Consider the following 53,525-nt stretch of genomic DNA (forward strand, 5'->3'; position numbering starts at 1 on the left):
AGGATTCCATGAAAATGGAAAACATCACCACCGGGCTGAAAATCACGAAGATCACCAGCCACGTGCTGCAATGCGACATGCCCGAGGAACTTGGCTATTCGCAGCAATACTACGCCAAGCGCACCGCGCATCTGGTAGAAGTCGAGACCGATCAGGGGATTACTGGCTGGGGTGAGTGCTTTGGCCCTGGCAATGTCGCGCTGGCGAACAAGGCGATTGTCGAACGGGTCATCCAGCCGATGGTGCTGGACATGGATCCGATGGATCGCGACGTGATCTGGCATAAGGTCTACAACCTGCTGCGGGATCACGGGCAAAAGGGGATGCCGTTGCAGTCCTTGTCGGGTGTCGACATCGCGCTTTGGGACATCGCCGGCAAGGTGACCGGACAGCCGATCCACAAGCTGATTGGCGGGGCACATCGCACGCATGTCCGATCCTACGGTTACGGCATGATGCTGAAACGTGAGAGCGTCGAAGATCATGTCGCGCGTTTCGTGGATGAGGCCGCGGCGATCCGGGACATGGGATTCGCCGCGACCAAGATGAAGATCGGCCTTGGCGCGAAGGATGACGTCAAACTGGCCGAAGCGGTGCGTCGCGGCGTCGGTGACGGTTTCGATTTCATGGCCGATGCCAACCATGCCTACAACACGGTGGACGCCTTCTATGTTGGGCGCGCGCTGGAAGAGTTGGGCGCGTTCTGGTTCGAAGAACCGGTGGCGCCCGAGGATCTGGACGGCTACCGCGAATTACGGGCCGGTCTGAAGGTCAACATTTCCGGTGGCGAGGCGGAATTCAACCGCTGGGGCTGGCGCACCCTGCTGGAATCACGCGGGCTGGACATCGCCCAGCCCGAGGTCTGCGCCTTGGGCGGTATCACCGAGTACCTGCGCGTGCTGGCACTGTGCCACGCGCATTTCACACCGGTCTTCAACCACGTCTGGGGCTCGGCGATTGCGGTGGCCACCAACCTGCAACTGCTGGCGGCCATGCCCCCGATGCCCGGCGGGCTTTTCCCGCGCGAACCCTGGCTGGAGTTCGACACGACGGAAAACCGTTTCCGCGACCATCTGCTGGCGGAACCGCTGGACATCCAGGGGCAGGTTGCGCGCAACGATGGTCTGATCGCAATTCCCACCGGGCCGGGACTGGGCGTCGAACCGGACCGGGACTTCATAAAGGCCTATGAGATTGACTGACCGCACAGGGCAACCGGCCTTCGTCGGCGTGGACTGGGGTACCTCCAGTTTTCGCCTGTGGGTCCTGTCAGCCGGGGGCCGGGTTCTGGCAGAACGCAAGGGCGGGGAGGGCATGTCCACCCTGACGCCCGACCAGTTCGGTCCCGTGCTGCAATCCCACCTGGAAGGGTTGAGGGTCCCGCATGACGTACCGGTCTTGGTCTGCGGGATGGCCGGGGCGCGAACGGGCTGGCGAGAGGCTGGGTACATGGATCTGCCGCTCCGGCTGTCCGATCTTGCGACTGCGACCACCTGCGTGCCCGGCTTTACATGGGATGTTCGCATCCTGCCGGGCGCCGCACAGCGGCAAGCGATGTCGCCCGACGTCATGCGCGGTGAAGAGACCATGTTGCTGGGGGCCTTGCGGCTTGGGGGGCAAGGCTGGTTCTGCATGCCGGGGACGCATTCCAAGTGGGCGCAGGTTCAGGACGGGGTGCTGACCCGCTTCGATACCTTCATGACGGGCGAAACCTTTGCGCTTTTCTCTGGGCGGTCCACGCTGTCGGGGTTTGTCTATCCGAACCGGTTCGATGCCGCCGTCTTTGATTGCGCGGTCGAGGCGGCCTTTCAGCGGCCCCAGGATAGCTTGCGAAGTCTTTTCCAGTTGAGGGCCGGCCCGCTGTTGCAGCTGGTCGACCCCGGCGAGGTTGCGTCCCGCCTTTCCGGGCTTTTGATCGGAATGGAAATCGCTGGATGCCAAGAGGCGGTTTCGGGTGAGGTCTGCCTGATTGCTTCGGGCCTTCTGGCCGAACGGTATTCCCGCGCGCTGGCCGTTGCGGGCATGGGGATCCGTCATCTCGATGCAGACAGGGCGGTGCGTGCAGGATTGTCTGCCGCCGCCGAGGATCTTTGGCCGCAGACACAACACAAGGAGACAGCAAGGTGACAGCTGCCGAACTATGGTCGTCTTTGGACGTCAAACTAATCGCCATCCTGCGCGGTATTTCCCCGCGCGAAACCGTTCCGACCGTGATGGCCCTGTTTGACGCCGGGTTTCGCGCGGTGGAAATCCCGCTAAATTCGCCTGATCCCTTTTCCTCGATCGCGCGCGCGGCGGATGTGGCTCAGGACTATGGCGCATGCCTGGTCGGGGCAGGCACCGTGTTGCAGGCAGAGCAGGTTGAGCAGGTCGGAGAGGCGGGAGGAAACCTGATTGTTTCGCCGGATGTGAACCCGGAGGTCGTCGAGCGATCTGTTCAGGCGGGCATGGCCAGTTTCCCCGGTGTTTTCACCGCCACCGAGGCGCATCGGGCGATCCGGCTTGGCGCAACGGGGTTGAAGTTCTTCCCGGCCTCCTTGGTGCGCGCCGCGGGAATCAACGCCATCCGCGCGACCCTGCCGCAGGGAACTCAGATCTGTGCGGTCGGCGGAGTCGGCCCGGCGGACTTCGAAGAGTACAAGGCGGCGGGCGTGGTCGGTTTCGGTCTTGGGACCAATCTGTACCGGCCTGGGGACACGACCACACAGGTCGCTGCCCGCGCAAGAGAGGCTGTCGCGGGGTATCGCGCAGCATATGGCGCTGCAGTCGCCGCCGAATGAAACAAAGCCGCCGCAACTTGCGGCGGCTTTGCCGTTTTGGTGCTGCGGCCTGTCGTCAGTGCCAGCCGACGCGCGGGGCGACCGGGATCATGTCATCGGGACGCGCGCGGATCATGTCGTGGTGTTCCTTTCGGATGGCCTGGTAGTCCGGGTCATCGAAACGGTTGATCATCTCGACCGGATCGTCCTGCAGGTCATACAGCTCGCCGGTGTCGGTCTTCAGGTCCATCGACATGCGATAGCGTTGGCTGCGGACCGTCATCAGGTCCATGTCCACGGCGGACCGCAGGCTGTCCACCTCGTATTCCGACAGGGCAAAGTCGCGGGTTTGCTCACCCGTCCAAAGCCCGCGCCAGGATTGCCCGTGGCCGTCGGGCGTGGGCAGGTCGGCCAGGTCCGCCGCCGTTGCCAGCACGTCGACGGTTCCGACGGGATCGTCGATCACCCGGCCCTGCGGTACGCCGGGCCCCTGGATCAGGCAGGGCACGCGCAGCAGCCCGTCGTACAGCATCGGCCCCTTCAGCAGCAGCCCGTGATCGCCCAGCCACTCGCCGTGATCGCTGATGAAGATCACATAGGTGTTGTCCAGTTCGCCCTTGGCGCGCAGAGCGTCGAGGATGCGGCCCACTTCGTGATCGACCGAAGAGATCATGCCGAAATAGATCCGCGTGATGTCGCGCAGCGCGGCCTCGGTCAACTCGCCCTTCTGACCCCAGTCGATGCCGCCGGCGTTGTGTTCCGACCCCTGCTTGATCGGCTTGGCGCGGTCCTCGACGAAGGCGCGGTGCCACCAGGGCCGTGCATCAAGATCCAACTCCGGATGCGGGGCGATCGTGACCTCGTCGCGGTCATACATGTCACACCAAGGCTGCGGCGACAGGAACGGCGGGTGCGGGTCGGGAAAGGACACCCAGGCCATCAGCGGCTTGTCGCCCTTGTTCTGGATCATCTCGACCGCGCGATCACCGATCCAGGGCGAGGAATGCCAAGGCGCGTCCAGCGCCGAACGCCAGGCCTGAAAATGTTCGGTGTCCGGTTGAAGGCGGTCCTTGGCCCGGTCCCAGCGTTCCTGTCCGCGCCCGTCCTGATCCAGCCAGTATTCATAGTGCAGTGCCTCGGGCGGATCGTACCATTGGGTATGGTGGTGTGGGCGCAGCATCATCTGCACGTCGTCAAAGCCCATGTAGGACCCGCGCCAGTCCGGGGCAAAGTCCTTGGCGCTCTTGTAGCATTCGGCCCGCCCGGTGGGTTCAAAGGTCTGCTGGCTGGACAGATGCGCCTTGCCGACGAAATGCGTGGCATATCCCGCTTTGCTGAACATCCCTCCCAGCCCGGCCTCTGCCAGAGCCTCGTCAAGGTCGCGGCCATTGTCCCGAACGCCATGGCTGTAGGGCAGTTTGCCGGTCAGGATCGAAGAACGCGCCGCCTGGCACATGGGGTGCGGCGTGATGCATTTGCTAAAGCGCACGCCCGCGGCGCCGATGCTGTCGATATGTGGCGTGCGCACGCCACGGCCCTCTGGTCCGATGCAATCGCCCCGCTGCTGGTCTGTCGAGATGAGTATGACGTTCGGCTTTCGGCGCATGGCGTGCCCCTTCTGTCTGATTGGAATCTGTGGGTGGACCCTGTCCAAATAAAGCACCCTCATGGAAGGATGTACAATAGATAAAAAATAATGTACGATTTAAAAAGGAAGAGAGGAGCATCCTGAAAATGATTCGTAGCTTGTCTGCCGCAACCGCACTTGGCTTGCTGATGGCCTCGTTCGCCGGGGCGCAAACCGTTCTTGATGTCGTGGCGTGGAAGGGAAACGAAGCAGAGCCTGCCGGCCTGCCTGAGCTGATCGAGAAATTCGAGGCGGCCAATCCCGATATCGATGTCGAGTTGACCTATGTCGCCCGCAAGGACGTGGACAAGGTGATCCCGCCGCGCCTGCAAGGCGGCAACCCGCCGGACGTGACCATGGTCGACAGTTCCCTGGTCGACTTGTGGGGCGGGGCGGGGTTCCTGACGGATCTGGGAACCGACAGCCCCTGGTATGATCGGATGATCCCGGCGGTGCGCAACGTGATGACCCGCGACGGTCAGATCCTTGTCTACCCGCTGGAAGTCATCGGCATGGGCAATTTCGTCAACATGGACCTTCTGGCCAAGGTCGGGATCGACAAGGCGCCTGTCACGCTGGATGAGCTCAAGGCGGCCTGCAAGGCCCTGTCGGCTGAAGGCATCGCGCCGATGATCTTCGCGGGCGGTTTTCCGGCCATGCTGTTTGTCGGGGCCAACGGGATCGACCCCAACGGGATCTCTCCGGCGGAATACGGCAGCGGTGACCGCAGCTTTGTCGACGACGAGAACTTCAATGCTTCGCTCGACAGCGTGCGCGATCTTGTGGCGGCAGAGTGTTTCGACCCCAAGCTTCAGGCCGGTCTTGACCCCTGGGCGACAGCGCCGCAGGAATTCCGTGCCGGCAACGTGGCGATCCTGCCGCAAGGTGCCTGGAACATCGGCAACTTCTCGGCAGTCGAGGGGCTCAACTATCAGTTCGCGCCGATGCCCTCGGCCTATACCGAACACGGTCTGGCACTGGACCTCGTCGGGCCGGGCTGGGCGATCCCGCGGGATGCCGAGCACAAGGAAGCCGCCCGCAAATGGGTCGATTTCTTTGCCGAAGAGGAAAATCTGAACGTCTTCCTCGCCGCCGAAGGCGCTTACAGCCCCTACACGGGCGGCGTGTCGACCATGCCGGATCTGGCCGCGCCCTATACCGCAGCGCGTGACGCGGGCAGCCTGATCCTCTGGCCCTTTTCGACGCTGGAATTCCCGAAGATCCTGCAATCGGAATGGGAAGACAGCATCACCGGCTTCCTGCTGAACATCGACGAAGACAACGAAGAAACGCTGGAGCGGTGGGACTACGCCATCGAAGACAGCCTGTAAGTCCGCAGGCCCGGGGCCTCGCGCTCCGGGCCTACACACCACCCAAGGCCAGGGGGAGGAAACCATGCGCGCCAGACAGTCCTTATACTTGTTCACGATACCGGCCCTGCTGGTGATCGGCCTGTTCTTTATCCATCCGATCATCCTGACCTTCGACATGAGCCTGACAAACTACAAGGGCATCGGCGAGGCAAAGGACATCGGCTGGCGCAACTACGAGCGCATCTTCAGCCGTGATCGCTATCTGCAGGAAATCTGGCTGACGCTCTGGTACACGGTGATCGTGGTCTCGGCGCTGACGGTCACGGGGCTGTTTTTTGCGGCCATGCTGCACCGGCTGCCGCTGATCCGCAATTTCAGCCGTGCGGCCCTGTATACACCCGCGATGATGTCTTTTGTGGTGGTCGGCTATGTCTGGCAGTTCCTCTACTCGCCGCTGAACGGCGGGATCAACGTGGCGCTGCGCGATCTGGGTCTTGGCGCGTGGGAGCAGAACTGGCTGGGCGATCCCAACATCGCGCTCTATTCCGTGGCCTTCACGCAGATCTGGATGTTCACTGGTTTCACCTGCGCGATCTTCCTGGCGGGCTTTGCCGGCATACCGGAAGAGATCAACGAGGCCGGGCGGCTGGAAGGCGCCTCAAGCTGGCAGCGGTTCCGATACCTTGAACTGCCGCTCCTCGGCCCGTCGATCACCGTTTCGGTCATGCTGACCACCATCGGCACGCTCAAGACCTTTGAACTGCCCTTCATCCTGACCAAGGGCGGGCCGGACGGCGCGACGCGCCTTCTGTCCATCGACATCATCGACAACCTTTTCGGCCAGTACAAATTCGGTTTCGCCAGCGCGCTGTCGATCGTCATGCTGGTGATCGTGCTGGCCGTGGCCTTTATCCAGAACAAGGTCCTGCGGGACCGGGAGCACACGTCATGAGCCTGACCGACGCACAAACCGCAGCGCCGGACCGCGCCGGCCCCGACTGGGACCTGATCAAGCGGCGCGCCAAGTCGATCCTGGTGCATGGCATCGTGCTGGCGCTGGTGGGTATCATGCTTCTGCCGCTGATCTACATGGTTATGATGTCGTTCAAGACCTCGACAGAGATCGCGCAGGATCCGCTGGGCCTGCCCGACAGCCTGTACTGGGGCAACTACATGGCGGCTTTGTCGTCCATGGGGTACGTCCGTTCTGTCATCAACTCGCTGGGCATCACCCTGTCGGTGATCGTGGTGGTGGTCTTTGCCGGCGCCATGGCGGCCTATCCGCTGGCCCGTCTGCAGAACCGCCTCAGCCGCGTGATCGTCATGGTGATGGCGCTGGGTCTGGCGACGCCGAACTTTGTCACCATTACGCCGATCTACGTGATCTTCCGCGACCTTGGCCTGCTGGACAGTTACCTTGGCATCGTGCTGGCCTTTGCGGCGCTGAAACTGCCTCTGGCGGTGTTCTTCTACACCAGCTTCATCGCGGCCATCCCGATGGAGTTGGAAGAGGCCGCGCGTTTGGACAACTGCAACAACTGGCAGATCTTCTGGCACGTGATCCGGCCCTTGCTGGCGCCGGTGACGGCCACGCTGTCACTGTTCGTGATGATCATGGTCTGGAATGATTTCATCTATCCGCTGCTATTGCTGACTGACAAGGACAAGCTGACGGTGATGATCGCGGTCTACAAGTTCGTGGGCAACACCGGCATCGACCCGACCAAGCTGTTTCCAGCGGCGGTTCTGGGCTCGCTTCCGCTGCTGCTGATGTTCGCGGTGTTCCAGCGCAAGATCATGTCCGGCGCCACGGCAGGGGCGGTGAAATGAACCTGGACGGCAAGCACATCATCATCACCGGCGCCGCGGCGGGCATCGGGCTGGGCATCGCGCGGGCCTGCGCCAAGGCGGGCGCGCAGGTGACCGGGTTCGACAAAAACGACGGCACGGCGCAGATGACTGAGATCGGCGCGGAGTTCGCGCAGGTCGATGTCACCGATCTCGACGCTTTCGAAGGCGCGCTTGCGGCGGCGCATGACCGCGCCGGGCGTCTGGATGGTATGGTGAACAACGCGGGCGTCACCATCAAGGTGCCGTTCCTCGACATGACCCGCGACCAGATGGAAACGCTATGGACGGTGAACCAGCGGTCCGTGCTGGTGGGATGCCAGGCGGCCGGGCGGATCATGGCCAAGGCGGGTAAGGGCGCAATCGTCAATATCGCCTCGGTCCATGCCCGCGCCACGAACCCCGGCCACGAAGGCTATGCCGCGACCAAGGCCGCTATCGTGGCGATGACCCGCGCCATGGCCTGGTCCCTGGGCACCAAGGGCGTGCGTGTGAATGCCATCAGCCCGGCGATGACCCGGACCGAGATCGTGGACGCGGCGATGAAGACACCGGAACTGGCGGATCGCTTCCGGTCATGGACGCCCGAAGGCGAGGTGACCACCGTGGATGAGATCGGCGCGCTGGCAGTGTTCCTGCTGTCCGATGCGGGCGCGGCGCTCAACGGTTCGGACGTGCTGGCGGATCGCGGCATGTCCGCGCTCTTGGATATTTTTGACTTGGAGGGGAAGCGCAATGGCTGAACTGGCGCTGAAACAGGCGGTGAAACGCTACGGGGCAACGCAGGTGATCCACGGTGTGGACCTGAAAATCGACGACGGCGATTTCTGCGTCTTCGTTGGCCCCTCGGGCTGTGGCAAGTCCACGCTCTTGCGCATGATCGCGGGTCTCGAGGAAACCTCGTACGGGCGCATGACCATCGGCGGGCGCGACGTGACCCACATGGACCCGGCCAAGCGCGGCGTGTCCATGGTGTTCCAGACCTATGCCCTGTATCCGCACATGACCGTGCGTGAGAACATGAGCTTTGGCCTCAAGATTGGCGGCACGCCCAAGGCCGAGATCGCGAAGAAGGTCGACGAGGCCGCGCGCATCCTCAAGCTGACCGACTACATGGACCGCAAGCCCAAGGCCCTGTCCGGTGGTCAGCGCCAACGGGTAGCCATCGGCCGTGCCATCGTACGCCAGCCGGATGTGTTCCTGTTCGACGAACCGCTGTCCAACCTCGACGCCGAACTGCGGGTCGAGATGCGGGTGGAAATTGCCAAGCTGCACAAGCAGCTGGGCGCGACGATGATCTATGTCACCCATGATCAGGTCGAGGCCATGACCATGGCCGACAAGATCGTCGTGCTGCGCGATGGCCGGATCGAACAGGCGGGTTCGCCCGCGAAACTTTATGAAGACCCGGACAACCTGTTCGTCGCCGGCTTCATCGGCTCTCCCCGGATGAACCTTTTCGACGGCACTGTTGTGGCCTCGGATTCCGGGCAGGTGACGGTGTCCGTGCCGCGCCTTGGGGCGGCGGCCCTGCCGGTGCGGGTCTCGCAGCAGCTTGTTGCCGGTCAGAAGGTCAAGATCGGCCTGCGGCCCGAGCATTTCGCCTCTGACGGCCCCATGCGCGCCGAACTGGAGATCGACGTGATCGAGAACCTTGGTGGCGTGTCCTATGCCTATTCCTCGACCGAGGGTGAAGCGCATCCGGTAATCGTGGAACTGCGCGGAACCGCGCGCCCGACGACCGGTGGCCCGCTGTCCATTGCTTTCGATCCTGCCGCGGCGCTGGTCTTTGACAGCGAGAGCGGCGCACGGATCCGCTGAGGGTACGCCCCGCCGCAACCTCCCTGCGGCGGGGCAGGTGGCCTACGCCTCCGGCCAGTTTGCGCGGTAGGGTGGCAAGCCCGCCACCTCCATTTCTACCGTGAACAGGCCGCCAGCCTCCGGGTTGGCGGCTTTTTCGTCTTCGGTCATGCTGAAGGTGCCGGTGGTCACGAACAGGGTCTTCAGGCCCGCGCCGCCAAAGGCGCAGTTGGTCACGATCTCACACGGCAGGTCGATCCGCTTGGTGATCTCGCCATCCGGCGTCATACCGATGACCTGTCCCCGGTCGCAGATCGCGATCCAGAGCGTGCCTTCGGAATCCACCGTCATCCCGTCCGGCTTGCCGGTGGTCTCGTCGAATGTCCGCAGCACGCGCCAAGCCCCGTCCTCGAAAAGGTGCATCACGCCCGGCACGCTGTCGATGAAGTACATGCGCGCGCCCTCCGGGCTGAACGCCAGGCCGTTAGAGATCGTGCAGCCGGTCATCATCGGCTGTGGTCGTCCATCGAAATAGCGATACAGCGTGCCGGTCGGGCCCTTGGCGCCCTCGGACATGGTTCCGACCCAAAGCGCACCATCCGGTCCGGCGATCATGTCGTTCAACCGGTTGCCGGGAATGTCGGGTTCCGGGTCATGCAGCGTCGTGATCATGCCACTGACCGGATCCACCCGTCCCAGCCCGTGTTTGGTGGCAATCAGCAGGTTGCCGTCCTGATCCAGCGCCAGCGCGCTGATGAGGTAGGGCAGGGCGACCCGCTTGGCCTGTCCGGTGGCAGGATCATAGGAATGCAACGCCTCGCCCGAGATATCGACCCACCACAGCAGGGCGCGATCCGGATCCCAGAGCAGGCCCTCACCACATCCGGCCCGTGCCGGATCGACGCATATCGGCGATTCCATGTTCACTCCAAATAAAAATAATGTATGATACTATATATATGACGCATGATTTGGCGAAAACCCTTGACGCCAAACTATCCCGGGTGAACGGTGCAGTATGAGCGATTTCGGCCCCATTTCCCTCTCCGCAAACAAGGACGCCGCAGAAACGACGTCTTCGTCGATCTACGACGCCATTCGCCATGACATCCTGTCCGGCGCGCTGGAGGCAAACGCACGCCTGAAGATCTCGGAACTGGCCAAGCGGCACAACACATCGACGAACCCAGTGCGCGAGGCGTTGCAGCAGTTGCGGGGTGAGGGCTTGGTCCTGTTCACACCGAACCAGGGCGCACGCGTGCGGCCCATAGACATGGAATTCGTCCGCGACGTGGCCGAGGTGGGCTATCAACTGGAGCCCTACTTACTGAAGTTGTTTGTCGAAACCGCCAGCAACGAGGACATCGCAGAGCTTGAGCGGATACAGGATGAGATCGAGGCGTTGAACTTCAAGGACAAGGCGCGTCATACCGATCTCAACCACGCCTTTCACGAATACATGTACGAACGCCACTACAACCGGGTTGCTTTCAACGTCTGGAAGCAGCACCGTGAGATCCTTGGATCAATCAGCACACGCGTGCCGATTGCCATTGGTCGACAAGAGGCGATCATCCGAGAGCACCGTGCCTTGATCGACGCGATCAAGGCACAGGATGTGGATCGGGCCTTGGCAGTCCTGAACCAGCATATTGGCGATGCCGGGCGACACGTCGTGGACCAGTTGCGAATCGAGCAGACGCGCTCATCCCGACAGCGCAGCGCCTGAGCGCAGGCAGTCACTTGCCGCGTAGGTGCAGGCGGGACCTGGCACCGGGCAATCTCCATCATGTTGAAGTTCTCGGCCCGTGGGTCCTGTGCCGTCTTGGGCAGGACGCCTGTAAACTTTCTGACATAACGAACGTTTCTCACGGAATGATCGAAAGATCCTGCGGAGTTTCTTGGCCTGCCGAAGTGCAGCGACCCCTGTCTTCTTCACGTTGACCGAGTGCATGAAACATAAAAAATAATGTACGATCTGTAAAATTGATGTATCGTCGTTCCAGTAAGATTCGCTGGAGGCCGAGACGTGACTGGAAAACCCATTGAAGCCCTGGCAACGCCGACCGCGCTTTCACCGGGAGCCTGTGTGACCTCTTCGGTGGCCATAGCCGCGATCGAGGCGATCCCGGCGCGCGTGGGTGGGCGCAATCAACTGTTGGTCAGGGTTGAAACCGGCGACGGGCTGGTGGGCTGGGGCGAGTCCGGATTGTCTTCGCGCGAAGCTGCGGTTGCCGCGGTGGTCGAGGATTTCGCCCGGTTCCTTGTCGGGCGTGACTCACGCCAGATCGGTCGGATTTGGCAGCAGACCTATCGCAGCCAGTATTTCGAAGGTGGGCGCGTTCTGACCGCTGCCATGTCGGCCATCGATATTGCGCTGCATGACCTGTTGGGCAAGCGGTTGGGCGTGCCCGTCTATCAACTTCTGGGTGGCAAGCACCGGGACGTGGTGCCGACCTTCGCCAGCTTCCTGTCCACCTCGATCGAGCAATCGCTGGCGGACACCAGAACGCTGGTCGACGCTGGCTGGGATTGCGTGCGCATTTATCCCGACGGGTTCAATGGGGACACGATCTTTGATCCGCGCGCGTCGCTGGGCGGAACGGTCGAAACGCTGGTCGCCCTGCGTGAGGCGTTTGGCCGCGACCTTTGTCTGGGGATCGACCTGCATCACCGCTATTCCCCAGCCGAAATCGCCAGCTTCTGTCAGATGCTGCCTCCCGGAACGCTTGATTTCCTTGAGGAACCCATTCGCTCGGAAAGCCCCGAGGCCTATGCCGCGCTTCGGAAGATGACCGGGATCCCCTTTGCCGTCGGCGAAGAGTTCGCATCGAAATGGCAGGCGGCGCCGTTCTTGGAGCAGGGGCTGACGCAATACATGCGTCTCGACATCTGCAATATCGGCGGGTTTACCGAGGCGATGAAGATCGCCGGGTGGAGCGAACGCCACTACGTCGACCTGATGCCGCACAATCCGCTTGGCCCTGTTTGCACCGCGGCCAGCGTCCACATGGCAGCGGCGGTGCCGAACTTTTCATGGCTGGAGACGCGGCAATCGCCGGTCGAATCCCTTGGTTTCCACGACAAGGCGATGTTCCCGGTTCAGGTCGAACTGGATGGTCCCGTCTACCCCGTGCCCGAGGCACCCGGGTTGGGCGTGGAGGTGGATGAAACCGTTTTGCGCAACAGCAAACCAGAGCATGTGGAATGTCCACATCTCACCAAGCCTGACGGCTCTGTCACCAACTGGTGACGCTTGACTACCCGGAGGAGGAGAACATGGGTCAACTGAGATTTTCACGACAGCGGCTGCTGGGAGGTGCGGCGGCGCTGGGATTGCTTGCCCTGTCCGTCATGCCGGGTGCGGCGGCCGAATACAATCAGGCGCCAATGTTCGACGCCTTGGTAGAGGCAGGGGACCTGCCCGACGTGGCAAGCCGGTTGCCGGAAACCCCGCTGGTGTTCGAAGTGGTCGACAGCATCGGGGAATACGGCGGGACCATGCGTCGTGCCATCCTTGGCGGCGGCGATCAGCACAACATCGTGCGCACCATCGGGCATGAAAACCTTGTGCGGTGGAGTGTCGACTGGACCGAGATCAAGCCGAACATCGCCGAAAGCTGGACGGTGTCGGATGATGCGACCACCTTCACCTTCAAGCTGCGCAAAGGCATGCGCTGGTCGGATGGCGCGCCGTTTACGGCGGAGGATATCCTGTTCTGGTACGAGGTCTTTTCCGACCCGCGCCTGACGCCGTCGAAACATCCGATCTATGTCGGCCCCGAAGGTCCGGTGGAGGTGACAGCGATCGACGATCACACGGTCGAGTTCAAGTTCGCAACTCCCAACGGCTTGTTCATTCCGAACATGGCCTATGGGTTCGGCTACTACCCGGTCAATTATCCCAAGCATTACCTCACCCAGTTCCACGCGGACTATAACCCTGACGGCATTCAGGCCCTGATCGACGCCGAACCTGCGGCGAACGACTGGATTTCGCTGTTCACGCTAAAGGCCGGGCACATGCATACGCCCGCATTCTGGCAGAACCCGGACCGGCCGACGCTGCATCCTTGGAAGCTGCAAAACGCCTATGGCTCGGCAGACCGCCTGGTGGCAGAGCGCAATCCTTACTTCTGGAAGGTGGATGCCGAGGGCAATCAATTGCCGTATCTCGACCGCATCACCTGGGACCAGGTCGAAGACCCCGAAACGATCCTGCTGAAGGCCTTCAACGGCGAGATCGACTACATGAACCGGCACCTCGGCCGTCCGGCCAACCGCGCGATCCTGACCGACAACATGGAGCGTGGAAAATACCGGTTCTTCGATACCAACGATCTGCCGTCCAACGGCGCGATCCTGATGCTGAATCTGAACAACCCCGACCCGGTCAAGAACGAGGTGGTGAACAACAAGGATTTCCGCGTCGGGCTGAGCCATGCGGTGAACCGCCAGGAAATCATTGACCTGATCTATTTCGGCTCTGGCCGGGCCGCGCAGACCGCGCCACAGCCGGTGTCGCCCCTGTACAACGAACGCATGGCCAAGCAGTTCACCGAATACGATCCCGATCTGGCCAATGAATACCTCGACAAGGTTCTACCGGAGAAGGATTCCGAAGGGTTCCGCCTTGGTCCGGATGGAGAGCGCTTTTCGCTGGTCTTCATGGTCGCCGACGTTTTTGGCGCCCAGTTCCCCGATGTCATGGAACTTGTCGCGATCCATGCGGCGGACGTGGGCCTCGATTTCCAGATCCGTATGAGCGACCGCGCGCGTCTGCAAGAACTGGCCTCGGCTGCGCAGCATGACGCGTATATCTGGAACTGCGCGGGCGGGCAGTCGGATGCCTATACCTCGCCCGAATGCTACCTGCCATTCGGCACGGCGGTGTTCTGGGCGCCGGAATGGGCGCGCTGGGGCGTTGACCCCGACACGGGAATCGAACCGCCAGAGGCCGTCAAGGCCCTGTTCACTCAGTACGATCTGGTCAAGGCCGCGCCCAATGCCGAGGTGCGCAAATCGGAAATGGAAGCGTTGCTGGAACTGTCCGCCGACCAATTCCTGACCGTCGGATTGGTACAGAGCGATCCGGCCTTCGGGGTTGCGCGGAACAACGTGCGTAATGTCCCTGATCCGCTGCCGATCTCCGGGCAGCTTTGGTATCCGTCTCCCTACGTCAGCCAGATGTACTACGAAGGCGGCCAATCTCTCCCGTAGGCGCGCCTTTGGATCGGCCCGGCTTTCCTCCCTGTCCGGGCCGATCTCTCTTGCTGACACATCACCGCCGGACCCGGCGACCCTTTTCCCAAAAATCAAAGGACGAGAGATGACCGGTTTCATCTGTCGCCGACTGCTGTACATGGTCCCCACGGTCCTGATGGTGTCGGTTGTCACCTTTCTCATCATCCAGCTTCCGCCAGGTGACTACCTGGATACGCTGGCTGCCGAACTCAGCGATTCAGGCGGGTTGGACGCCGGAACGATGGAGGCTTTGAGGGCTCAATACGGGCTGGGCCAGCCTTTCTATGTCCAATACTGGAAGTGGATCACGGGCATTCTGCTGGAGGGAGATTTCGGCCTGTCCTTCGAAAAGAACCTGCCCGTTGCGGACCTGATCTGGGATCGGCTGGGCTGGACCTTCGCGATCTCTCTGTTCACGCTGCTGTTCATCTGGGCGGTTGCGCTGCCGATCGGCATCTATTCCGCCGTGCGCAAGTATTCGTTCGGCGACTACGTGGCGACCTTCTTTGGCTTCATCGGGCTGGCCGTGCCGAATTTCCTGCTGGCACTGGTCATGATGTACGTGGCCTTCAAGTACTTCGGCCAGTCGGTCGGCGGGCTGGTCAGCCCCGAGTACCTTGATCAGCCGTGGTCCTGGGCCAAGGTGATGGACCTGCTGGCCCATATCTGGATGCCGATCGTCGTGGTCGGAACCTCTGGCGCGGCGGCCTTGATCCGCATCATGCGCGCCAATCTTCTCGACGAATTGTACCGCCCCTATGTCGTCACCGCCCGGGCCAAGGGCATGTCCGAGTTCCAGCTCTTGATACGGTACCCGGTGCGGGTCGCGCTGAACCCCTTCATTTCGACAATCGGATGGATCCTGCCGTCGCTGGTATCGGGTGAGATCATCGTGGCCGTGGTCATGAATCTGCCCACCACCGGGCCGATGCTGCTGCGGGCGCTTCTGGTGCAGGACATGTATCTTGCCGGATCACTGATCCTGATCGTCAGCCTGCTGACGGTGTTGGGCACGCTGATTTCCGACCTCCTGCTGGCATGGATCGACCCAAGGATCAGATACCAATGACAGATAGCACAATCTTGATACCAACCGAGCCGCGGACGGACGAGCAATCTGCAGAGGCGGGCGTGTTCATGCCCGAACTGCTGGGCCCCTGGGCGCTGATGTGGCGCAAGTTCCGGCGGCATCGGGCGGCCTATTTCAGCCTGTGGGTGGTCGGTTTCATCTATGCCATGGCGCTGTTCGGAGAGTTCCTGGCAACCACGGACATTCAGGAAACTAATCGCCGCGCACCCTTTGCGCCGCCCATGTCCGTTCACCTGATGGTCGACAGGGAAGATGGATCGCGCGGCTTTCTGCTGCATGCCAAGGGTTTGAAGCTGACCGTCGACCCGGTCGAACGGCGCCGCACCTTTGTCGAGGATCCGGACAAGGTGATCCCGCTGGGATTTTTCGTCAAAGGGTTCGAGTACAAACTGCTTGGCCTCATCCCGATGGATCGCCACTTCTTTGGCCCGGTGAACCCGCGCGACAGGGTCTATTTCTGGGGGGCGGACCGACTGGGCCGCGATATTTTCAGCCGGATCGTCATGGGCACGCGGATTTCCATGTCCATCGGTCTTGTGGGCGTGGCGGTGTCCCTGATCGTGGGCGTCAGCCTGGGCGGGATTTCCGGCTATTACGGCGGCTGGGTGGACAACGCGATTCAGCGCCTGATCGAATTCCTGCGCTCAATTCCCACAATTCCGCTGTGGATGGGGCTGGCCGCCGCGATCCCCTTGGACTGGCCACCGCTGCGGACCTATTTCGTGGTGACAATCATCGTCTCGATGATCGGCTGGACCAGCCTTGCCCGCGAGGTCCGCGGCAAGTTCCTGTCCCTCCGAGGAGAGGATTTCATAACCGCCGCGCGGCTCGACGGGTTGAACGACTGGGAGGTGATCCGGCGGCACATGGTGCCCAGCTTTGCCAGCCATATCATCGCCTCGCTGACACTGGCCGTGCCACTGATGATCCTGGCCGAAACCTCGCTGTCCTTCCTCGGGATCGGGTTGCAACCGCCGATCGTGTCCTGGGGCACGCTGCTGAAAGAGGCGCAGAACATCCGCACCATCATACAGGCGCCCTGGCTCTTGATTGCACCCGGTTCGGTCATCGTGGCCGCGGTGCTGGCACTCAACTTTCTCGGGGATGGACTTCGCGATGCCGCAGACCCACATGCACACTGAACCGCTGATCGAGATCCGCGGGCTCAAGACCCACTTCTTTACCGACGACGGGGTGGTGAAAGCCGTCGAAGGCGTCGACCTGGACATCTTTGCCAATCGCACGCTCTGTATCCTTGGGGAATCCGGGTGTGGCAAGTCGATCATGGCGCGCTCGATCTTGCGTATCGTTGATGCGCCGGGGCGCATCGTTGACGGCGCAATCACCTATCGCGGGGCTCACGGGCAGACCGTGGACCTTGCCAAGGTCCGACACGGTTCGCGACAACTGCGCGACATTCGCGGTCAGGATATCGCGATGATCTTCCAGGAGCCGATGTCGTCGCTCGGGCCGATCCAGAAGATTGGCAAGCAGATCTCCGAGACGATCCTGCTGCACCGCAAGGTCAGCAAGGCCGAGGCAAAGGAGATCGCGATAGACCTCTTGCATCGCGTGGGCATCCCGCGCCCTGCGGAACGGTACGAAAGCTATCCGTTCGAGCTGTCGGGCGGAATGCGCCAGCGGGCGATGATCGCCATGGCGTTGTCCTGCCAGCCGCGTCTGTTGATCGCGGATGAGCCGACCACCGCGCTCGACGTGACGACCCAGGCGCAGATCCTCGACCTGATCGCGGAACTGAAGGAAGAGTTCCGCATGGGCGTCATGCTGATCACCCATGACCTGGGCGTGGTGGCCGAAGTGGCCGAAGATGTCGCCGTCATGTACATGGGCAAGGTGGTGGAAAAGGGCGACGTTTACTCCATCTTCGAAAGCCCCCAACACCCGTATACGCAGGCGCTTTTGGCCTCGGTTCCGCGCATGGGCATGGGGCGTCGCGACCGCCTGCCGGCCATCCGGGGTATGGTGCCGCATCCGCTTGCGCGCCCGTCCGGCTGCACGTTCCGCACCCGTTGTGACCGTTTCATGCCGGGCATCTGCGATAAATCAGAGCCGCCACTGGTTGTGATCGGTTCAAGCTGCGCGGCCTGTTTTCTGCATATGAAGGAGGCGGGGCATGTCTGAGTCAATCATGGAAGTTCGCAACCTCGACATGCATTTCCCCTCTGGCGGTGGGCTGCGCAAATCCGGGACCGCAATTCGTGCGGTTGACAACGTATCCTTTGACGTAAAGCGCGGCGAAACCTTCGGCATCGTGGGGGAAAGCGGCTCTGGCAAGACCACCCTGGGGCGCTGCCTGATGAGGATCCTTGATCCCACCGGTGGATCGGTGCGGTTTTCCGGTCAGGGCAAGGCGGCCGTCGAGTTGACCGAAGCTGACCGCAAGGCGTTGCGCGACATCTGGCGCGATATCCGAATGGTGTTTCAGGATCCGCAGTCTTCCCTGAACCCGCGCCTGCGCGTGATCGACCTGATCGGTCAGAGCCTGCGCAAGTTCGAGGGTCAAAGCAGGCAGGCGTTGGCAGAGCGGGTGTCCGAACTGCTGGAACAGGTGGGCCTGCGAAAAGAATTCCTGCAACGCTATCCCAACGCCTTCTCTGGAGGGCAACGTCAACGTCTTGGCATCGCGCGGGCCCTTGCGACGCGGCCTGAACTGATCATCGCGGATGAGGCCGTTTCCGCGTTGGATGTCTCCATCCAGGCGCAGACCTTGAACCTGTTGATGGACTTGCAGGAAGAGTTTTCGCTGACCTATATCTTCATCGCCCATGATCTGGCGGTGGTAGAGCATTTCTGTGATCGAATTGCCGTGATGTACCGGGGCAAGATCGTGGAACTGGCCAGCACCGAAGACCTGTTCCGCGCGCCGAAACATCCCTACACGCGCGCACTGTTGGCGTCCGTGCCAGTTCCCGACCCTCGGGCGCGGCAGCCCCGGCGAAAAGAGAGCCCCGAGGGCGAGGCTGGCTCGACCTTCACAGGCTGCCAATTTGCCCCGCGTTGCCCCCATGCAACCGCGCTATGCCAGAACTCAGTCCCGACCGTGAAGCGGATTGATGGGTCGGATGTGCTGTGCCACTTCGCGGGAGAGATATGAATTTCAGATGCGGACGTTGGCGCAGGTATCTGATTGCCATGCCGCGGCGCCATCATAGCAATTATTTCTCGAAAGAGACCGGAGCCTAACCGGGGCCAGACCGTCCTCAACATGAAGTTGATACGCATCCTCAACCAGACCGAGCCTGACATTTATAACTCTGACATGACCTCTGTTCTATGAGGATCGATGTAGACCCCCTTTGGCGCGCCGACGTTGTCGGGGGTAGTCACATCATCAGAGCCCGGTTAACGCTCCGGATTGCTCACGTGGTCTGCCCAAGCATTGGCATAGGCTTGCATGGAGGACAAACGCGGGTCGTCGGTTGGAGATATGCTGACACCATCGGCCACGATCGGGGTGTCCTGGCAGGTGACAAGCGCCGCGCCCTGGCTGGTGCCCGTGGCCCCCTTTGAGGCGATCACCGTGGAGTTTGTGGCCACCGCGAGCATGCGAAGTATCAACGGATTGGCCGCGAACGGCCCTTCTACGATGACCACCCCATGATGGCCGGTGTTTTGCAGGCACCGCGCGATGACAAGCGCGAGGTATAGTGCAACCGCCGTGCCGCGCAGGGCGGTGCCGACATCAGGTTCCGGGCCGACCCAGTGGGCGATGTGTCCGCGAAAAGGGCCGGTCTCCGGGACCAGCGCGGGCAGCAACATGCGTTGGTCCCGGAGAATAGCATCCAGCGCCGCCTCATCCGGATCGGGATAACGGCCCTGTGTCGCCAGATCGTGTTCGCGCCCGCCCATGAAACGGGCCGAAGGCACAGGATCGCCAAGCGCGTTGACGTTGATCAGCACGTCCTGTTCCGGGTCGAGCGTGACGCTTTTGCCGCCGACCGTCATCGCGACAACCCATGTTCCGGTGGACACCACGCTGCATGGCAGCTTGTTGCCAAGAATATGTGGCAGCAGCGATGCGTTGGAATCGTGGATGCCGCAATAGACCGGTGTATCCGTGGGCAACCCTGTTTGTGCGGCGACTTCAGGCAGGATGGCGCCCAGAATGTCGCTCGACTTTCGGGCGGGCGCAATCTTGTCCCTTATGCACAGGGTGTCGACAAGCGAGGAAAAGCAGCGGCGGTGCGGGTTCCAGAGATCCGTGTGGCACCCCAGTGAGGTCACGTCGGTCGCTGCGACCCCGGTCAGGCGATGCCCCCAGTATTGCGGATAGGTCACGATCTGATGTGTGCGAGTGGTCAGTTCAGGACAGGTTTTGAACTGCCAGAAAAGCTGCGCCCCGATATTGAGCCCCATGCGCAACCTTGGTGAGCCCGTCTCGGAAAAAGGCGGGCGGATCGCGTCATAGTCGGCGGCCAGAGCGTCCGGGCCGAAGTGTTCATAATCCAGGATTGGCGCCGCCAGCGTGCCGTCCCGTGCCAGCAACGCAGCGCAGGCGCCATGCGTGGTGATCGAAATCGCATGAACGCCGTGCTGCGCGTGGAAGTCCCGCAAACCGTCCAGCAGAAAGGCCCAATGTCCTTCGGTGTCGAAATGGGGCCACGGAGGGCCGGAAACCACCCGGTTCGGACGGGTGATGACCGCGATTTCCGAAAGGTCCGACACATCGACCAGCGCCAGCTTGGCATTGGTCTTACCGATGTCGATGACGGCGACATGACCTTTATTCATGGCATGTGAAAGACGCACGCGAGGTCCGTCACAACGGGTGAATTGTCCGGGTTGGTTTCCATGATATCGGCCATGTGGGCCCACCACTTCTGCATGATTTCTGTTCCCGGCAGCGCGACCATGCCGTGATCCTCAGACCGCCAGAGCACACCGAAGAGCAGCCCGGTCTCACGGTCGAGGTGGATCGAGTAATCCGAGACTCCGGCCTCTTTGAGGAGAGTCACCAGTTCGGGCCAGATCTCGTCATGGCGTTTGCGGTATTCGGCCTCACAGCCCGGGTTTAGCCGCATTTTGAAGGCGTATTTTTCCATCACCGTGCCTTCCACATCCACCAAAGACGCGGCAGGGCAATGACACCGATCAGCAGCGCGCCGATGACGATGGACATGACGATGCCCGGCACGTTCAGCAGGCCCAGCCCGAACGTCACCAGCCCCATGACAAAGGCGGCGATCACCACGCCGGGGATCGTACCCGAGCCACCCAGGATATTGACGCCGCCCAGCACCACCATCGTCACGATCTCCAACTCCCAGCCGAAGGCGATGGAGGGTCGCGTCGATCCAAGCCGCGAGGTCAGGCAGATAGCCGCAATGCCCGACATCAGACCGGTTAGAAGGAAGAGGATGAATTTGACCCGCCCGACACGGATGCCAGAGAACAGGGAGGCTGTTGGATTGTTGCCAATCGCATAGACGGCTCGCCCGAAGTTGGTCTTGTGCAGAAGCACGGCGTAGATCACCGCGAGCAGCGCGAACAGCACCAATTCGAATGTGATGACCCAGAACACATACCCCTGCCCGAAGTAAGCGAAATCGGAGGGGTATCCGTTGTAGACCTGATCGCCCAGTACGATGTAACTGATGCCGCGAAACAGGCTCATGGTTCCGATGGTGACCACGATCGACGGCAGCCCCAAACCGGTGACGAGAAACCCGTTGATCGCCCCGCAGATCAGGCCGGTTCCAAGCCCGATCAGGACCAGCACGTGCGTGCCGAACCCGAACTCGGCTGCCGCCCCCATGGCGGTCGAGGCAAGGGCGATGATGGCCGCGACGGACAGATCGATCTCGCCGGAGATGATCAGCAGCGCCATGGCGAAGGCGACCATCGCCTTTTCGGTGAAATTGAAGGACGCGTCGCTCAGGTTCCAGGCGTCGAGGAAATAGGGCGACGCAAAGCTGTTGGCGACGAAGATGGCGATAGCCACCAGCATCAGCAGGCTCTCCCAGCTTTTGAGGGCCCTCTCGAACGGGGATCGCAGCCTGTCGGGAATGTCACGGCCCGGGGTAATCTGGCCTGATGCGACTTGATCTGTGCTGGTCATACCGCGTGCTCCGCTGATTTGAGGATGATCCGCCCCTTGGTCCGCGAGGCACGGGAGTTCACGGCTACGGCGATGATGATGGCCGCCCCCGAAATGGCCAATTGCCAGAAGGGGGAAACATCTATTACGGGCAGAGCGTTCTTGATGACCCCCAGAAACAGCGCACCCAGAAGCGCCCCGCCAACAGTGCCGATGCCCCCCGCGATAGAGATGCCGCCGATCACGCAGGCCGCAACCACGTCCAGTTCGAACCCGCTTGCGATGTCCACATAAGAGACGGCATAGCGCGACACCCAAAGGTATCCGGTCAATCCTGCCAGTGCGCCGGACAGGGTGAAGGCCCAGAACTGGGTGCGGCCCACGCTGATCCCGGTATAGGTTGCGGCATGAGGGTTCCCGCCCACGGCATAGGCCGCGCGGCCCAGCGACGTACGCGTCATCATGATGGAAAACACGATCACGGCAAGGATCGCGATCCAGCTCAGGACAGGCAGGCCAAGGATTTCAGCGCGCGGAAAAGCCTTGAACGCGGGGCTCATCTCGTGGCTGTTGACCCATTTCCCGTCGGAAATCAGAAAGATGATCCCGCGAAAGATCGTCATGGTGCCCAGTGTCACGACAATGGGTGGAATACCCAGTTTCCAGACCAGCAGGCCGTTTGTCATGCCCATGAGGGCGCCAAGCGAAATGGCAACAACCAGGATCACGGCAACCGGAACGCCAGGGAAAGAGACGTTGATCATCGCGACGACCATGCCGGTCAGCGCGAGGTTGGCAGCCACCGAAAGATCGATGCACTTGGTGAGGATCACGATCATTTGCCCGACGGCCAACAAGATCAGCGGGGAGGTGTCGTTAAACACATCCGCCAGGTTTGATGGGGCGACAAACCCCGGAAAACGCGACGCGATCGCGGCCAACAGCACCGTGATTGCCACAAGAAGAAGGGTTTCGCGTGAGGAGAGAAGTCGTTGGAACATGACAGGTCCTCAGATGCCGGCCGCGTGGCGGACGAGAGTTTCGGGGGTCAGGTCGTCGCCTGCCAGCTCGGCAGCTATCCGGCCCTCGCGCATGACGATAACCCGGTCGGACATGCCAAGGATCTCGGGGATTTCCGAGCTGACCATGATTACGGCAAGACCCTGTGCGGCCAGTTCGGCCATGAATTCATGCACTGCTGCTTTTGATCCGATGTCGATGCCTTTGGTCGGCTCATCGAGGATGATGACCTTGGGCTGGGTCGCCAGCCATTTCGCAATCACCACCTTCTGCTGGTTGCCGCCGGACAGGTTGCCGACCTCGGTATCCAAAGAGGCCGCGCGCAGGTCCAGCCGCCGCGTGTATTCGCGCGCGAGGCTGAACTCCTCTGCCATTCGCAGGAACCCCTTGTGCGACGTGCGAGCCAGGGAAGGCAGGGTGACGTTCTGAAAGATCGGCAGAGCGGTGATCGCCCCTTGCTTACCGCGATCCTCGGGGACGTAGACAACACCGTTCCCGATGGCATCGGCCGGAGAACGAATGATCCTGATGGACCCGTCGATCTTGGTCACGCCCTTGGACGGCCTGGTGATGCCAAACAAGGCCTGCATGAATTCCGACCGGCCCGCCCCGACCAGCCCGTAAAAGCCAAGGATCTCGCCGCGCCGCAGGGTAAAGCCGATATCTGCAAATTCGGTCGGGTGTTCGTAGCCGACAACCTGAAGAACTTCGTCGCCAAGATGGCTTTCGCGTTGCGGAAAGACCTGAGACACATCGCGGCCGACCATCATCTTGACCAGTTCGGCCTCTGTCACGTCAGAGATCATCCCGTCTCCCACGAATTGCCCGTCGCGGAAAACGGTGTAGCGGTCGGCGATGCGTAAGATTTCGTCGAACTTGTGGCTGATGAACAGGATCGCCTTGCCCTGCGCCTTCAGCGTTTCGACCAGTTCAAAAAGCTCCTGGATTTCCTTGTGCGACAGGGCTGCCGTGGGTTCGTCCATGATGACGACACGCGCGTCAATCGACAGGGCGCGGGCAATGGCGACCAGATGCTTGTTTGCGATGCCCAGATCGCGCAGCCGGTGGGTCGGGTCGATTTCTGCGCCGATGCTGGTCAGGATTTCCGTCGCCCGCCTCTGCATCGTCTTCCAGTCGATCAGGCCGAATTTGCCGCGTGGGGCGTGTCCCAGAAAGATGTTCTCCGCCACCGAAAGCTCATCGAACAGGACCGTTTCCTGATGGATCGCGGTGATCCCGGCGTCGGCCGCGTGTTGTGCCGAGGGAAATCGTGTCGCCGTGCCATCCACAAGAATTTCGCCGCCGTCGGGTTGATAAATGCCGGTCAGCGTCTTCACCACGGTGGACTTGCCGGCACCGTTTTCCCCGACGAGGGCCGTGACCTGTCCGGGAAAGAGGCGAAGCGATACCCCGTCCAGCGCCTTGACCCCCGGAAAGGTCTTGGTGATCCCGTCAAGCGCAAGGATGGGGGCCGTCTGGGTGACGGCTTCTGTCTGGATTTGCATGAGCATGTCGGCAATCTGTTTGGGGACTCCGGCGCAGTGCACGCCGGAGCCGAGGAACGGGAAGTCAGACGATCAGAAAATCGATTTGAATTCGTCGATGTTCGAGCTGTCGTAGACGAAGGGGTCTGCCATCGCGCCTTCGTTGTTTTCGTCCAGCGTGACAGAGCCCATGCGCCCCATCGGGATCTCTGCACCGGGTTCTGCAGTGGCTTCACCCGTCGCCAACGCATGGGCGATCATGGTCGCGGAATACCCCAGATCAATAGGGTTCCAGATGGCAAAGCTCTTCGAGGCGCCGCTGTCGATGGCCCCGGCCATCTCGGACGGCAGGCCAAGGCCGGTGACGTTGACTTCGCCCACTTTGCCCGCATCCACGACGGCCTGTGCGGCGGCCACGATGCCGACGCTGGTCGGCGCGATGATGGCGTCGAGGTCGGGGTACTTCTGCATCAGGCCCTGTGCCTCGCGATAGGATTTGTCGGCCAGATCGTCGCCATAGACGGTCGCCACCACTTCGATGCCAGGATAGTTGCCCATGACCTTTTCCATCTCGGAGATCCAGATGTTCTGGTTGGTCGAGGTGGTGGTTGCCGATAGCAAGGCGACTTCGCCACCATCCGGCAGATGATCGGCGGCCAGCTTGATGATCATGTTGCCGATCAGCGGGTTAGACGAGGGGTTGAGATGCATCTGACGGCCTTCGGGGGCCACGCCAGAGTCCCACGAAATCACGGTGATCCCACGCTGCATGGCCTTTTTCAGGGCCGGCACCAGCGCGTCCGTGTCATTGGACGATACCGCGATTGCGTCAACACGTTGAGCGATCAGGGCATTGATGACTTCGATCTGTTCTTCGGCGGTGGTGCCGGTCGGGCCGGTATAGATGATGTCGACGCCGCCCAGTTCGGCGGCGGCTTCCTCGGCGCCTTTGTGTGCGGCTTCGAAAAAGCCGATGCCCAGAGCCTTGACCACAAGCGCGATGCGCATGTTGTCCTGCGCCATTGCGCTGGTGCCCATGAGGCTGGCGGCCAGGCTGGCCCCGGCGAGAAGCTTGGTAAAGTTGCGACGGATCATGGTTTCCTCCCTAAGATCACGTTTCCAATCAAGGACGGCTATGTGGCCGTCTCTCCTTCTTTCTGAACAGCACCCGACTGGGCGACGATCAGCGTTACCTCGGCCGCTTCGAGCATGGCAGCGGCCTTGTCAGGGATCCCCTCGTCGGTGATCACCGTGTCGATGCGGTCGAGCGGGCAGAGAACGAGGCTGGACCGATTTTCGAATTTCGAACTGTCGACCAGAACTACCAGTTCGTCGGCCTGGCCGATCAGCTTTTGTTCGGCCTGGATGAGCAGCGGATCTGCTTCCATCAATCCGATCGAGCCCAGGCCCTGTGCGCCCATGAACATGCGGCGGGCATAGAAGTTGCGCGTCACGTCGTTGTCGAAAGGGGACAGGATGATGTTCTGCTCGCGGTAGATCACCCCGCCCGAAAGCATGACCGTATTCTTCGAGTGCTTCAGCAGGTGCTCCGCAATCGGGAACGAATTGGTGAAGACCTGACACCGGCGCGAGGCCAGAGGATGAACCATCTGAAAGGTGGTGGTGCCGCCGTTGATGATGATCGAGTCGCCATCCGAGCACAGGTCTACTGCCGCACGGGCAATCGCCTGTTTTTCGCGGCTGTGCATGGTTTCACTGACCGAAAAGGGACGCCCGGCCAGCCCGACGAATTGCGGAGGGGCGATGGCTTCTGCTCCGCCGCGCACCCGACGCAACTTCTTCTGGGCATCAAGTGCCGCAATGTCGCGGCGGATCGTAGCCTCTGATGCGTCAGTCAGGTTGCACAGATCGACAACGGTCACGACCGGTCTGTCCTGAACGGCAGATAGAATGATCCTGTGACGCTCTTTTTCGTGCATTTGTGCCTCCCTTGATCAGGACACTGTCCAGATTCGATCTTTCTGTCAATCACAAATCGTCAAAAACAATCATGCTGCGATGCAGAATGATTGAGTGTGATTGTTTATGATTGACATTGTGCCGCGCAGCGCCCAGTTTCGCCGCAACATTTCATCGCGGGCGCAGGTCGCCATATGGGAGGACGCCATGTTGAAAACCAATGAAAATCAATGTCTTGAAAATCGTTGGAACGACGAAGACGTGCAGGGCATGAAAGAGTCGGAGTTGCTGCTGTATCGGTCCAACATCCTGGGATCGGACAAGAGGGTGACCAACTACGGCGGCGGCAACACCTCGGCCAAGGTCATGGAAACCGACCCTTTGACCGGCGAAGAGGTCGAAGTGCTGTGGGTCAAGGGCTCGGGCGGGGATATCGGCTCTATCAAGATGGACGGTTTCGCCACGCTTTACATGGACAAGCTGAACGCGCTGAAGGGGCTGTATCGTGGCGTGGAGTTCGAAGATGAAATGGTCGGCTACCTGCCGCATTGCACCTTTCAGCTGAATCCTCGTGCGGCGTCTATCGACACGCCGCTGCATGCCTATGTGCCGCGCAAGCATGTGGACCATGTGCACGCCGATGCGATTATCGCGATTGCCGCTTCGAAAAACTCCAAGGTGCTGACGCAGGAGATCTTTGGCGACAAGATCGGCTGGCTGCCGTGGAAACGTCCGGGGTTCGAACTGGGCCTCTGGTTGGAAAAATTCTGTCTTGAGAACCCCGATGCAGACGGTGTCGTGCTGGAAAGCCACGGGTTGTTTACCTGGGGCGATACAGCGAAGTCGTGCTATGACATGACGATCGATGTGATCAACACCGCCACCCAGTGGCTGGCTGAGAAAACCGAGAATGTTCCGGCCTTTGGCGGTGCCCGCCATGCAAGCCTGCCGCCCGCGCAAAGGAACGCTGTCGCCGCGCGACTTATGCCCGCGATCCGTGGGTTCGTGTCCGGCAACCAGCACATGGTCGGACATTTCAATGACAGCGATGCAGTCCTGGAGTTCGTAAATGCCCGGGATATGGCGCCGTTGGCGGCGCTCGGCACCTCTTGTCCCGACCACTTCCTGCGCACCAAGATCCGTCCGCTGGTGGTCAATTTCGACCCCGCCAAGGGGAACCTCGACGAGGTTCTGGACGGTCTGCCCGAACAGATCTCCGCTTATCGCGACGACTACAAGGCCTACTACGACCGCTGCAAACATGCCGATAGCCCGGCACTGCGCGACCCCAACGCGGTGGTCTATCTCGTCCCCGGTGTCGGCATGATCACCTTTGCCAAGGACAAGGCGACGGCGCGAATTTCGGGCGAATTCTACGTCAACGCGATCAACGTGATGCGCGGGGCCTCGTCGGTGAGCGAATATACGGGCCTGCCCGAGCAGGAGGCCTTTGACATCGAATACTGGCTCCTCGAAGAGGCCAAGCTGTCGCGGATGCCGAAACCGAAATCCCTGGCGGGTCGCGTAGCGCTTATCACCGGAGGGGCAGGGGGCATCGGCGCCGCAACCGCGGAACGGTACCTGGCTGAAGGCGCCTGCGTGATGCTGGCCGATATTGCAGAGGACGGCCTGAAGGCGACACGTGACAACATGGCCCAACGCTACGGCAGTGATGTCGTGCGCACGGTTGTGATGAACGTCACCGACGAGACCGCTGTTGCCCGGGCTTATGCCGAAATGTCCGTGGAGTTTGGAGGCATCGATATTCTGGTGTCCAATGCCGGCATCGCATCTTCGGCCCCGGTCGAGGAAACCTCGCTGGCCCTGTGGAACAAGAACATGGAAATCCTGTCGACCGGGTATTTCCTTGTCTCACGCGAAGCGTTCAAGGTGATGCGCGTGCAGGATATTGGGGGCTCGATCGTCTTTGTCGCCTCCAAGAATGGTCTTGCCGCCAGCCCGAACGCCTCGGCCTATTGCACGGCCAAAGCGTCAGAGATCCACCTCGCGCGTTGCCTGGCACTGGAAGGGGCCGAAGCTGGCATTCGGGTGAACGTTGTGAACCCCGATGCCGTTCTGCGCGGGTCGAAAATCTGGGAAGGCGAATGGCTGGAACAGCGCGCCGGGACATATGGAACCGACAAGGGCGGGCTGGAAGAGATGTATCGCAAGCGGTCACTGCTCAAACGGTCTGTCCTGCCAGAGGATATCGCTGAAGCAGCGTATTTCTTTGCCGCGGAAACCTCATCCAAGTCGACCGGCAACATTCTCAACGTCGATGCCGGCAACGTGCAGGCCTTTACCCGCTGACACCGGGGCGGGCAGCAATGCCCGCCTTGCCGAAGGGAGGAAAACCATGAGCCAATACGACAGCGCCAAGGCGCAATTCGCCGATTGGGGTGTCGATACCGAAGCCGCGATCGAAGCCCTCAAGACCATCCCGATTTCCATGCATTGCTGGCAGGGTGATGACGTGGTGGGGTTTGAAAAGTCATCCGGGACCTCGGGTGGAGGTATCCAGGCAACCGGCAATCACCCGGGACGGGCGCGCACCCCGGATGAACTGCGCGCCGATCTGGACTTCGCCTATGCCAATATCCCTGGCAGTCACAGGCTGAACCTGCATGCCATCTACATGGACACGGACGAAACACCGGGCCGCGATGAAATCGAATTCCGGCATTTCGCGCCGTGGGTCGACTGGGCGCGGAACGCCGGGGTTGCGTTGGATTTCAACCCGACCTTCTTTGCCCACGTCAATGCAGACGACAACCTGACGCTTGCGCACCCTGACAAGGGTATCCGCGATTTCTGGATCGAGCACGGCCGCCGCTGCCGGGACATCGCGGCCCAGATGGGCGCCGCCCAAAGAACCCCTTGTATCAACAACATCTGGGTGCCGGACGGGTTCAAGGACACGCCTGTCGACCGCATGGCCGCGCGTACCCGGCTGGAGGCGTCGCTGGATGAGATGCTTGCCCCGGATCAGGACCCGGCGCAGATGCGAGACGCGGTCGAAAGCAAGCTTTTCGGGATCGGGGTCGAGGCCTGTACCGTCGGCAGCCATGAATTCTACCTTGGCTATGCCAGCCGGAAGGGCACTCTGCTGTGCCTCGACATGGGGCACTTTCACCCGACAGAAAACATTGCCGACAAGCTGTCGGCCTGTGCGCTGTCGCTTGATGAACTGTTGCTGCATGTCTCGCGTCCGATGCGCTGGGACAGCGACCATGTGATCCTGCTGAACGACGACATTCAGGCCATGGCCAATGAACTGGTCAGCAGCGATCTTCTGGGCCGCACGCATATCGGGCTGGATTTCTTTGACGCCACCATCAGCCGCACGGCGGCCTGGGTGATCGGCACACGGAACATGCAAAAGGCGCTGTTGCGGTCCTTGCTGCTTCCCTTGGGCCAGTTGAAAGCCGCCGAGAATGCTTTGGACTTCACCACCCGTTTCGTGGTGACGGAAGAATTCAAGGACATGCCATTCGGCGCGGTCTGGGACGAGTTCTGTGCCCGGATGGAGGTGCCCACCGGCCAGAGCTTGATCGGAGAATTGGACAAGTATCAAGCTGCGGTTGCCGGGCGTGGATGACTGATTTTGGACAGGGCGGTGCCGCTGCTCGCCCAGCCCTTGATACCAAAGCGCATGGCATCGACCGGATTCGGACACAGGGGAGGTTTTTGTCCCATACCAAGCCAAGGTTCTTGGATCGGGAACCTCATCATACGTGGTCGGCGTGACGGCCGGGGTGCCGTTTCGCAGACGTCTGCTGCACAAAGAGGATCTGCCTTACCCCAGTTCCAGCGACGCGACCGCCTGCAGGGAGGCCCCTGTTTCGGGAGCCTCACCGCAATACATGCGTGCGGTGCCAAAGCTTTCGGTGAAACCGTTTCCGCGCAGCATGTCCTGAAACCCCGCCGAGGTGTCGGGGATGTCGATGATGGTCATCGTCTCGCCGAGGGCGGCGGCGGCCCGACAGGCAAGTTTCATTGCGGCGGTGGCATCGGGCGCAACGATGGGTCCGATCTTGCAGCCTTCGCGACACCGTCGCGCAGTGGCAAAGCCGATCAACTCCCCTGCCGCGTGACACAGGACGGTCTTTCGAGTTGGCGTCTCTCGCACCCAATCCTCCAAAAAACGCACCCGTTTGACGCCGTTCGCAGCGGCGTCGAGGCGTACCAGTGCCGCAACGTCGTCTGGTCCGGCAAGCGGCAGAATGTGCGGCTCCTCCGGTATCTGGCCGATGAAACGCCGGGTGCGGCCCGCAAGAACGAAGCCGGATCTGGCGTAGTTTTCTTCTTGCGCGGCGACACCATCGAGACCCACGGTGCGGTCCCTGGCGTGCGCCATTGCGTGTTTCCACAAGCCAAACCCGATGCCACGTCCGCGATTTTCCGGGCGGCACAGGTATAGCCCAAGGAAGGCAAAGACTTCGGAATGGTTGACGACAGAGATGCCGGCAGCGGGCTTGCCGTCAATGTCGGCCACGAAGAACCCGCCCGGGTCAGCGGCAAAAAAGGCCGCTGCGTCGTCCAGTCCGGGATTCCAGCCTTCCTCTGCCGCCCAGTCGACCAACAGCCCGACCTCCGCCAGAGTTGCGGTGCGATAGGTGACCGGACTCATCGTTTTAGCGCTTCCCTTAGAGAGGTGGCCGGTTGAACGAGGTTGCGAAGGTCGAGAGAGGCCACGAGATCCAGCAAATGGCTCTTCATGAATTGTTCCGCCGCCTCCGCGTCGTGCTTTTCCAAGGCGTCGAGGAGGGCGTGATGCGCCTGCGTCTCGCACAAGGCGGCGCGCCGCCGCCAATACAGCGCGATGATGAGCGACGACCGTGAAATCAGTTCGGAGATAAAGGACTGGATCGTGGTCTGATCCGCGATGCGCGCGATTTCGAGATGAAATTGCCCGGACAGGAACAGGGCGCGACCGTTCTCGCCTGCGTCGAGGGCGGCGTGTTCCTGTTCGATATTCTCGTGCAGCAGGGCGAGATCTGCCTGCGTTATGCGCTCTGCGGCGGAATGTGCGGTGCGGGGTTCCAGCAGGGCGCGCGCCTCGAAGACTTCGCGCGCCTCGCGCACCGATGGCTGGGCGACAAAGGCACCGCGATTGCGCTTCAATTCGACAAGGCGGCGATGGGATAGCGCAAGAAGCGCGGCCCGGACGATGGTGCGGCTGATGCCATAGGCCTCGGCCAGTTCATCCTCACCCAGTTTTGTCCCGGGGGGCAGCCGGTGTTCATGGATCGCGTGTTCCAGATCCGCTGCAACCGTTTCACTTGACCAAGGCTTGTTGAGACTGTTCATGCCGCTCCGCCGCTACTCATCACACTGCATCTTCGCGATTCGACCTCACGGGGCAAGGCGCCCGGTCAAATGACGATTGCATTCTGTATTGTATACAAAATTGCACCCGAATTTGTGCACAGACACGCCGCGCTTGCACAAAATTTGGACGCAGAGTGTTTTTGGGGGGTCGCAGAGCAGAAATCCCTGACCCTACACCGAAAGTTGCTCTCAACCTGACCTCGTCAAATCGATGAGGGCTGGATGCGCACAGGATATGATCTGGAACTGGTTCACGTGACCAAGCGCTATGGCAACACCGTTGCCGTGCGGGACCTGAATCACGTTTTTGCGCCGGGCAGTTATGTTTGCCTGCTTGGGCCGTCGGGCTGCGGTAAATCCTCGACCCTGCGCATGATCGCCGGGCACGAAGAGGTGTCCGAGGGCTCGATCCTGCTGGACGGGCACGACGTGGTCGATCTGCCCCCGGCACAGCGGGGCACGGCGATGATGTTCCAGAATTACGCCCTGTTTCCGCATCTGTCCGTGCGCGACAACGTAGCCTTTTCCCTGCGCATGAAGGGCGTGGACAAGGCCGCGCGCCACAAGAAGGCCGACCAGTTGCTGGAACTGGTCGACATGACCCACCTGGCGGACCGCCTGCCCGCGCAACTGTCGGGCGGTCAGCAGCAGCGCGTGGCGCTGGCCCGCGCATTGGTGACGCAGCCCAAGGTGCTGTTGCTGGACGAACCCCTGTCCGCGCTTGATCCGTTTCTGCGCATCCGGATGCGCGCCGAATTGAAAAAGCTGCAACGCGAACTGGGCATTACCTTTATCCACGTCACCCACGGGCAAGACGAGGCGCTGGCGCTGGCCGATGAGATCGTAGTGATGAACGACGCCGTGATCGAACAGGCAGGCCCCGCGCGCGAGGTCTGGGCGAGGCCCACGACGGAATTCGTCGCGCGTTTCATCGGTGGCCACAACGTGATCGGCCTGGACGGGGGCAAGGCCACCGTGCGCGCGGACGCTGTGACCCTCGCAGAGCAGGGCGTCCCCGCCACCGTCACCGCCGTCGAATACCAGGGCGCGTCGGTCGCGGTCACGGCGATGACAGAGGCAGGTGACGAGGTGCTCGCGCTGTTGCCCGAACACCAGTTCTTCAGCTCACCGAAAACCCCCGGCGATGCCGTCAGGCTCGACTGGGACGAGGGGCGGCTGCACCGCCTCCGGGCCTGAGCGGCCACACCGTCAACGATCCTACAGAACAGCTACAACAGAGAGGACTGATCCAATGGCAAAACCCAAGGTAGGCTATTCCCGCCGTTCGTTCCTGAAGACCGGCAGCGCCGCGATGGCCGCGTCGGCACTGCCTGCGCCGATGCTCTGGGCGCAGGACACCAAGGACATCGTGCTGCGCCAGTTCGGCACCGGCGTGTCGAACCTGAACGACGTGGCCAACAAGGTGAAAGAAGACCTCGGCTTCACTCTGGAAATGACCGCGCTGGATTCCGATAGCGTGACACAGCGCGCCGCGACTCAGCCGGACAGCTTTGACATCGCCGACATCGAATACTGGATCTGCAAGAAGGTCTGGCCGACCGGCAACCTGCAGGCGATGGATACCTCGAAGATCGCCAACTACGAAAAGATCGTCGGCATTTTCCGCGATGGCAAGCTGACGCCCGAGTCGGTCATTGCCCAGGGAACCGCGCCGCATACCGTGGGTTTTGTCGACGGTCCCGGCGGCACCAGTTTTGCCGATAGTGAAACCGGCTGGATGACACTGATCCCGACGATCTACAACGCCGACACGCTGGGCATCCGCCCCGACCTGATCGGCCGCCCGATCGAGACCTGGGCCGAGCTGCTCAACCCGGAATTCAAGGGCAAGGCCTCTATCCTCGACATTTCCTCCATCGGCATCATGGACATGGCCATGGTCTGCGAGGCGATGGGCGAAATCCAATACGGCGACAAGGGCAACATGACCCGCGACGAGATCGACAAGACCATGGCGATCTTCACCGAGGCCAAGCAGAACGGCCAGTTTCGCGCCTTCTGGAAAACCTTCGACGAAAGCGTGAACCTGATGGCCTCGGGCGAAGTGGTGATCCAGTCCATGTGGTCGCCCGCCATCACGGCTGTCAAATCGCGCGGCATTCCATGTGTCTATCAGCCGTTGAAAGAGGGTTATCGCAGCTGGGGCGGCGGTATTGGCCTGTCGTCCTCTCTGTCGGGCATGGAGCTGGACGCGGCCTATGAATACATCAACTGGTACCTCTCCGGCTGGGTCGGCGGCTACCTGATGCGCCAAGGCTATTACTCGGCCGTGCCGGAAACCTCGAAGGACTTCATGACCGAGAACGAGTGGGGCTACTGGTTCGAAGGCAAGGAAGCCACCGATATCATCACGTCGCCCTCGGGCGACAAGCTGGCCGAGGCAGGCGAGATGCGCGACGGCGGATCCTTCTACGACCGCATGGGGTCAGTCGCCTGCTGGAACGCCGTGATGGACGAGAACCAGTACATGGTTCGCAAGTGGAACGAGTTCATCGCCGCGTGAGGAACTGCGGGGAAGGTTTCGTCTCACTGGCGTGAGGCGACCTGCGGGGGCTCTGCCCCCGCACCCCCGAGGTATTTTCAAACCAAAGAAGAAAGGGGCGCCGATTTATCGAATGGCGACACACATCCTGAAAAACAGGCATTTATCGGGCTGGTTGCAGGCGGCGCCGCTGACGGCGGTCTTGCTGGCCTTCCTGGTCTTGCCGATCGTGATGATCGTGATCGTCAGCTTCTGGGGCGCGACCGAATTCTCGATCTATCCGGCGTTTCTCTGGGACAATTATGAATTCCTCTTTTCGTCGCCGGTGACCTACAAAGTGTTCTGGGCGACGTTCAAATATGCCTTCATCACCTGGGCACTGACCCTGTCCATCGGCTTCACGGTGGCGTATTTTCTGGCCTTCCATGTGCGCAGCCTGACGGTGCAGATCGCGCTTTTTCTTATCTGCACGATCCCGTTCTGGACGTCGAACATCATCCGCATGATTTCCTGGATTCCGTTCCTGGGGCGCAATGGCATCGCAAACCAGACCTTGATCAGCTGGGGCGTGATCGATGAGCCGCTGGAGTGGCTCCTGTATTCCGATTTCTCGGTCATCCTCGCCTTTGTGCACCTTTACACCCTGTTCATGGTGGTGCCGATCTTCAACACCATGATGCGGATCGACAAATCCCTGCTGGAGGCGGCGCGCGACAACGGGGCGAATGGGTTTCAGACGCTGGTCCACGTGATCCTGCCCCTGACCAAGCCGGGCATCATGATCGGGACGATTTTCGTGGTGACGCTGGTGATGGGTGATTTCATCACCGTGCGCTTCATGAGTGGATCACAGCGCGCAAACGTGGGGCGGCTGATTTCCAACGATATTTCGTTGCTGCAATACCCGTCCGCGGCGGCGACAGCCGTCGTGCTGCTGTGCACCGTACTGATCGTGATCGCGATCCTCTTGCGCTTCGTCAACATCCGCAAGGAGCTTTGACATGGAACGTCGCCCCCGCTCGTTCTACGTGCTTGCCGCCTTTTTCGGGCTGTTCGTGCTGTTCCTCTATGGCCCGATCCTGACCATCGGCATCCTCAGCTTTCAGGGCCCCAAGGGTGGTCTGACCTTTCCGATGAACGGGGTGTCCCTGCATTGGTTCCGCGACCTGTTCCAGGAACAGGCCGTCGGCGATATCTGGGGCGCGTTCCGGCGCAGCTTTGGCCTTGGCCTGATGGTCATGGTGACAACAGTGGTTGTCTCGGTCATGGCGGGGCTTGCGTTTCGCAAGCGGTTCGCAGGGTCGGCGATCCTGTTCTACGCGGCCATCACCTCGCTTGTGATCCCGTCGATCCTCGTATCGCTGGGCGTTGGCCTGATCTTCAACCAGCTGGGGCTGAAGGTGCATTGGGCGACATCGGGGTTCGGGTCACAACTGACGTGGACGTTGCCCTTTGGCCTGCTGATCATGTTCGCCGTCTTCAACCGTTTCGACAAAAGTTATGAAGAGGCGGCGCGCGACCAGGGGGCAACCGCCTGGCAGACGATCCGTCACGTGGTGCTGCCGATCATCGCGCCGTCGCTGATCGGGGTCGCTTTGTTCGGGTTCACGCTGTCCTACGACGAATTTGCCAGGACGCTGATGACGGCGGGCAGCTACAACACGCTGCCGCTGGAGATCTTCGGCATGACGACCAATGTCACGACGCCTGTGATCTATGCGCTGGGGACGCTGACCACGTTGTTTTCCTTTGCCATCATCGCCGTGTTCATCCTGAGCGCGGTCATCCTGAACAAGCGCCGCCTGCGCCGTGGGTCCGATGCGGGCAAGGGCGTATGAAGATCGCCTATATCAACCCGAATGCCAGCGCGGGCATGACGGAGAACATCGTTGCCGCCGCACGAAGGTCACTGCCGGAAGCGGATATTTTCGGGCTGACCAACCTGTCAGGGCCGGACGCAATCCAAGGCGAGGAAGACGGGCGCGCCGCGCTCCCGGGTCTTCTGGCCCTGGTGCCTGTGGCGCGGGCGCAGGGGGCGGATGCGATCGTGATCGCCTGTTTCGACGACACCGGTCTTGCTGAGGCACAGGCGATTGCCGGTTGCCCGGTTCTTGGAATTGGTCAGTCCAGTTTCGTGATGGCGCAGTTGATGGGGCGTAAATTCTCGGTCGTCACCTCGTTGCCTGTTTCGATCCCGGTGATCGAGGACAACATCCGACAGCAGGGCTTTTCCGGCCTATGTGCCTCTGTCCGTGCCAGCGGCCTGCCGGTCCTGTCTATCGACAGGGGCGGCCCCGACATCATCGACCGGATCGCAGAGGAAATCGAGATGGCCCGCCGCGAGGATGACGCCGCCTGTGCCATTCTCGGCTGTGCCGGCATGGCCCCGTTAAAAGACGCGCTCGCCGCCAGGTTTGAATTCGCGATCATCGAGGGCATTGACGCATCGGCGCAGCTTGCCCGTGCCGTGACGAGGGTGACAAGCAGCGCCCACAAGGCCAAATAAGCGAACCGGGAACCCCGAACGGGTGAACCAGCGGAGCGCTCCTTCTTCCTCGGTCGATCGCGCAGAAGCTTGCCGTAATGCGCGTTGGCAAACCTGTTCCATGGTCTCAATTGACAGAAAATTGCCACGTCTCTACGTTTCCGTGCCACGCAGCGCGCAAACGAAATGGGCGGTCCAGTTTGGAAAACGTGGCATCGGATCCCGATGAAACGGTTTGTTTGAGCCCGGGCTGGTTGGTCTGAACGTTTGAGGAGGAGACTGTTCGTGTCGGCACTCAAATCATGACCCATCAAACGGATCTTATTGACCCCGAAAACCTGACGGACTGGGTTCCGGGCAAGGTTCTTTGCGAAAGCAAAGGACTCGCTTGGAAGGACATCTCTCAACGCACCTATCGCTATCACGGGCAGGACGTGGAAATCCCGCCGATGGATGCCTTTATGATCGTCCAGTATCGCAAGGGCAGCACGCCGATGGATCGTGAGTTCGACGGTCATTGGACGCGGACGCAGTGCGCGCCGGGCCATTTCTCGCTGTTGTCGCGATCGATGCAATCGCACTGGAACTGGACTGAGGGGCTGGTTGTCTCCCACCTTTACCTGACGGACGGGTTGATGACCCGTGTGGCCCGCGATGTGCAGGGACAGGATGTCGGGCAGGTCGTTCTGCACGACGTGTTGCAGGGCACCGACCCGGTTGTCAGCCATATCGCCGACCAACTGACGTCCGAGGCCGCGTCGCGCGGCCCCGCCGGATCGCTTTATGCAGAGGCGCTGTCGGTGCAACTGGCCGTGCACCTTCTGCGCAACTACGCGTCGTTTGAAACACGTCCCGCGGCCGGGTCCGCAGGACTGTCGCAATCCGATCTCAACCTGATCGAAGACTATATCGAGGCCCATCTGGGTGAACCTCTTGCGCTGGACGATCTGGCAGAACTGCTGGGAATCGGGGTCTGGACGCTCAACCGTCACCTGCGGGCAAGCGTCGGGAAATCCGCCTATGCCTTTGTGCAGGGCAAACGTGTGGAACGCGCCTGCGCCATGCTGCGCGATCCCAACCGGGCGCTCAAGGACATCTCGGCCGCTTGCGGCTATTCCGATCAGGCCCACATGACGCGCAGTTTCCGCAAGGCAATCGGCGTCACGCCCGGCCAGTACCGCAAAGCCCTGTGATCCGGGCCCTGTCCGGATCGTTCAAAACTTTCCCCTGAAGTGTGCAAGACCGCGCCTGTCCAATCGGTCAGGCTGACAGGGTGTCGCAGGTTCCGGGACTGGGAGGTCCCGCCCCGCGCCACAGCAAGCGACCGCGAGGAGGCGGTCGCGACACTCTGGGAGGAGATCCATGTTAGATTCGACACAAACCGCCATCTGGGCGGACCGGAAAGCTGTGCCTGCTCAACTGGACGCGTTGGTCATCGGCGCTGGCGTGGCGGGATTGTACCAACTGCACCAACTGCGTGAACTGGGGCTAAAGGTCCACGGCTGCGACGCGGCGGGCGACGTTGGCGGCACCTGGTACTGGAACCGCTACCCCGGCGCGAAATTCGACAGCGAAGCCTATATCTACCAGTATCTCTTTGACGAAGGCCTCTACAAAGGCTGGACATGGAGCGAGCGTTTCCCGGCCCAGCCCGAGATCGAGCGCTGGCTACACTACGTCACCGACAGCCTGAACCTGCGCGACAGCCTGTCCTTCTCGACCTCGGTCACCAGCGCCACCTTCAACGAGGACACCGGCCGCTGGACGGTCGAAACCGATCAGGGCGATGTGATCGACACGCAGTACGTTGTCTGCTGCACCGGCATGTTGTCGGCCCCCTTGCAGGATCGGTTCCCCGGGCAGGCCAGCTTCAAGGGGCAAATCGTGCACACGGCCCGTTACCCGCGCGAAGGGCTGGACCTTGCGGGCAAACGCGTGGGCGTGATCGGCACCGGCGCCACCGGCATCCAGGTGATCCAGACCATCGCGCCAGAGGTCGACCAACTGACGGTCTTTGTCCGCACACCGCAGTACGTGCTGCCGATGAAGAACCCGAAATACGGCCCCGAGGAGGCCGCGTGGTACAAGGGACGGTTTGAGGAATTGCGCAGCAACCTGCCGCATCATTTCGCCGGGTTCGAGTATGATTTCGAGAACACCTGGGCCGACCTGACCCCGGACCAGCGCCTCGCCGTTCTGGAAGAGATGCACGCCGATGGATCGCTGAAGCTTTGGCTGGCCTCGTTCGCCGAGATGTTCTTTGACGAGGCGGTCAGCGAGGAAGTGTCGGAATTCGTGCGCGAAAAGATGCGCGCTCGGCTGAAGGACCCGGCGCTGATCGACATCCTTGTGCCCAAGTCCAGCGACTATGGCTTTGGCACCCACCGCGTCCCGCTCGAAAGCGGCTATCTGGAGAGCTATCTGCGCGACAACGTGCAGGCTGTCAGCGTCCGCGACAATGCAATCGCCGAGATCGTCCCCGAAGGCGTGAAGCTGGCCGACGGCACGGTGCATGAACTGGACGTCATAATCATGGCCGTGGGTTTTGACGCGGGCTCTGGCGCGCTGACCCGGATCGACATCACCGGGCGCGACGGCATGACCATCCGCGACGAATGGGCCAAGGACATCCGCACCACGATGGGCCTGATGAAGTATGGCTTCCCCAATTTCTTCATGACGGGCGCGCCCTTGGCGCCTTCGGCGGCGCTGTGCAACATGACCACCTGCCTGCAGCAGCAGACGGAATGGATCACCGGCTGCATCGGCTACATGCGCGACAGCGGTCAGGACGTGATCGAACCCACACGCGAAACAGAGGACGCATGGGTCGCACACCATGACGAGACCGCCAGCGCGAACCTGATCTCGAAAACCGACTCCTGGTACAACGGGGCGAACATCGAGGGCAAACCGCGCCGCGTGCTGTCCTACACGGGTGGTGTCGGCACCTACCGCGCCAAGTGCGAAGAGATCGCCAACAGCGGCTATGCATCCTTCGCAAAGACCCGGGTAAAGGCCCCCCAATCGGCCTGAAACCCCGGACCGGCGCCCGGCAATTCACTCCCCCGAAAGGGCCGGGCGCCCCCCAAGACACAGACGTTACAGGAGCAATTCCATGACACTTCCCTTCAATGCGGACGCAATTCTGAATAACACCGTCTCGGCCGATCCCGGCGTCCCCGGCGTCGTCGCCATGGTCACCGACCGCGACAGCAACATCTACGAAGGCGCGGCCGGTCTGCGCAGCACCGGCGGCGATGCGGCGATGACCACCGACAGCGTCTTTGCCATCTTCTCGACGACCAAGGCGATCACCGCGACCGCCGCCTTGCAACTGGTCGAAGAGGGCAAACTCGACCTCGATGCCCCGGCCAGCAAATACGCCCCCGACATCGGCAAGCTGCAGGTGATCGAGGGCTTCGACTCTGCCGGCGACCCGATCCTGCGCGCGCCCAAACGCGCCGTGACGACGCGCGACCTGCTGCTGCACACAGCCGGTTTCGGCTATGACTTCTTCAGCGAAACCTACAAACGTCTGGCAGAGGAAAAGGGCCAGCCCAGCGTCATCACCGCGTCCAAGGCGTCTCTCATGACGCCGCTTCTCTTCGATCCCGGCGAGGAATGGATGTACGGCACCAACATGGACTGGGCCGGGCAGGTCGTCGAAGGCATCACCGGCAAGCGTCTGGGCGAGGTCTTTCAGACCCGCATCTTTGACCCGCTCGGGATCGAGGACATGACGTTCGAGTTGAACGACACCCTGCGCGCCCGCCTTGCCGGGATGCACGCCCGCGGCGAAGACGGATCGCTGACCCCAATGGAATTCGAACTGCCCGACAAGCCAGAGGTGCACATGGGCGGTCACGGGCTTTATGGCACGGTGGGCGACTACATGCGTTTCATCCGTATGTGGCTGAATGACGGCATGGGCGCGCATGGCTGCGTGCTGAAGCCCGAAACCGTCGCGATGGCTGAACGGAACCACCTGGGCGACAAGAAGATCGGCATGTTGCCGGGCGTCATCCCCAGCCTGTCCAACGACGCCGAGTTCTTTCCCGGCCAGTCGAAATCCTGGGCTTTCAGCTTCATGGTCAACGACGAGGACGCGCCGACAGGCCGCCCGGCGGGGTCGCTTGGGTGGGCGGGGCTGGCGAACCTATTCTACTGGATCGACCGGAAAAACGGCTATGGCGGGTTCTGGGCGACACAAATCCTGCCCTTCGCGGATGCCGTCTCATTTACCGGCTACATGAACTTCGAAAGCGCCTTTTACGCCTCGTTGAGCGCGGCAAAGGCCGCCTGACCACGATGATCGACCGCCGGGAAACCGGCGGTCGGTTTTGCATTTTCAGCGACTTTTCAAATCCTGCCCGGTAACCGCTACTTTAAGAGAGAAGCTGCCCCCTGACTTCAGGAGGGGACAGAGCGTTGTTATCGAACGATGCGCTCAACAGCCCTGAATGAGTTCTGCAGCAATCCGGCGCGCGTCGAGTAGCCAGCGGACAGCGTTGATGCGTTCCGCCGTGGCCTTGGCGAAGCTGCGCAGAGCGAGCAATTCGGAGCCTGCTTCAAGAATACACTGGTCGTGTCACGTATTTGTGCCGCCCCCAGTGCTCGTTTAGGCCACCTGGCGTTCGAAGGCCAAGGGGCTTTTGCCTCCCAATCCTGAATGCCGACGGCGCGGGTTATAGAAGCCGTTGATGTATTGGAAGATGCCCGTCCCGGCCTGTCGGCGGGTCTCCCAGGGGCGCCGCCAGATCAACTCGGCCTTGCCTCTCATCGAGGCCTTCAGGCCGTGCTCGCGCAGGACCTTCTGATCGTCGTGTGAACAGTATTGGCTGCCGCGTGCTGCGCACCTGTGGAAGATACCGTCCCGAGGTGGTGACCGCAGTGTGATGGCCACCTTCAGCGCCCGGATCGCCAGATCGCGTTTCATACGATTGCTCACGGCCCAGCCAAGATCTATGCCCAGAACCTTGCCGCCCATCAGATGCTCCTCTCTCCACCCATGCCCGCAACGATCGGAGCGTTTTGGTGGGAAGGCAGTTTATACGATCATGCCTCCTGCCGGAACCGACCCCAGGTGGATTTTCCGATCCCGATCCGGCAGCGGTGCCGTGAAAAAGGAGCGAAAGATAGAGGCGGGCGTCAAACCGATCTGTCTTGCCCCCTTCGAATCCTGCATGCTACGCCAGATTGGACGGGCTGGAGCGCAAGGGGGCGGTCAATGACCAACGAAATCAATGACGGCGTAACCCTGCAGGATCATGCGGCCTTTTTGGCGGAGGTCCACGATTTTCAGTCCGACATCGAGATCCTTGCCAACAGTGACTTGGTCGGAACCATTCTGGAAACGGTCATGCTGGCCACCGGGATGCGGTTTGCGGCCGTGGCACGCGTGACAGCCGATCGCTGGGTCGCCTGTCGCACCGTTGATGAGACGCAATTCGGCTTGAAGTCCGGAGATGAGATCGAGATCAGATCGACCTTTTGCCAATCCGTGCGCGACACGGCTCAGAAGGTCCTGTTCAACGACTCCGCGACCGATGAGGTCTACGCAAACCATCCCATCGCGTTGAAATTCGGCATCGCCAGTTATGCTTCGCTCCCAATTTACCGCAGCGACGGCAGCTTTTTCGGCACACTCTGCGCCATTGATCGGGAACCGCGTGACGTCAAACATCCGCGCGCGGTGGCGATGCTGGAAATGTTTGCCAGTATCATCGGGCAAAGCCTTGAGACGGTCGAGCGGCTGGAAGCACAGGAACACAATCTGGAGCATGAGCGCCAGATGGTCCAGATTCAGGAAGAGTTTGTTGCCGTTCTGGGCCATGATCTCCGCAATCCGGTGGCCGCCTTCGGCGCGGGTTTGCGCCAACTTGAGCGCGAAGCTCGGTCGGAGCGCGCGCAGGTCATCATACCGCTCATGAAATCCTCGCTGCATCGCATGAACGAGCTGATCGACAACATCATGCTGCACGCCCGCTCCCGTCTTGGACGCGGCATCCGCATTGCGCCCGTCGACGAAGCCCCCCTCGCCGAGGCTCTGGCACATGTGGTCGAAGAAATCCGCGTCACGGTCCCGGATCAGGAGATTGCGCTGGACCTCGCGCTGGACAAACCGGTGCGATGCGACCCGGCCCGGATCGCGCAGGCCGTGTCCAACCTTGTTTCGAATGCGGTCCGGCATGGCACGCAAGGGTATCCGATCGAGGTCCGCGGCAGGACAATAGACGATCACGTGGCCATCATCGTCGCCAACCGGGGCGAGCCCATTCCCGACGATTTGCACGAGGACCTGTTCAGCCCCTTTCGGCGCGGCTCCAACGCCGAAGGCAAAAGCCTTGGACTTGGCCTCGGCCTATATATCGCGGCTTCCATCGCAGAAGCGCATGAAGGCAGCATCGGGGTGGCCTGTGACGACGGGACCACCGTTTTCGAGATCCGTTTGCCGATCTGATCCTGTCCCAGACCTACCACAAATGGTACTCGGCCCGGGAACCGAAAAGCCCCGGCTGGCGGTCCGGCAAGGTCTACTCTGACCTGTCAATCGCAATCGATGCCGCGATAGACGGCACAGGTGTTTTCCTTGCCAATGACATCCTGAGCGAACGAGAGCTTTTTTCGGGTCAGCGTGTTCGCATGGACAAGCGCGCGAACAGGTGCATCTGGTACGAAACCGGGCTGGACAAGAACACCTACGGCTCGTCCGCGTCTTCTTTTTTCAAGAACTGGCCGTTGGAACAGGCGAAATACCCACGGGATCCGCATCTTGTGACGGTTTGACGGGATGCAGGAGCTGTATCCCAATGTGGAAGTCAGTGGAGGGCTCTTCGCATTTGACAACAACCGGATATTTCGCTGCGGTGGTGCCGCGTCGGCGGATTTCGCGAGCTTATCACCAAGGCCCACCCACGGAGATGCTTCGGCCAATTCCGCCGCGCGCTACATCTTTCATGAAAACCTTGGGCCGCAGGGTAACATGCAAAACCCGGCGTTGGCAGAGCCAATGAGATATCTCGCACTCGATGCGGCGGAACGGTTTTACACATCTGTCGGCAAGGTCACGGTCCGGCGAAGAAGGAATAGAACGGCCACGTCGCCAACCGCCTTCAGGCCGCGATAAAGGCTGCGCCCGAACCATCTCATTATTCACATAATCATAATTATCAGCAACAATTGTGTACACAGGCACATTCTATACTGCGTTGCGACAGAAGCTCTATCCTGCTGGAAAGCAACGAGAACAAGATTGGCTGCGCCTCGGCGACGATCTCCATCGCCAGAAAGCGGGGCTCCTCCCAAGGCGACGGCACCGCCGCAGTATCCGGCGCGAACCGGGGATCGCGCAGCCACTTGAAGATAAGGTTGGCGTTCACGGCGTAGCACCGCGCTACCTGCGCCGCCGAAACGCCGGGCGCAGTCGTCTGGAAACAGATCGACCGCTTCTCCTCATCCGTCCATAGCCGCTTCTTTCGCCGCGCCACGCCATCACCACAGTGTCCACTATCGATGGTGGACACTATCCCCCACTCCACCCTACGGCAGGGCAGTCAGACCACACGCTTACGACCCCTGAAAGCATCGTCCCGATAGACCTGTGGCCAACGATGCACTAACAATCAAACCGGACCATCCGATGGGGGCACGCCAGTATTGTGTGGCGGGACTGAGACCGTGCTGGTTTTCAGCTAAACTCATTTTCGACGAGCCGGTTGAAGTCGAAGATGGAATTGAAGTCATACTCGGACTGACCTTCGTATTTGTCCTGCATGTACTCGTTCCATTCATCGTACTCTTCGGCGGAGATGCGGCGCTCCGCACGATCTTGTGGTCTTTCTGACGTCTTCCACGCGAAGTAACTGCCATCATCACGCTGCACGACGTACCCACATTCGTAGTATGGGCCCCACAGGTAGTTCAGCGCGTACACAAGCTTGCCGACCTTGGCCTCTTCCGGCGTTTCGTCGATATCGGACGCCATGGAAACAGCCTCATCGTAGCTGATCTTGCCGTCAAGCAGCCTGTCAATGATGGCAAGTCCCTCGGCTGTGGTCTTGTGCTCGTAGAGATCCATGGCGTCGCTGGCGCTCCACCCCATTTGGGTGAAATCGTATTCACCCTTATCGTCGCACTGATAGTACATCTCGGCATTCTCGTAGATGCAGTCCAGTAGAAGTTTTGCGTTTGTCACGATAATTTCCTTTCGTTTCTGAAGCACCATGCTTCAGTGCCGAAGAGATGGTTCCGAAGCGGCAGATCAAAAAAAAAATCCGAGATTTTCCGGCGATGATCGTCGACAGTACTTGCCAGCCCGGGGTGTTCATGACCGTCACGGACCAGCCGAACGACTAAGGTCCCCTCGCAGCGCCCGGTAGTGGTTGTCGTCGTACTGACCTGCTAAACGCATTACGGGTCAGCGTCTCCGCGCTCGGGAAAATGTGATACCCTTGTGTGACTAACCGCGAACGGACTCCAGGACCTCCCGATGCCGCCTTTCTGACCATTGATCCAGCGCAAGGCGGGCAGGTCATGAAACGCTTCATATCGCGGGATTGCCTTGCCGCGCATTTTTAGGCACCCAAAAACGCAGCACAAAACACGATAGAAGCCCGAACAATGTCACATGACCAGAACACCTCCGCTGATCTCCCGTTGGAGGATACAGGTCTGACAAAGGCCGAATTGGCGGGCACCCCGAAAAACAACGGCTGGTCGCGCCTGCTTTTGATCCCGCTGTTCATGTTCACTCTATTCACCGGGGCCGTGATCGGCATGTATTTTCAGCCGCCGGGGCTAAGGGTCTTTTTCAATACGACGGGATTGCAGCCCGGTGCAGGCACCGACACGCCGATTGCCGTGGCGATCAAGCAGGTCGCGGAACAGGAGCAGATAGCGGTAATCAGCGAAGGTGACGTGGTCGCCTTGGGGCGGATTATCCCACGCGGTGACGTCATCAGCGTCGCAACGCCCTCCGGCGCAGGCGACGCGCGGATTGCTGAATTGCGGGTTTCGGTCGGCGATGAGGTTGCAGCGGGCGACATTCTCGCCGTTCTCGACAACCTGCCCCAACTCGAAAGCGCCGTGACCTCGGCACGGGCAGACGTGCGGGTGCGTGAGGCCAGCCTTGCCCAGACACGCGCCTCCAACACCGCCAGCCGCGCCGAGGCGCAGGCCTCGCTTGACCGGGCGCAGGCCGCCTCTGATGTCGCCCAGTCAGAACTCGCCCGTGTCACCACCCTGTTCGAACGGGGCGTGACAACTCGCGCGGTTTTCGATCAAACCCTCGCCGCAGCCACGCAAACCACGCTCGACGTCGAACGTGCGCGGGCCACGCTTTCGCGCTACACAACGCAATCTGAAGTTGTGCAGGCCGATATCGCCGTGGCAGAGGCCAATCTGGACGCCGCTCGCGCCGCCCTTGCCAGCGCGGAACAGAACCTTGAACGCGCCTATGTGCGCGCCCCTGACCGAGGCAAAGTTCTGGACATAAACGTGCGCGCGGGGGAACGTCCCGGCTCGGCGGGTATCATCAACCTTGGCGATACCTCGCAAATGACGGTCGAGGCCGAGGTTTATCAAACCATGATCGGGCGTGTCACAATCGGCGATCCCGTGACAGTCAGCGCCGACGCACTGGCAGTGGATCTGACCGGCACAGTCACGGCGATCGGGCTTGAGATTGGGCGCCAATCCATAACCTCGAACGATCCGGCTGCCAACACCGATGCCCGCGTTGTCGATGTCATCGTGACCCTTGATGCGGTCTCTTCACCCATTGCCGCGCGGTTCACCAACCTTGAGGCCGTCGTACGGATCGACGCCGGCCGCACCCCATGAGCCATCTTCTCACCGTTCTGTTTGGCCGCCTGCCCATCGGCTGGCTGCAACTGACCCACAGCCGAGGCCGGTTCCTTGCCGCCGTGGCCGGGGTGGCTTTTGCCAACCTTCTGGTGTTCATGCAGCTTGGCATCATGGGCGCGCTGAACAACTCGACGGTGGCGCCCTATGCGATGCTGAACGCCGATATCATCCTGTCGTCCGAGGACGGCAACACCCTGACGGACGGGGGGCATATCCCGCGCGCACGCATGTTTCAGGCGCTTGGGGTGGCGGGCGTCGTCGATGCCACGCCCCTGTTCATCGGCAACCTGCCCTTCACGCTGGAGGACGGGTCGTCGGTCTCCCTGCTCAGCTTTGGCATGGATGTGGCCAAGCCGTTTTTCGCAAGCCCCGAAATTGCGGCCTCTCTCGACAGGCTGACTCTCGAAAACACCGCCCTTCTGGACGAAGGCACACGAGGCATGCCCACAACCGTCATTGCCGAACTCATGAACGGCGGGCGTTTCAGCTTTGAGACCGGCGGCAATACCCTGACCGCAATCGGGACCATGGATGTGGGCGGCGGTTTTTTGGCCGACGGGATGATGATCATGTCCGACCAGACCTTTCTGCGCGTGTTTCCCAAACGCACCAGCGGCGCGCCCAATCACATCCTGATCCGCACTGCGGATGCGGTTTCACAGGATGCCGTGGTTGCCCGCCTGCAAGATGCCTTGCCCGCCGGCAATCTTCGCATCCAGACCATGGCAGGGTCAGCCGCCAACGATCTGGCCTTCATGGCAACCGAGCGGCCAACCGGCATCATCTTTGGTTTTGGCGTCTTCATGGGCATTCTCGTCGGATTGGTCATCGTCTATCAAGTTCTGTCCACAGACGTCGCTGACCACCTGCGCGAATACGCCACCTTCAAGGCCATGGGCTATGGCCAGCCGTTCTTTCTGGGCATTGTCTTTGAAGAGGCGATGATCCTGGCGGTTTTCGGCTTTATCCCGGGGTTCATAGTCTCATTGGGGCTTTACGGCGGGCTGGTGTCTGTCACCGGGCTGCCTGTCGCGATGGATGCCAGCCGCGCGATCCTCGTGTTCCTTGGCACGCTTGCGGCCTGCAGCCTGTCCGGCGCGATTGCCACGCGCCGGTTGGCCAATGCCGATCCGGCGGACCTGTTTTGATGCGCGATGCCCCCATCACCACGCGCGGGCTGAACCACTTTTTCGGCAAGGGCGAAACCCGCAAACAGGCCCTCTTTGACATCACGCTCAACATCGGCCGGGGCAGCCTCACCGTATTGATGGGACCGTCGGGGTCGGGCAAGACCACGCTTCTGACGTTGATCGGGGCCCTGCGCGCCGTGACCGACGGTGACGCGCGTGTGCTTGGCCAGCAGTTGAACAGCGCGGATGAGGCGACGCTGGTCGCTTTGCGCCGCCGGCTTGGCTTCATCTTCCAGGCGCATAACCTGCACGAAAGCCTGACCGCGACGCAAAACGTGTTGATGGGGCTGCAGGTGCATGGGGGCGGCAACGCCCGGAAACAGCGCGTTGCAGCGCACCACGTTCTTGCCCTGCTTGGCCTTGCGGATCGGCGCGACTACCTGCCCGGCAACCTGTCCGGCGGACAAAAACAGCGGGTCGCCGTGGCACGTGCGCTGGTCTCGAACCCCGAAATCGTTCTGGCCGACGAACCCACCGCCGCCCTGGACAAGGAGTCAGGGCATACGGTTGTTCAGATGCTGAAGAACCTCGGAAAGGCACGCGGCACGACAACCGTGATGGTCACACATGATCCCCGCATCCTCGAAATGGCCGACAGGATCATCACTCTGGAAGACGGGCGGATCACCGCGGACACCTTGCAGTCTTGAGGATCACGGATCGCGGGTCACTATGCGCCGTCATTTCAGAACCGTTGCGCAGAGATGCAGGGCCACCCGGCAGATGCGCCGGATGGCCACTTTTGTCAGACACGGTTCAGAGAAAGGTCAAACCGACCGCAATTATGATCCCCGACAGGATCAGGTGCACGACGCAAAAACCCATGATGTCCTTGGCGCGCAGGCCCGCGATCCCCAGGATCGGCAGCGCCCAGAACGGCTGCACCATGTTGGTCCAGGCATCCCCCCAGGCCACCGCCATGGATGTGCGGGCAATATCCGCGCCCAAGGCCTGTGCCGCCGGCAGGATCACCGGGGCCTGCACCGCCCATTGTCCGCCGCCCGAGGGCACGAAAAAGTTCACGATCCCCGCGGAGATGAAGGACCAGAACGGCAGGCTCGTGGCCGACGCCAACCCGACCAATTGCTGCGAGATGCTCGCAGCCAGTCCGGACTGCACCATGATTGCCATGATCCCTGCATAGAACGGGAACTGGATCACGATGCCAGCGCCGCCCTTGACTGCGTCGGTCAGCGCGTTCAGCAGGTTCTTGGGCGTACCATGCAGCAGGATCGCCAGCGTCAGGAACAGAAAGTTGATGACGTTCAGTGACAGCCCTCCGCCTGTCGCGAAATACTGGATCAGCCAGGCGGCACCGGCCGCGCCCACCAGCACCGACAGGACCATGCTGTTTTCCAGCCGCTCGGCCGGGGTGGGGCTTTCCGGTTTCGGGCGGTCGTCTTCCTTCAGCAAGGCGGGGTCGACGTAGACGGCCTCATCCTCACGCGGCATCATCGCCCGGTTGACCAGCGGCACGGCGATGAACAGCGCCGCCACGATGATCAGGTTGAAGGTGGAAAAGATGGTGTCGGAGGTGGGGATCACGCCGGTGATCTCGGCAAAGGGGTGCCCCTCGGTCGCAACGGACAGCGGAACCGACCCCGCCAACCCACCGTGCCAGACAATAAAACCGGAATAGGCCGAGGCGACGAGCAGGCGGTAATCCACCTTGATCGTGCGCGCCAGTTCCCGCGCGAACAGCGCCCCCACCACAAGGCCGAAACCCCAGTTGATCCAGGACGCCGCCAGCGACACCACGCTGACCAGCAGGATTGCGCCGCCCGCGCTGTTGGCCATGCCGGCCAACGCGGACAACCCGCGCCGCACCAGCGGGGTCGAGGCCATCATGTAGCCGGTGACCAGCACCAGCAGCATCTGCATCGAGAACGTGAGCAGCGACCAGAACCCGTCACCCCAGTAGGTTACGACCTCCAGCGGGCCGGTGCCTTGCGTCAGCACCGCGGCCAGTCCTGCGACCAGAGTCAGAACCAAAACAAACACAAATGGATCGGGCAGATAACGGTCCACGATCCGCACCATAGGGCGTGAGATGAAACCGAGCATGAAGCTCTCCTTGATGTTATGAAACCGCACAATTCTTCGGCGAGTACCTGTGCGGATACGCCCTTGAGCGGTCCGAACTCAAGGGGTCGCCATCGACTTAGACAGCATTATCGACCCGCACGTCGGGCATCGGCACGCGATGACGAAACCGATGTACAAATCCGCAGACAGACCCAACCCAATGCACGCCGCAATTCAGGGCGCCGGGGGCGACGGCCGTGCGCTGATCGTGACCTCAGGCGGGCTGATCGGGATGGCGATGCGGATCATAATGTGGTTGGACATCCCGGCAATGGCTCTGTCGAACCCTTAAATACGAGTGCGTCTACCTGCACGCCTGGGTGACGGGGTCGCAGGCAAAAGCGGCCATCCGGAAATGGATGACCTTCTACAACCAACAGCGTCCTCACTCAGCCCTCGGCGGCAAGTCACCGGCGCTGGTCTATTGGCAGAGAAATGATATCAACCAACCCGATCAGCATGTGCAATGGGTAGCTTAAATTACGCCAGATCCTGTCCAACAGATGGCGAGTAGCTCACTTATCTCGGGAAGCTGGCCTCAGGAAACTTTTTTGAGGATTTTTTCGATCTCGGCAAACTGCTCCATTCGCTAATGACCGCTTGGGCAAGGGCCCGTTTTTTTCAGAGACTTGATCAGTCGCTTGACGTGCAGTGCAGGCACTTCGAACAGGTTCGCCACATGCTCAGCGGAACGACCATGCTTGTTCTGGCTCATCGGGAACGCGCGGCTCGGTTCCCGGATGCCTTAACAGCAAGCGCACTTCTCGGACAGGTAGAAGCGCCCGGCGGAGTCGAACTTGCCAGCGGGATGGTGAAGACCCGTTTGCCGGGCGTAGGTTTCCCATGCGGCCTCAATTGCTGTTTTGGAATAACCGCGCTCGACGGCGATTGTTGCGACGAGATCTTTCGTCACAATGAACTCCAGTGATTCGGAAGCCCTGTGTAGTTGTCGTGGCGCCGAGCTCCTGGTGTGGTCAGGGTGGGCGCCGGCTGGATTTGCCCACCGGCACTTGTTCAACCACTTGTTCAACGGCTTACGGTAACCGAGCAGAAACGGCTCCAGTTCTTTTCTCAGCCGCCTGCACGGCGGCTCAGGTTCGAGGAAGCGGGGCGGCGGCATTGGCGTGTCACCGAGGCGCCACCGCCCCCCTTCTCAACCGCCTGTTCGGCGGCTCACTCACTGCGCTTCCAGGAAATGCTGTCACCGGCAAAAAGCGGAAACGGTTTTCCCAGTTTTTTTCTCAGCCGCCTACACGGCGGCTCAAACGCAAGGTTGGGTGTCCGGGTTGAGGCCATCTGGCCCGTATTCCTTCGTCGTAAGAGGGAAGTGGACCCGTTGTTGAAATCGCAAAACGGATTTTGAAAGTTTTTTTTCGGGTTCGCTGAGACGAGTAACGGCGCTCAAGGCGGAGGTCGCCGCGGCCCAGAGCACAGCTTGAAAGCAGAGGTTGAGGGATAGCCTGACTCAACAACCCTGTTTGAAAATGAGGGCAGCGAACACGTCATGTTGCGCGAAGCGCTGCCCCCTGTCTCAAGGACGGGGGACAGCGCATTGTTTGGCCGCGGCACTCAGCAGCTTTCGAGCAATTCCGCCGCGATCCGCTGGGCATCGAGAAACCAGCGGACTGCATTGATGCTTTCTGCCAGAGCCAAGGCGAGGGCGCGCAGTGCGAGCAACTCGGAGCCTGTTTCCGAGTGCTCGTGCTCTATGCGCGGCGGTGCGATACCGTAGTCGTCCTGCACGCAAACGGTCCGGCGTTCAGTCTGAGCTGCCCGGTTCAGATCTTCTGCAAATCGCAGAAGTGCATGAACGGTCATCGAGTCAAAGAACGTCTTGTGACCTATCTCGGCAGAGATTTCCCTGGCAGCGCGCGCGATCGCCCCTTGAAGGAAGCCGGTTTCGAGGCCGGCTTCGATCCCTCTTCTCAGTTTTTCTGCTTCGCACAGCGAAGCTTCGATTCGCTCGATCAGTTTTTCGTCTGCCCGTAAGTTGCTCATGCGCAGGCCTCCGCGTCGACAGTTTCGATCGCGTCGGAAAGAGCGTCGGTGAGTTGGCAGATCTCAGCGATGTAAGGCGCTTCCAGATCAAGCTCGCCGAAGTGCCAAGACTCTGGCCGATCGAAATCATGAACGTGTTCGAGACTGAGCAGACCGTACAGCGCATGTGCCTCCTGTCGGGTTTTCCGCGTCAGGCGCGGCTCCCGCGACAGTGCATCGATGAGGCGTTGCGTGCGCTTGAGCCACGCAGGGCCGCCCAGGAGGAGCGATGCATTCTGCAGTGCCTCGCCGCGCTCATGAACGAAGAGGTGAAGAGCGGTGGGAGTGGAAGGAAAGTCAAACATATTTTTCTTACTTCTTATGCCGTCCGCGAGATGCGGGCGGTGACAACACTTTGCCTTCCGTCTGTTGGTTTTATTGGGTAATTTCCGTGGTTTGTTTCCTCCTTTTCTTGTGTGGTGTTGCCGTTTGTTTGTTGCGGCTCTCGCAAAGAAGAGCTGCGAAAAACAAACGTCAAACCCGCACGTCCTTTTCCTACCCCTTTCTTTATTTCCGTGGTGCCCGCTGGCTCCGCGCCACCCTCCGGCGCGCTCGCCTTGTTCTTGGGTCGACGCAGCGGACACGGCTGGAGTTGAAGCCATTGGCGGCTTTGGGTGCCGGTTGGCGGAAGTTGAGGCGGAGTGCGGAAAAAGTTGAGAACGTGTCCAATTCACCCCGTGGGGATGATTGTCAGGCGTTTTCAAAACCCTTCGGAAATCAAGGAATTTCCGGCGGGGAACGGCGGTATGCGCCGCTGATTGCATGGCCAACTCACAGCTGCAATTCCGCATCAACGCTGCGCTGTCGTTCGATCATTTCCACGAAGTCCTGGGCGGCTGCCAGGCCCGTGGAGTGATCGTAATGACGTTGAACGGTTTTTTCGCTCCGATGGCCGAGCAAGGCCATTGCGGCGCGGCCGCCAGACGCCAGGTGCTCGCTGGCCTCGGTCGCGACGTTGTCCCGCACTCGATGGATCGACACCCGTACGCCGAAGGCGCGTTCGGTCAGATTCCCGGTGAGACGGCCAATTTGGCCTTCGCTGATCGCGGCACCCCGTGCGAGCACGGACGGAAATAGAAAGTCACCATGGTCGAACAACGGCCGGAAAGCGTGCCTGTATTCCAGAATGGCCGAGGCAAGCTTCTGGCTGACCAAGGTCCTGTCGAACGGCTCACCTTGTTTTCGATCTTCGGGCCGTTTCAACATGTGGGCAGGTATCTGCACATGAATCATGTCGGTCCCCGTCAGATGGAGTGTTTGACCGAAGGCAAGCGCCGACAGCGCGCGAGCCCGTTGAGGCAGGGCTGCGGCGAGAGACAGCAGGATGCCGTTCCGGAAATCCCGAGCGGCGTGGAGCCCTCGCAACCGGCTCTCCCGGGCTTTCTGCATCAGCGCGAAACCGAGCTCGTATATCCGTGATGCCCCTACGAGTTGGGCGCCAGTTTTGGTGGTGGCCCCTTCCAACTCCGCGCGCGCCCGCCAATGGCAATCCACGAAGGTACAGGCTTGCGATGAAAACTCCGGCTCGACAACGGCCATGCCTGCCAGGATACGGCCGATGTAATCCGATGCCGTCCTCGCCGAGGCGCGCTCTGCAACCTTGGCGGCATAGCTGTTAAGAGTGCCGCCGGTTGGTCGAAGGGGAATGTCATGCCCGGCGCAATGGTTCGCCCAAGCGACCAACGCCCGGATCACGTTCGATGTATGAGCTGCACTCCACAGGGCCTGTCCTTTCCGGCGCGCGCCCGTCTTTGAGACCGTGATCCGTGCGGCCATGGGCGGCTGCCAAGGCACTGGAAGTTCGGCGAGACGCATTTCCGCCTTTTCCCATGCCGTCCGACAGGGAGGTTTCTGAGTGACCCGA

General features: G+C 61.1%; 47 protein-coding genes and 3 pseudogenes. 32 read left to right on the forward strand and 18 right to left on the reverse strand.

All coding sequences use genetic code 11. The annotated features are described in order from the left end of the window. Positions 1 to 35 precede the first annotated feature (35 nt). From ACTXGA_RS20025 to ACTXGA_RS20035, 3 genes are read left to right on the forward strand one after another with little or no spacing between them, the layout of a single operon-like run. Complete coding sequence (locus ACTXGA_RS20025; RefSeq protein WP_443396457.1) at positions 36 to 1,202, forward strand: mandelate racemase/muconate lactonizing enzyme family protein; 1,167 nt, start codon at positions 36 to 38, stop codon at positions 1,200 to 1,202. Continuing rightward, the gene (locus ACTXGA_RS20030) at positions 1,195 to 2,127 is read left to right on the forward strand and encodes a 2-dehydro-3-deoxygalactonokinase (RefSeq protein WP_443396406.1); all 933 of its coding nucleotides are present in this window, start codon (positions 1,195 to 1,197) and stop codon (positions 2,125 to 2,127) included. Before ACTXGA_RS20025 ends, ACTXGA_RS20030 begins: the two co-directional genes overlap by 8 nt. Beyond that, a complete protein-coding gene (locus tag ACTXGA_RS20035) occupies positions 2,124 to 2,780 on the forward strand; it encodes a 2-dehydro-3-deoxy-6-phosphogalactonate aldolase (protein ID WP_443396407.1) in 657 nt (218 codons plus the stop codon). The genes ACTXGA_RS20030 and ACTXGA_RS20035 overlap by 4 nt, the downstream gene beginning before the upstream one ends. 55 nt (positions 2,781 to 2,835) lie before the next feature. Here the strand turns inward: ACTXGA_RS20035 and ACTXGA_RS20040 are convergent, their stop codons facing one another. After that, on the reverse strand, positions 2,836 to 4,365 hold the full coding sequence (locus ACTXGA_RS20040; RefSeq protein ID WP_443396408.1) for a sulfatase family protein: 1,530 nt from the start codon (positions 4,363 to 4,365) through the stop codon (positions 2,836 to 2,838). 128 nt (positions 4,366 to 4,493) lie between these two features. Between ACTXGA_RS20040 and ACTXGA_RS20045 the strand changes: the two genes are divergently transcribed. From ACTXGA_RS20045 to ACTXGA_RS20065, 5 genes are all read left to right on the forward strand, one after another. Then, positions 4,494 to 5,717 carry an ABC transporter substrate-binding protein gene (locus ACTXGA_RS20045; RefSeq protein WP_443396409.1) on the forward strand — a complete coding sequence of 408 codons (1,224 nt, stop codon included), beginning with the start codon at positions 4,494 to 4,496 and terminating at the stop codon, positions 5,715 to 5,717. Between the two features lie 64 nt (positions 5,718 to 5,781). Next, positions 5,782 to 6,651 (forward strand): carbohydrate ABC transporter permease, encoded by an 870-nt coding sequence (locus ACTXGA_RS20050; protein WP_443396410.1) that lies wholly within the window; start codon positions 5,782 to 5,784, stop codon positions 6,649 to 6,651. Then, positions 6,648 to 7,529 carry a carbohydrate ABC transporter permease gene (locus tag ACTXGA_RS20055; RefSeq protein ID WP_443396411.1) on the forward strand — a complete coding sequence of 294 codons (882 nt, stop codon included), beginning with the start codon at positions 6,648 to 6,650 and terminating at the stop codon, positions 7,527 to 7,529. The genes ACTXGA_RS20050 and ACTXGA_RS20055 overlap by 4 nt, the downstream gene beginning before the upstream one ends. Continuing rightward, positions 7,526 to 8,290, forward strand: a complete 765-nt coding sequence (locus ACTXGA_RS20060) for an SDR family NAD(P)-dependent oxidoreductase (protein ID WP_443396412.1) — start codon at positions 7,526 to 7,528, stop codon at positions 8,288 to 8,290. Before ACTXGA_RS20055 ends, ACTXGA_RS20060 begins: the two co-directional genes overlap by 4 nt. Beyond that, complete coding sequence (locus ACTXGA_RS20065) at positions 8,283 to 9,368, forward strand: ABC transporter ATP-binding protein (RefSeq protein ID WP_443396413.1); 1,086 nt, start codon at positions 8,283 to 8,285, stop codon at positions 9,366 to 9,368. The genes ACTXGA_RS20060 and ACTXGA_RS20065 overlap by 8 nt, the downstream gene beginning before the upstream one ends. Before the next feature lie 42 nt (positions 9,369 to 9,410). On the opposite strand, the gene ACTXGA_RS20070 is transcribed toward ACTXGA_RS20065, so the two are convergent. Then, positions 9,411 to 10,268, reverse strand: coding sequence for an SMP-30/gluconolactonase/LRE family protein (locus ACTXGA_RS20070; RefSeq protein WP_443396414.1), 858 nt, complete (start codon positions 10,266 to 10,268; stop codon positions 9,411 to 9,413). 97 nt (positions 10,269 to 10,365) lie between these two features. On the opposite strand from ACTXGA_RS20070, the gene ACTXGA_RS20075 reads away from it, so the two are divergent. The 7 genes from ACTXGA_RS20075 (at position 10,366) to ACTXGA_RS20105 (ending at position 18,796) form a co-directional block, all read left to right on the forward strand. Beyond that, positions 10,366 to 11,076, forward strand: coding sequence for a GntR family transcriptional regulator (locus ACTXGA_RS20075; protein WP_421904961.1), 711 nt, complete (start codon positions 10,366 to 10,368; stop codon positions 11,074 to 11,076). Between the two features lie 300 nt (positions 11,077 to 11,376). Then, positions 11,377 to 12,600, forward strand: a complete 1,224-nt coding sequence (locus tag ACTXGA_RS20080; RefSeq protein ID WP_443396415.1) for a mandelate racemase/muconate lactonizing enzyme family protein — start codon at positions 11,377 to 11,379, stop codon at positions 12,598 to 12,600. 26 nt (positions 12,601 to 12,626) lie between these two features. Beyond that, entirely contained in the window at positions 12,627 to 14,567 is a 1,941-nt protein-coding gene (locus ACTXGA_RS20085; protein WP_443396416.1) for an ABC transporter substrate-binding protein, read from the forward strand. 109 nt (positions 14,568 to 14,676) lie between these two features. Then, a complete protein-coding gene (locus tag ACTXGA_RS20090) occupies positions 14,677 to 15,660 on the forward strand; it encodes an ABC transporter permease (protein ID WP_443396417.1) in 984 nt (327 codons plus the stop codon). Continuing rightward, complete coding sequence (locus ACTXGA_RS20095; protein WP_443396418.1) at positions 15,657 to 16,823, forward strand: ABC transporter permease; 1,167 nt, start codon at positions 15,657 to 15,659, stop codon at positions 16,821 to 16,823. Before ACTXGA_RS20090 ends, ACTXGA_RS20095 begins: the two co-directional genes overlap by 4 nt. Then, positions 16,813 to 17,823, forward strand: a complete 1,011-nt coding sequence (locus tag ACTXGA_RS20100) for an ABC transporter ATP-binding protein (RefSeq protein ID WP_443396420.1) — start codon at positions 16,813 to 16,815, stop codon at positions 17,821 to 17,823. The genes ACTXGA_RS20095 and ACTXGA_RS20100 overlap by 11 nt, the downstream gene beginning before the upstream one ends. Then, positions 17,816 to 18,796, forward strand: a complete 981-nt coding sequence (locus ACTXGA_RS20105) for an ABC transporter ATP-binding protein (RefSeq protein WP_443396421.1) — start codon at positions 17,816 to 17,818, stop codon at positions 18,794 to 18,796. Before ACTXGA_RS20100 ends, ACTXGA_RS20105 begins: the two co-directional genes overlap by 8 nt. Before the next feature lie 248 nt (positions 18,797 to 19,044). Here ACTXGA_RS20105 and ACTXGA_RS20110 read toward each other — a convergent pair whose 3' ends face one another. From ACTXGA_RS20110 to ACTXGA_RS20140, 7 genes are all read right to left on the reverse strand, one after another. Next, positions 19,045 to 20,433 (reverse strand): FGGY-family carbohydrate kinase, encoded by a 1,389-nt coding sequence (locus ACTXGA_RS20110; protein WP_443396422.1) that lies wholly within the window; start codon positions 20,431 to 20,433, stop codon positions 19,045 to 19,047. Further along, complete coding sequence (rhaM, locus tag ACTXGA_RS20115) at positions 20,430 to 20,744, reverse strand: L-rhamnose mutarotase (protein ID WP_443396423.1); 315 nt, start codon at positions 20,742 to 20,744, stop codon at positions 20,430 to 20,432. Before rhaM ends, ACTXGA_RS20110 begins: the two co-directional genes overlap by 4 nt. Beyond that, on the reverse strand, positions 20,744 to 21,760 hold the full coding sequence (locus ACTXGA_RS20120; protein ID WP_443396424.1) for an ABC transporter permease: 1,017 nt from the start codon (positions 21,758 to 21,760) through the stop codon (positions 20,744 to 20,746). Before ACTXGA_RS20120 ends, rhaM begins: the two co-directional genes overlap by 1 nt. Then, positions 21,757 to 22,740 (reverse strand): ABC transporter permease, encoded by a 984-nt coding sequence (locus ACTXGA_RS20125; protein ID WP_443396426.1) that lies wholly within the window; start codon positions 22,738 to 22,740, stop codon positions 21,757 to 21,759. Before ACTXGA_RS20125 ends, ACTXGA_RS20120 begins: the two co-directional genes overlap by 4 nt. Positions 22,741 to 22,749: 9 nt before the next feature. Continuing rightward, on the reverse strand, positions 22,750 to 24,270 hold the full coding sequence (locus ACTXGA_RS20130; protein ID WP_443396427.1) for a sugar ABC transporter ATP-binding protein: 1,521 nt from the start codon (positions 24,268 to 24,270) through the stop codon (positions 22,750 to 22,752). Positions 24,271 to 24,336: 66 nt separating this feature from the next. Next, the gene (gene rhaS / locus ACTXGA_RS20135) at positions 24,337 to 25,338 is read right to left on the reverse strand and encodes a rhamnose ABC transporter substrate-binding protein (protein ID WP_443396428.1); all 1,002 of its coding nucleotides are present in this window, start codon (positions 25,336 to 25,338) and stop codon (positions 24,337 to 24,339) included. Between the two features lie 38 nt (positions 25,339 to 25,376). Further along, on the reverse strand, positions 25,377 to 26,183 hold the full coding sequence (locus ACTXGA_RS20140) for a DeoR/GlpR family DNA-binding transcription regulator (protein WP_443396430.1): 807 nt from the start codon (positions 26,181 to 26,183) through the stop codon (positions 25,377 to 25,379). Between the two features lie 187 nt (positions 26,184 to 26,370). On the opposite strand from ACTXGA_RS20140, the gene ACTXGA_RS20145 reads away from it, so the two are divergent. Next, positions 26,371 to 28,473: a bifunctional rhamnulose-1-phosphate aldolase/short-chain dehydrogenase gene (locus tag ACTXGA_RS20145; RefSeq protein ID WP_443396431.1), complete on the forward strand. Its 2,103-nt coding sequence runs from the start codon at positions 26,371 to 26,373 to the stop codon at positions 28,471 to 28,473. 46 nt (positions 28,474 to 28,519) lie between these two features. Next, complete coding sequence (locus ACTXGA_RS20150; RefSeq protein WP_443396433.1) at positions 28,520 to 29,761, forward strand: L-rhamnose isomerase; 1,242 nt, start codon at positions 28,520 to 28,522, stop codon at positions 29,759 to 29,761. Positions 29,762 to 29,959: 198 nt separating this feature from the next. On the opposite strand, the gene ACTXGA_RS20155 is transcribed toward ACTXGA_RS20150, so the two are convergent. Then, the gene (locus ACTXGA_RS20155; RefSeq protein WP_443396434.1) at positions 29,960 to 30,793 is read right to left on the reverse strand and encodes a GNAT family N-acetyltransferase; all 834 of its coding nucleotides are present in this window, start codon (positions 30,791 to 30,793) and stop codon (positions 29,960 to 29,962) included. After that, positions 30,790 to 31,473: a GntR family transcriptional regulator gene (locus ACTXGA_RS20160; RefSeq protein WP_443396435.1), complete on the reverse strand. Its 684-nt coding sequence runs from the start codon at positions 31,471 to 31,473 to the stop codon at positions 30,790 to 30,792. Before ACTXGA_RS20160 ends, ACTXGA_RS20155 begins: the two co-directional genes overlap by 4 nt. Positions 31,474 to 31,716: 243 nt before the next feature. On the opposite strand from ACTXGA_RS20160, the gene ACTXGA_RS20165 reads away from it, so the two are divergent. From ACTXGA_RS20165 to acmB, 8 genes are all read left to right on the forward strand, one after another. After that, positions 31,717 to 32,691 carry an ABC transporter ATP-binding protein gene (locus tag ACTXGA_RS20165; RefSeq protein ID WP_443396436.1) on the forward strand — a complete coding sequence of 325 codons (975 nt, stop codon included), beginning with the start codon at positions 31,717 to 31,719 and terminating at the stop codon, positions 32,689 to 32,691. Positions 32,692 to 32,746: 55 nt separating this feature from the next. Then, positions 32,747 to 34,018 carry an ABC transporter substrate-binding protein gene (locus ACTXGA_RS20170; RefSeq protein ID WP_443396437.1) on the forward strand — a complete coding sequence of 424 codons (1,272 nt, stop codon included), beginning with the start codon at positions 32,747 to 32,749 and terminating at the stop codon, positions 34,016 to 34,018. Between the two features lie 112 nt (positions 34,019 to 34,130). Next, positions 34,131 to 34,997 carry an ABC transporter permease gene (locus tag ACTXGA_RS20175; protein ID WP_443396438.1) on the forward strand — a complete coding sequence of 289 codons (867 nt, stop codon included), beginning with the start codon at positions 34,131 to 34,133 and terminating at the stop codon, positions 34,995 to 34,997. A gap of 1 nt (position 34,998) precedes the next feature. Further along, complete coding sequence (locus ACTXGA_RS20180; RefSeq protein ID WP_443396439.1) at positions 34,999 to 35,835, forward strand: ABC transporter permease; 837 nt, start codon at positions 34,999 to 35,001, stop codon at positions 35,833 to 35,835. Beyond that, positions 35,832 to 36,503 carry an aspartate/glutamate racemase family protein gene (locus ACTXGA_RS20185; RefSeq protein ID WP_443396441.1) on the forward strand — a complete coding sequence of 224 codons (672 nt, stop codon included), beginning with the start codon at positions 35,832 to 35,834 and terminating at the stop codon, positions 36,501 to 36,503. The genes ACTXGA_RS20180 and ACTXGA_RS20185 overlap by 4 nt, the downstream gene beginning before the upstream one ends. Positions 36,504 to 36,784: 281 nt before the next feature. Next, on the forward strand, positions 36,785 to 37,675 hold the full coding sequence (locus tag ACTXGA_RS20190; protein ID WP_443396442.1) for an AraC family transcriptional regulator: 891 nt from the start codon (positions 36,785 to 36,787) through the stop codon (positions 37,673 to 37,675). A gap of 169 nt (positions 37,676 to 37,844) precedes the next feature. Beyond that, complete coding sequence (locus tag ACTXGA_RS20195) at positions 37,845 to 39,518, forward strand: flavin-containing monooxygenase (RefSeq protein WP_443396443.1); 1,674 nt, start codon at positions 37,845 to 37,847, stop codon at positions 39,516 to 39,518. An 82-nt stretch (positions 39,519 to 39,600) separates the two neighbouring features. Continuing rightward, positions 39,601 to 40,788, forward strand: a complete 1,188-nt coding sequence (acmB, locus tag ACTXGA_RS20200; RefSeq protein ID WP_443396444.1) for a methyl acetate hydrolase AcmB — start codon at positions 39,601 to 39,603, stop codon at positions 40,786 to 40,788. 315 nt (positions 40,789 to 41,103) lie between these two features. On the opposite strand, the pseudogene ACTXGA_RS20205 reads toward acmB, so the two are convergent. Then, positions 41,104 to 41,445 (reverse strand): annotated as a pseudogene (locus ACTXGA_RS20205) (IS3 family transposase); the annotation flags it as partial. Positions 41,446 to 41,712: 267 nt separating this feature from the next. On the opposite strand from ACTXGA_RS20205, the gene ACTXGA_RS20210 reads away from it, so the two are divergent. Both ACTXGA_RS20210 and ACTXGA_RS20215 read left to right on the forward strand, forming a co-directional pair. Then, entirely contained in the window at positions 41,713 to 42,945 is a 1,233-nt protein-coding gene (locus ACTXGA_RS20210) for a GAF domain-containing sensor histidine kinase (protein ID WP_443396445.1), read from the forward strand. Positions 42,946 to 43,127: 182 nt separating this feature from the next. Beyond that, on the forward strand, positions 43,128 to 43,271 hold the full coding sequence (locus tag ACTXGA_RS20215; RefSeq protein ID WP_443396446.1) for a hypothetical protein: 144 nt from the start codon (positions 43,128 to 43,130) through the stop codon (positions 43,269 to 43,271). Between the two features lie 383 nt (positions 43,272 to 43,654). On the opposite strand, the gene ACTXGA_RS20220 is transcribed toward ACTXGA_RS20215, so the two are convergent. Both ACTXGA_RS20220 and ACTXGA_RS20225 read right to left on the reverse strand, forming a co-directional pair. Further along, entirely contained in the window at positions 43,655 to 44,008 is a 354-nt protein-coding gene (locus ACTXGA_RS20220; protein ID WP_443396447.1) for a transposase, read from the reverse strand. Between the two features lie 164 nt (positions 44,009 to 44,172). Beyond that, on the reverse strand, positions 44,173 to 44,679 hold the full coding sequence (locus tag ACTXGA_RS20225) for a hypothetical protein (protein ID WP_443396448.1): 507 nt from the start codon (positions 44,677 to 44,679) through the stop codon (positions 44,173 to 44,175). A 425-nt stretch (positions 44,680 to 45,104) separates the two neighbouring features. Here ACTXGA_RS20225 and ACTXGA_RS20230 point away from each other — a divergent pair, with 425 nt between their 5' ends. From ACTXGA_RS20230 to ACTXGA_RS20240, 3 genes are read left to right on the forward strand one after another with little or no spacing between them, the layout of a single operon-like run. Then, the gene (locus tag ACTXGA_RS20230) at positions 45,105 to 46,325 is read left to right on the forward strand and encodes an efflux RND transporter periplasmic adaptor subunit (RefSeq protein ID WP_443396449.1); all 1,221 of its coding nucleotides are present in this window, start codon (positions 45,105 to 45,107) and stop codon (positions 46,323 to 46,325) included. Then, positions 46,322 to 47,497, forward strand: coding sequence for an FtsX-like permease family protein (locus tag ACTXGA_RS20235; RefSeq protein ID WP_443396450.1), 1,176 nt, complete (start codon positions 46,322 to 46,324; stop codon positions 47,495 to 47,497). Before ACTXGA_RS20230 ends, ACTXGA_RS20235 begins: the two co-directional genes overlap by 4 nt. Beyond that, positions 47,497 to 48,189 carry an ATP-binding cassette domain-containing protein gene (locus ACTXGA_RS20240; protein WP_443396451.1) on the forward strand — a complete coding sequence of 231 codons (693 nt, stop codon included), beginning with the start codon at positions 47,497 to 47,499 and terminating at the stop codon, positions 48,187 to 48,189. Before ACTXGA_RS20235 ends, ACTXGA_RS20240 begins: the two co-directional genes overlap by 1 nt. 106 nt (positions 48,190 to 48,295) lie before the next feature. On the opposite strand, the gene ACTXGA_RS20245 is transcribed toward ACTXGA_RS20240, so the two are convergent. After that, positions 48,296 to 49,603 (reverse strand): short-chain fatty acid transporter, encoded by a 1,308-nt coding sequence (locus ACTXGA_RS20245; RefSeq protein WP_443396452.1) that lies wholly within the window; start codon positions 49,601 to 49,603, stop codon positions 48,296 to 48,298. A gap of 202 nt (positions 49,604 to 49,805) precedes the next feature. On the opposite strand from ACTXGA_RS20245, the pseudogene ACTXGA_RS20250 reads away from it, so the two are divergent. Together ACTXGA_RS20250 and ACTXGA_RS20255 are read left to right on the forward strand one after the other, a co-directional pair. Next, positions 49,806 to 49,901: pseudogene (locus ACTXGA_RS20250) on the forward strand (histidine phosphatase family protein); the annotation flags it as partial. Then, positions 49,900 to 50,103 (forward strand): annotated as a pseudogene (locus tag ACTXGA_RS20255) (integrase core domain-containing protein); the annotation flags it as partial. The pseudogenes ACTXGA_RS20250 and ACTXGA_RS20255, both read left to right, overlap by 2 nt. A 1,090-nt stretch (positions 50,104 to 51,193) precedes the next feature. Here ACTXGA_RS20255 and ACTXGA_RS20260 read toward each other — a convergent pair. The 3 genes from ACTXGA_RS20260 to ACTXGA_RS20270 all read right to left on the reverse strand — a co-directional run. After that, positions 51,194 to 51,622: a hypothetical protein gene (locus ACTXGA_RS20260; RefSeq protein WP_443396453.1), complete on the reverse strand. Its 429-nt coding sequence runs from the start codon at positions 51,620 to 51,622 to the stop codon at positions 51,194 to 51,196. Next, on the reverse strand, positions 51,619 to 51,966 hold the full coding sequence (locus ACTXGA_RS20265; protein WP_443396454.1) for a hypothetical protein: 348 nt from the start codon (positions 51,964 to 51,966) through the stop codon (positions 51,619 to 51,621). The genes ACTXGA_RS20260 and ACTXGA_RS20265 overlap by 4 nt, the downstream gene beginning before the upstream one ends. Positions 51,967 to 52,432: 466 nt before the next feature. Beyond that, a partial coding sequence (locus ACTXGA_RS20270; protein ID WP_443396455.1) for a site-specific integrase occupies positions 52,433 to 53,525 on the reverse strand: 1,093 nt, incomplete at its 5' end.

The sequence above is a fragment of the Antarctobacter jejuensis genome (assembly GCF_052266595.1).
Lineage (GTDB): Bacteria > Pseudomonadota > Alphaproteobacteria > Rhodobacterales > Rhodobacteraceae > Antarctobacter > Antarctobacter jejuensis.

Excerpts from the sequence above, each read along its gene's own strand:
- ACTXGA_RS20040 (WP_443396408.1), bottom strand. The coding sequence starts at position 4,365 with ATGCGCCGAAAGCCGAACGTCATACTCATCTCGACAGACCAGCAGCGG.
- ACTXGA_RS20045 (WP_443396409.1), top strand. The coding sequence starts at position 4,494 with ATGATTCGTAGCTTGTCTGCCGCAACCGCACTTGGCTTGCTGATGGCC.
- ACTXGA_RS20050 (WP_443396410.1), top strand. The coding sequence starts at position 5,782 with ATGCGCGCCAGACAGTCCTTATACTTGTTCACGATACCGGCCCTGCTG.
- ACTXGA_RS20055 (WP_443396411.1), top strand. The coding sequence starts at position 6,648 with ATGAGCCTGACCGACGCACAAACCGCAGCGCCGGACCGCGCCGGCCCC.
- ACTXGA_RS20060 (WP_443396412.1), top strand. The coding sequence starts at position 7,526 with ATGAACCTGGACGGCAAGCACATCATCATCACCGGCGCCGCGGCGGGC.
- ACTXGA_RS20065 (WP_443396413.1), top strand. The coding sequence starts at position 8,283 with ATGGCTGAACTGGCGCTGAAACAGGCGGTGAAACGCTACGGGGCAACG.
- ACTXGA_RS20070 (WP_443396414.1), bottom strand. The coding sequence starts at position 10,268 with ATGGAATCGCCGATATGCGTCGATCCGGCACGGGCCGGATGTGGTGAG.
- ACTXGA_RS20075 (WP_421904961.1), top strand. The coding sequence starts at position 10,366 with ATGAGCGATTTCGGCCCCATTTCCCTCTCCGCAAACAAGGACGCCGCA.
- ACTXGA_RS20085 (WP_443396416.1), top strand. The coding sequence starts at position 12,627 with ATGGGTCAACTGAGATTTTCACGACAGCGGCTGCTGGGAGGTGCGGCG.
- ACTXGA_RS20090 (WP_443396417.1), top strand. The coding sequence starts at position 14,677 with ATGACCGGTTTCATCTGTCGCCGACTGCTGTACATGGTCCCCACGGTC.
- ACTXGA_RS20095 (WP_443396418.1), top strand. The coding sequence starts at position 15,657 with ATGACAGATAGCACAATCTTGATACCAACCGAGCCGCGGACGGACGAG.
- ACTXGA_RS20100 (WP_443396420.1), top strand. The coding sequence starts at position 16,813 with ATGCACACTGAACCGCTGATCGAGATCCGCGGGCTCAAGACCCACTTC.
- ACTXGA_RS20105 (WP_443396421.1), top strand. The coding sequence starts at position 17,816 with ATGTCTGAGTCAATCATGGAAGTTCGCAACCTCGACATGCATTTCCCC.
- ACTXGA_RS20110 (WP_443396422.1), bottom strand. The coding sequence starts at position 20,433 with ATGAATAAAGGTCATGTCGCCGTCATCGACATCGGTAAGACCAATGCC.
- rhaM (WP_443396423.1), bottom strand. The coding sequence starts at position 20,744 with ATGGAAAAATACGCCTTCAAAATGCGGCTAAACCCGGGCTGTGAGGCC.
- ACTXGA_RS20120 (WP_443396424.1), bottom strand. The coding sequence starts at position 21,760 with ATGACCAGCACAGATCAAGTCGCATCAGGCCAGATTACCCCGGGCCGT.
- ACTXGA_RS20125 (WP_443396426.1), bottom strand. The coding sequence starts at position 22,740 with ATGTTCCAACGACTTCTCTCCTCACGCGAAACCCTTCTTCTTGTGGCA.
- ACTXGA_RS20130 (WP_443396427.1), bottom strand. The coding sequence starts at position 24,270 with ATGCTCATGCAAATCCAGACAGAAGCCGTCACCCAGACGGCCCCCATC.
- rhaS (WP_443396428.1), bottom strand. The coding sequence starts at position 25,338 with ATGATCCGTCGCAACTTTACCAAGCTTCTCGCCGGGGCCAGCCTGGCC.
- ACTXGA_RS20140 (WP_443396430.1), bottom strand. The coding sequence starts at position 26,183 with ATGCACGAAAAAGAGCGTCACAGGATCATTCTATCTGCCGTTCAGGAC.
- ACTXGA_RS20145 (WP_443396431.1), top strand. The coding sequence starts at position 26,371 with ATGTTGAAAACCAATGAAAATCAATGTCTTGAAAATCGTTGGAACGAC.
- ACTXGA_RS20150 (WP_443396433.1), top strand. The coding sequence starts at position 28,520 with ATGAGCCAATACGACAGCGCCAAGGCGCAATTCGCCGATTGGGGTGTC.
- ACTXGA_RS20155 (WP_443396434.1), bottom strand. The coding sequence starts at position 30,793 with ATGAGTCCGGTCACCTATCGCACCGCAACTCTGGCGGAGGTCGGGCTG.
- ACTXGA_RS20160 (WP_443396435.1), bottom strand. The coding sequence starts at position 31,473 with ATGAACAGTCTCAACAAGCCTTGGTCAAGTGAAACGGTTGCAGCGGAT.
- ACTXGA_RS20165 (WP_443396436.1), top strand. The coding sequence starts at position 31,717 with ATGCGCACAGGATATGATCTGGAACTGGTTCACGTGACCAAGCGCTAT.
- ACTXGA_RS20170 (WP_443396437.1), top strand. The coding sequence starts at position 32,747 with ATGGCAAAACCCAAGGTAGGCTATTCCCGCCGTTCGTTCCTGAAGACC.
- ACTXGA_RS20175 (WP_443396438.1), top strand. The coding sequence starts at position 34,131 with ATGGCGACACACATCCTGAAAAACAGGCATTTATCGGGCTGGTTGCAG.
- ACTXGA_RS20180 (WP_443396439.1), top strand. The coding sequence starts at position 34,999 with ATGGAACGTCGCCCCCGCTCGTTCTACGTGCTTGCCGCCTTTTTCGGG.
- ACTXGA_RS20185 (WP_443396441.1), top strand. The coding sequence starts at position 35,832 with ATGAAGATCGCCTATATCAACCCGAATGCCAGCGCGGGCATGACGGAG.
- ACTXGA_RS20190 (WP_443396442.1), top strand. The coding sequence starts at position 36,785 with ATGACCCATCAAACGGATCTTATTGACCCCGAAAACCTGACGGACTGG.
- ACTXGA_RS20195 (WP_443396443.1), top strand. The coding sequence starts at position 37,845 with ATGTTAGATTCGACACAAACCGCCATCTGGGCGGACCGGAAAGCTGTG.
- acmB (WP_443396444.1), top strand. The coding sequence starts at position 39,601 with ATGACACTTCCCTTCAATGCGGACGCAATTCTGAATAACACCGTCTCG.
- ACTXGA_RS20210 (WP_443396445.1), top strand. The coding sequence starts at position 41,713 with ATGACCAACGAAATCAATGACGGCGTAACCCTGCAGGATCATGCGGCC.
- ACTXGA_RS20215 (WP_443396446.1), top strand. The coding sequence starts at position 43,128 with ATGGACAAGCGCGCGAACAGGTGCATCTGGTACGAAACCGGGCTGGAC.
- ACTXGA_RS20230 (WP_443396449.1), top strand. The coding sequence starts at position 45,105 with ATGTCACATGACCAGAACACCTCCGCTGATCTCCCGTTGGAGGATACA.
- ACTXGA_RS20235 (WP_443396450.1), top strand. The coding sequence starts at position 46,322 with ATGAGCCATCTTCTCACCGTTCTGTTTGGCCGCCTGCCCATCGGCTGG.
- ACTXGA_RS20240 (WP_443396451.1), top strand. The coding sequence starts at position 47,497 with ATGCGCGATGCCCCCATCACCACGCGCGGGCTGAACCACTTTTTCGGC.
- ACTXGA_RS20245 (WP_443396452.1), bottom strand. The coding sequence starts at position 49,603 with ATGCTCGGTTTCATCTCACGCCCTATGGTGCGGATCGTGGACCGTTAT.
- ACTXGA_RS20260 (WP_443396453.1), bottom strand. The coding sequence starts at position 51,622 with ATGAGCAACTTACGGGCAGACGAAAAACTGATCGAGCGAATCGAAGCT.
- ACTXGA_RS20265 (WP_443396454.1), bottom strand. The coding sequence starts at position 51,966 with ATGTTTGACTTTCCTTCCACTCCCACCGCTCTTCACCTCTTCGTTCAT.